Raw genomic sequence first — 57,230 nt, forward strand, 5'->3', positions numbered from 1 at the left:
CTGGCAGAACGTCGCCCAAGGCGCCCTCCTCATCACCGCCGTCGCCATCCAGCAACGCCGCAACGGCGAACGCCGCATCGGCCTCCCCGCCTGACGTCCCCGGCCGAGCCGCTGCGCCCGTGCCCGGTCGAACTCGGCGACGGCGTCGAGCGGCCGGGTCCTGGGCGAGCAGGACCCGGCCGACCACATCCTCACGTCGGCAGAGTCCCCACGGTGTCCGACTGTTCGCTTCTGATCGTATTGCTGGAATTCGTGGCGTTTCGCTCGCCGGCGCTCCTGGAGTGCGGCCGCCCTTCCCCACCCGGAGGTTCACCATGGATCCGTCCCGTAGACGCCTTGTGATCACGGCCGGCCTGGGCGCGGTAGGAACCCTCCTGCTGCCCGCGCTCCCCGCCCTCGCCACCGGTGACGAGTTCGACCGGCTTCGCGCCCGCTTCACCGCCCTGCCCTCGTTCACCGCCACCGACACCCCGTTCGCCGCGCGGCTCTCCGCCCTCGGCACGGATGCCGCGGCGATCCGGACCGCGATGGCCCCGACCGCGTCCTCGCTCTGGCCCGACCTGCCGATCGGTTCGGTCTCCGGGCGCGTCACCGGCAGCTACCGGCGCGTGCTGCAACTGGTCGACGCCTACCGCTACCCGGCGACCGGGCTCACCGGAGACGCAGGGCTCGCCGCCGACATCGTCACCGCACTCGACTGGCTCGCCGCCCGTGCCTACACCCCCACAGGCAGTGCCTACGACAACTGGTGGGACTGGCGGATCGGCTCCCCGCAGCTGTCGATGACCATCACCGCAGCCATGTTCGACAAGCTCACCCCCGCGCAGATCAGCACCTACGTCGCGGCCGTCGACCACTACCTCCCCGACTCCTACGTCGCCTCCTACAGCGGCTCCAGCACCGGCGCCAACCGCGTGGACTACTGCCTCGTCCACGCGATGCGCGGGATCGTCGGCAAGAGCGCCGCCAAGCTCGCCCTGGCCAGGGACGCCCTGTCCCCGGTGTTCCCCTTCGTGGTCTCGGGCGAGGGCCTGTACCGCGACGGCTCCTTCATCCAGCACGACAGCATCCCCTACATCGGCCACTACGGCCTGATCCTCCTCGACGGGGTCGCGACCCTGCTCACCCTGCTCAAGGGCACCACCTGGACGGTGACCGACCCGCAGGTTCGGAACGTCTTCACCGCGGTGGACGCCGCCGTGTCCCCGCATCTCCACAACGGCCTGACGATGGACACCGTCTCGGGACGGTTCATCGCCTCCGGCAGCCCCGGCGACCCGAGGAACACCGACGACCACACCCGTGGCCGCGACGCCGTCTCCACGGTGCTCGACCTCGCCGCCTGCGCGGACGCCGCCTCCGCCGCCCGCTGGCGGGCCCGCGCCAAGGGCTGGCTGCAGCGCGACGCCTACTCCCCGCCGCTGGCCGACCCGGCCCTGAGCCTGCCCCGGCTGGCGGCCTACGCGGCGGTGCTCAACGACGGCACGGTGACCGCCGCCCCCGAACCGGTCGAGCACCGCATCCTGGGGGGCATGGACCGATCCGTGCACCGCCGGCCCGGCTTCGCCTTCGCCCTGGCCATGTCCTCCCAGCGGGTCGCCTTCTACGAGGGCAACATCAATTCCGTCGGCGAGAACCAGCGCGGTTGGCACACCGGCTCCGGCATGGCCTACTGGTGGCCGGCCACCGGCGACGGCGGGCAGTACACCGACCAGTTCTGGCCCACCGTCAACCCGTACCGGCTGCCCGGCACCACCGTCTCCACCAAAGCACTCGCCGACGGGGCGGGCGGCGGGCTCCCGGCCCTACGGCCCGGCAACACCTGGGCCGGCGGCGCGACCGACGGCGAGTTCGCCGTCGTCGGCCAGGACACCCGCGGCGTGCAGTCCACCCTGACCGCCCGCAAGTCCTGGTTCTGTCTCGCCGACGGCGTGGTCTGCCTCGGCGCGGGCATCACCGCCACCGACGGCGTCCCCGTCGAGACCGTGGTCGACAACCGCAACCTCGGCGCCGCCGGCACCCAGACGCTGACCGTCGACGGCACCGCCCAACCGAGCACGCTCGGCTGGTCGCAGAGCTTCGCGGGTGCGGGCTGGGCGAACATCGCCGGCCAGGCCGGCTACGTCCTGCTGCAGAACACCACCCTCAAGGCCCTGCGCGAGCAGCGCACCGGCAAGTGGAGCGACCTCTCCAAGCGCGGCCCGACCGACCCGCAGACCCGCCGCTACCTCACGCTGTGGATCGACCACGGCACCAACCCCACCGGCGGCGGGTACGCCTACCTGCTGCTGCCGGGCGCCACCGCGACCGCCACCGCCTCCCGGGCCGCGAACCCGGGGATCACCGTCATGGCCAACACCTCCTCGGTGCAGGCCGTCACCGACACCGCGACCGGCGTGACGGCGGCGAACTTCTGGACCGCGGGGACGGCCGGACCGATCACGGTCTCGGCGCCCTGCTCGGTGCTCGTGCGCGAGAGCGGCGGCCGGTTGACGATCGCCGTCGCGGACTCCACCCGTGACGCCGCCACCGTCACCGTCACCGTCGCCCGCAAGGGCTTCACGACCGCCTCCGGCGGCCCCGGCATCTCCGTGCTCGGCCTCGACCCCATCACGGTGATCGCCGAGGTCGGCGGCAACCTCGGCGGCAGCCGCACCGTCACCTTCGGTACCGGCTCCACCGTGACACCGGTCCGCTCGGCGCTCCTCGCACCGGTCGCCGACGCCTACGTCCGCGACGGCTCCTCCGCCGGCACCAACTTCGGCAACGACACCCAGATCGTGGTCAAGAACAGCACCACCGGTTACACCCGCCGCGGCCTGCTCTCCTTCGACCTCTCCGGCGTCACCGCCACCCCCAGGCGGGCCGTGCTCTGGGTCAACGGCCGCACCGACGACAGCGCCGGCAGCCAGGCCGCCCTGACCGCCTACGCCGTCACCGCCGCCTGGACCGAGACCGGTGTCACCTGGAACAACCGGCCCGCCCTGGGCAGCGCCCTCGCCGGCGCACCCGTCGGCGGCACCGCCGAGTGGATCCCCCTCGACGTCACCTCCCACGTCGCCGCCCGCTACGGCACCTCCGGGCCGGTCACCGTCGCACTCGCCCAGGCGGATCCCGACCAGCTCGTCACCCTCACCTCCCGCTCCGGTTCCAGCGGCGACCGCCCCCTCCTCGAAGTCCTCTACTGACCGTCCGGCGCCGCATCCCACCGCCCCTCCGCCGGCGCCCACGACGGGCCGGGGACGACGGACCGGTCCGGATGAGCCGCCACCACACCGGGTGTCCCGCACCCGTGACGAACCTCGGTGCGGCCGCACAGTCCGGCGACCCCGGGGACGGTGGACGGGAGACGCCCGGGCCGGTCCGCTCGCCCTGGCCCCGCGTCACGGCACCGGGAGGCGCCCGGCGGATAATGGCCGGTACCGCAGGCCGGCTGCGCCGGCGGTACCGGATCGATGGGAGGCTGGGGACGGATGACTCTGGAGGAAGGCCGACGCGTCAGGTTGGCCGAGGACCTGGGGATCGGTGAGGCGGTCGCCGGCGAGTACGGGGCCGTCGTCGCGTTCCTCTCGCTGGGAGCCGGGGTCGAAGGCACCGTGGAGCGCGTGGACGGAGAGCTTCCGGAGAGCGACGAAGTCCGCGAGTACCAGCGCCTCCGAGCACTGTTCGAGGACTACGGGCACACCATGCCCGAGGCGAGCCGCGAGCGCCTGGAGGCGGAGATCGCCGACCTCGAACCGCACTGGGTCGCGCACCGCGAGCAGGGGCGTCGGGTGACGCTCCGGGTCCGGTTCGACAACGGCTTCGTCCTCGACGGAGCGCACCAGGACATCCTCACCCCGCTGTAGTGGAAGACGTCCGACGCCCGCGCGACAACGCACGCACGGGTGCCTGTGCCATGATCCACCGCATGGACACGTTCACCTGGACACCGGCGCACGCCACCGGCGGCCCCTTGGACGACCTCCTCCGACTCGTCCGCGAGCGCGTGCCGAATCTGGTGGTCGAGCGCAGGGCGGAGGAGCACCGGACGGACGACGACGACTGGTTCCTCATCCGCATGGTGACCAACCCCGAACCGATCACGCTGGAATGCCGCCCAGGAGGACGGCCGCCCTTCCTCGTGCACGACGAGTACTCCTCCGTCGAAGCGCCTGACGCCGTCACGGGCGCCACGGCCGTCTACGAGCTCCTCAGCGCGTAACTCCGGCCACGTACCCTTCGCCCCCGGCACCGGCCTCACCCGGAGTCGGATGGAATCACCGGCTCCCGCCGGGGCCGGTGGGCTACCCGATGATCAGGCCGCCTCGCTCACACGGGCGCCACCGTGATCGCCGTCGGCACGGTGGCGTCCAACCGCCGGACCGAGGATCGGCGCGCCCACGTGGGAACACTCGCGCAGAAGGCGTTCTTCGCCCTGGGCCTCAACGACGCCCCCCGGTTCCCAGAGATCGTCGCGCGCACCCGCCTTCAGACGCCGGGACGATCTCCATCGGCTTCGACCGTCGCGACCCGCGCCCGTACGGACCGGGGCAACTGCGCGTAGTGACCCCCATTGCATACCTACTGATCACGCTGTTTGCCTGGGAGGAGCAGCCGGAGGCGTCCCGAGCCCCCGGCCCGCTTCGTTCGAACCTCGCAGGTGAGCCATGGACAGCATGTTTGGCCGACGTACCGACGCAGCCGTGCGGCCGCAGTGGGAGATCCACCTACGGTACGACCCGTTCGACCCGATACGGACGGACCGCCGTGCGCGCGCCCTGCGCGAGGTGGCGGCGGGTACGGGAGTGCCGGGGCCCGCGCCGATCCCGCGCAGGCCGATCCCGGTCAGCAGGTGCGGGCCTCCGACGGCCGGCCGGTCCGGGGCCGACGGCTGCGCCCTTCATCCCCGGACCACGGCGCCACCCGTTACCGACGTACCCCGGGGCTCGCCACGCTGGAGTCACGGATCACCAGTTGCGGGCTGATCTGGATCCGGTGGACCGGGCGGTCCGCACCTTCCCGCATCCGCTCCGCCAGCAGCTGCACGGCGGTCCGGCCGAGGGCGGGTTTGGCCGGGCGGACCGCCGTCAGCGCGGGGTCGGCCAGGCCGGCGACCTCGTCGTCGTACGCGACGACGGCGAGGTCGCCCGGGACGTCGATGCCGCGTTCCTGGCAGCGGGCCACCAGGGAGATCGCCTCCCGGTCGGAGTGCACCAGGACTGCCCGGGTGCCGGTCGCCAGGCAGTCGTCGAGGTACGTGTCGAGGTGGTCGTTCCAGGCGGGGTCGCGGTGGTCGGGCGTGATCGCTTCCGGGATCCCGTCGAGGTCCAGACCCATCTCGACGGCCGTCTCGTGCCAGCCGCGGCGGACCGCGAGGGTGGTCGGGCTGGTCGCGGGGGCCAGGAAGCCGACCCTGCGGTGGCCTTCGGCGGCCAGGTGACGGATGGCCAGGCCCGCACCGAAGGTGTGGTCGGTCGTGACCGACTCCACGTGCTCCGCGAAGGGCCCGACGGTGGCGGTGCGCTCGACGAAGGTGACCGGGACGGGAAGGCCGGCCAGCCAGCCGATCAGCTCGGCGGCCGCCTCGCCGGTCGTGGGAGGTGCGATGAGCAGACCACGGATGCCGGCGGTCTCCAGGAGCCAGCCGGTCTGGCGGCGGATGTCGTCCACGTCCTCGTAGGACGATCCGCGCAGCACGATGCGGACGCCCGCGTCGGGGGAGGCGTCGCGGGCCCCGCGGATGATCTGCGGCCAGTAGTAGTCGAGCGACGGTACGACCATGCCGACCGGCGACCGGTCGGCCTCGCCGAGAGCCGCGGTACCGGAGTCCTCGACCGCGGCGGCCGACGGCTGCTGGGTGACGGCATGCCGCGGCAGCCGGATGCCGCCGTGGACGCGTTCGATCACGCCCTCGGCGGCGAGCTGCGCGACGTCCCGACGGACGGTCACCGTGCTGACGCCCAGGGCGCGGGCGATGTCGGCGACCCGCAGGGTGCCGTGCGCGCGCAGCTCGGAGAGCACGCTTTCGCGGCGCTGCTCGGGTAGCAGGGGTGACTCGGGCTCGGTCACGGCGCGCCTCCTCGGTCGTTCGACGTTGCGTCCCTGGGCCAGGGGGCACCTCCGATTGTCCATGGTGTGCGATGCAGTGCGGTGCGGTGACCCCCAGGCGACTGTTCGATCATAATCGCTCACCTTCACTCTACGCGAGTCGCGTTACAGACCGGAAACGAAGCCTTGCGAAGCAGCCCTCCCATGCGGTCTACTCCCTGTCACCGATCGAATGAACATAATCAGACAGAAACGCTCGTCTGGTTGATCGAGGAATCCAGAGGGGTTGAGCACATGCGCCATCGTCCGCAGGCACTGCTCGTCATGCGGCACGACACGTACCGGGTCCAGTTCGGTCCCGACCAGCTGCGCCGGTTGGCCTCGCTGGCCGAGCTCGGCGAGCCGGTCTGGTCCGACGACCTCGACGAACCGCGGACCAGGGCCCGCCTGGCGGAGGCCGAGGTGCTGGTCACCTCCTGGGGCTGCCCGCCACTGACCGCCGAGAGGCTCGACGCCGCACCACGACTGCGCGCGGTGTTCCACTGCGCCGGCAGCGTGCGACCGATCGTCTCCGACGCGCTCTGGCAGCGCGACGTCCTGGTCACCAGCGCCGCGGAGGCCAACGCCACCCCCGTGGCCGAGTACACCCTGGCCGCGATCATCTTCGCGGGCAAGAAGGCCCACGTCCTCGCGGCCCAGTCGCGACTGGAGCCCGTCGGCTGGCAGGCCGTCGGCCACCGCGAGGACCTGTCCAACTACGAACGCACCGTCGGGATCGTCGGGTTCTCCCGGATCGGCCGCCGCGTCGTCGACCGCCTGCGCACCCTCGACACCGCCGACGTACTCGTCAGCGACCCCTACGCCGAGCCGGCCGCGGTCGCCGCCGCCGGCGGCCGGCTCGTGGAGCTCGACGAGCTCCTGATCCGCTCGGAGATCCTCTCCCTCCACCTGCCCGGCATCCCGGAGACCCGGCACGCGATCGGCGCCCGCGAACTGCACCTGCTGCCCGACGGCGCGACCGTCATCAACACCGCTCGCGGCGGCGTCATCGACACCGAGGCCCTGGAACGCGAGTGCGCCACCGGCCGCCTCAACGCCATCCTCGACGTCACCGACCCCGAACCGCTGCCGGTGGGCTCGCGGCTGGCCGGCCTGCCGAACGTGATGATCACACCGCACATCGCCGGATCCCTCGGTACGGAGACCCGCCGGATGAGCGGCCGGGCGCTCGACGAGCTGGAACGCCACCTCCACGGCGAGCCGCCGCTGGACGCCGTCACCCGCGAGGCCCTGGCGGTGAGCGCGTGACCCCCGACATATCCCCCCACACCGGCTGGACCCGACCGGACGTCGCGGGGCTCGCCGACCGCCTGCTGCTGGCCGCCGCCCGGCACGCCTCGCCCACGCACGCCCTGATCACACCGCCCGGCGCCCCCGGCGGCTACGGCACCGCGGTGGACGGGCTGGAGGGATTCGCCCGAACCTTCCTCCTCGCAGGCTTCCGCGTGGCCGGCGAGCAGGGCCACGACCCGCTCGACCTCCTGGAACGCTACGCGCGCGGCATCGCCGCCGGCACCGACCCGTCGTCGCCCGAGCGCTGGGTGACCCCCCGCGAGCACGGTCAGGCGAAGGTGGAGGCGGCGTCGATCGCCCTGATCCTCGACCTGACCCGGCCGTGGCTGTGGGACCGCCTCGACGCCGGCGTGCAGGAGCGGGTCGTGGACTACCTGGCCCAGGTGGTCGGCGACACCGGCTACCCGCGGACGAACTGGGTCTGGTTCCGCATCGTCGTCGAACAGTTCCTCGCCTCCGTCGGCGGTCCGTGGTCGCCCGAGGACATCGAGTCCGACCTGGCCGTGCACGAGTCGTTCGCCCGCGAGGGCGGCTGGTACCGCGACGGCGGGAACCGCAGCTACGACCACTACGGCGGCTGGGCCCTGCACCTGTACCCGATCCTGTGGAGCCGGATGGCAGGGGCGGACCGGTTCGCGGCGCCGCGCCTGCCCCGCCACACCGAGCGCCTGGACCGCTTCCTGCTCGACGCCGTCCGCCTCGTCGGCGCCGACGGGTCACCGCTCGTCCAGGGGCGCAGCCTCACCTACCGGTTCGCCGCCGCGGCGCCGTTCTGGACCGCCGCGTACGCCGGGAGCACCGCACTGCGGCCCGGCCAGCTGCGCCGGGCCGCGGTCGGGATCGTCAAGCACTTCGCCGACCACGGCGCTCCCGGCGAGGACGGCCTGCTCACCCTGGGCTGGCACCACCCGTGGCGGCGGCTGGCCCAGCGCTACTCGGGCCCCGGCTCGCCCTACTGGGCGGCGAAGGGGCTGCTGGGCCTCGCCCTGCCGGCCGACCACCCGGTGTGGACGAGCACCGAGGAGCCACTGCCCGTGGAGCAGGCCGACCAGTCGGCCGTCATCGCCGCCCCGGGCTGGATCGTGAGTGCGACCCGCTCCGACGGCGTCGTCCGCGTCCACAACCACGGCACGGACGCCGCCGGGCCCGGCGACCGCGTGGGCGACTCCCCGCTCTACGCCCGCCTGGCGTACTCGACCGCGACCGCCCCGCTGCTGTCCGAGGACGGCTGGGACGCGCCGCTGGACCAGTGCGTCACCCTGCTCGACGCCGCCGGCCGCGCCACCCACCGCACCGGGTTCGAGCGGCTCGCGGTGGCCCAACCCGGCGGTGCGGCCGTTCTCGCCTCGCGGGCACGCTGCCACTGGGTCGACCCCGACCGGACGGTTCCCGACCACGGCTCCGGACGGCCGGGTGCGGCCCTGGACGCGGCGGTCGTCACGACCGTCTCGATCGTGCGCGGCGCCTGGGAGATCCGGTGCGTCCACGTCGATCCGGCCGACGCCCCCGGCTGGCCCGACGTCGCCGCGCTGCGGGTCGGCGGCTGGCCGATCACCGCCGACGAGCCGCCGGCCACGCGGGCGGACGGGACGGCCGCGAGCGTCGTCGGTGCGCACACCTCCTCCGTCGTGGGTCTGGCGGGCTTCACCGAGGCCGGTGTCGACCAGGCCCACGACGCCACCCCGCTGGGCGCCTGGACGGCGACGCCCTGGCTCCGCACCAGGCCCGGCCCGCACGTCTGGACCGTCGCGGCCCTCACCCTCGGCGGCGGTCAACACCCTCCGCCGCACGCCGGGATATCCGGCCCCGACACCGCACCGGTCGTCACGGTCAGCTGGCCCGACGGCTCCACCACGGTCGCGGCGCTGCCCGCGAACGCCACCTGAGAACACACCCTCACCCGAGAAGAGAACCCCCGTGAACAGAAGAAGTCTCCTCGCGTTCTGCGCGGCCGCGACCGCCGCCGCCACGCTGGCCGCGTGCGGCTCCGGCTCCGCCCCGACCGACGCCGCCGACAGCGGCCCCGTCGAACTCACCGTCAGCGTCTGGAACATGGCCACCACCCCGGAGTTCAAGGCCCTGTTCGACGCCTTCCACACGGCGAACCCGAACATCACCGTCAAGCCGGTCGACATCCTCGCCGCCGACTACCCCACCAAGATCACGACGATGCTCGCCGCCGGCGACACCACCGACGTCATCACCATGAAGAACGTCATCGACTACGCGCGCTACGCCGGCCGCGGCCAGCTCAAGGACCTCACCCCGCTCGCCACCTCCGGCACCGGCGCGAAGCTCAACGGCCTGGACGCCTTCAAGCAGGACGGCGGGAAGTACTACGCGCTGCCCTACCGCCAGGACTTCTGGCTCCTCTACTACAACAAGAAGCTCTTCGACGCCGCCGGCAAGCCCTACCCGACGAACCTCACCTGGGACGCGTACGCCGACCTGGCGAAGTCGCTGACCTCCGGCTCCGGCCAGGGCAAGGTGTACGGCACCTACCACCACACCTGGCGCTCGGTCGTGCAGGCGGTCGCGGCCGCGCAGAGCGGCGGAGACCTGATCGGCGGCGACTACGGCTTCCTCGCCGACCAGTACCGGACGGCGCTCGCGATCCAGGACGCCGGCGCGACGATCGACTTCGGCACCGCGACCACCCAGAAGAGCGGCTACCAGTCGGTGTTCGAGAACAAGCAGGCCGCGATGCTGCCGATGGGCAGCTGGTTCATCGCCAAGCTCCTGGCCGACAAGCAGGCCGGGACCACCGACGCCGACTGGGCACTCGCGCCGCTGCCGCAGCGGCCCGGCGCCTCCGGCGTCACCACCTTCGGCTCGCCGACCGCCTTCGCCGTCAACAAGAAGGCCCAGCACACCGCCGCGGCGCAGAAGTTCGTCGAGTTCGCCACCGGCCCGGAGGGCGCCAAGGCCGTCACCGCGATCGGAGTGGTGCCCGCACTGATGACCGACGAGACCCGCAAGGCGTACTTCGCCCTGCCCGGGATGCCCGTCGACGACGACGGCCGCGCGCGGCCCGTCCCGGTGGCGTGCCCACCTCGTCGGCTGGAGCTTCGTCCTGCCGAACTTCCTCGGCTTCGTCCTGATCACCCTCATCCCGGTGATCGCGGCGATGGCCCTGGCCTTCACGGACTGGGACTCCTACAACACGCCCCGGTGGATCGGGCTGGAGAACTTCCGCCACCTGCTGCGCGACGACTCGACCAAGGTCGCGCTCCGCAACACCCTCTACTACGCGGCGGGGCACGTCCCCCTGACCGTGCTCGCCTCCCTCGGCCTCGCACTGCTGCTCAACCGCAAGGTCGCGGGGGTCGCCTTCTTCCGCGCCGCCGCGTTCTTCCCCTACATCACCTCGATGGTCGCGGTCGCGATGGTGTGGAACATGCTCTTCAACCCCGCGTCCGGGCCCGTCAACCAGTTCCTGCACCTGCTCGGCGTCACGGACGCACCCGGCTGGACCAGCAGCACCACCTGGGCGATGCCCGCGGTGATCATCACCAGCGCCTGGCGGGACATGGGCTACTACATGATCCTCTTCCTCGCCGGCCTGCAGTCCATCCCCAAGGAGCTGTACGAGGCCGCCGAGATGGACGGCGCGAACGCCTGGCAGCGCTTCCGCACCGTCACCCTGCCCGGGCTGCGGCCGACCACGTTCCTGGTCCTCATCCTGCTGACCGTCCAGAGCTTCAAGATCTTCGACCTCGTCGTCGTCATGACCGGCGGCGGACCGGGCCGCGCCACCCGCGTCCTGTCCCAGCAGATCTACCAGAAGGGCATCGTCGACGGCGAGTTCGGCTACGCATCGGCGATCTCGGTCGTCCTGTTCCTGCTCGTCCTCGTCCTCACGCTCACCCAGTTCTGGTTCAACAAGCGGAGGAACGCATGACGACGACCACCCGCACGGCCCGGCCCGGGCGCGGCGCCACCGCCGTGATCGGCCGCCTCGCCGCCCACCTGCTGCTCCTCGCCGCCGCCGCGGCCGTCCTCGTCCCGTTCCTGTGGATGGTCAGCTCCTCGCTCAAGCACAACAACGAGGTCTTCACCGTCCCGATCCAGTGGATCCCGCAGACCGTCCGGTGGAGCAACTTCGCGGACATCTGGAGCCGGATCCCGCTGACGACGTACCTGGGCAACACGGTCCTCCTCAGCACGGTCATCACCCTGCTGCAGGTGTTCACGGGCAGCTTCGCCGCCTACGGCTTCGCCAAGGTCCGGTTCCCCGGCCGCGACGTCCTGTTCCTCGCCTACATCGCCACCATCGCCCTGCCGTGGCAGGCGTACATGATCCCGCAGTACATCCTGATGCAGAAGGCCGAACTCACCGACACCTACTGGTCGCTGATCCTGCTGCAGGCGTTCGGCGCGTTCGGCGTCTTCCTGATGCGCCAGTTCTACCTGACGCTCCCCGACGAACTGTGCGAGGCCGCCCGCGTCGACGGGCTGACCGAGTACGGCATCTGGTGGCGGATCATCCTGCCGCTGTCCAAGCCCGCGCTCGCCAGCCTCGCCCTGCTCACCTTCGTGAACACCTGGAACGACTTCATGGGGCCGTTCATCTACCTCACCAGCAACGACCACTGGACGATCCAGCTGGGACTGCAGTCGTTCATCGGCCAGTTCGACGCCGACTACGCCATGATGATGACCGGCTCGGTGCTGTCCGTCCTGCCGATCCTGGCCATCTTCCTGCTCGGGCAGCGCTACTTCATCCAGGGCATCGCCACCTCCGGCATGAAGGGGTGAGCGGGCATGCGGGAGAAGACCGGACTGCCGTACGACACCGTGTTCACCACGGTGTACGCCGGGCTGCGCGTCAACCTCTGCCTGCTCGTGGCCGGGCTCCCCGTCGTCGTCGCGTTCACCGTGACGGCCTCGCCGCTGGCGGCCTGGCCGTTCCTGACCGGCGTGTCGGCGCTCTGCGGGCCGGCCGTCACCGCGGCGTTCGCCGCGTTCGAGGCGTTCGACGACGATCCGCAGCGCACCGGCCGGGCCTTCTGGACCGCCTACCGCACGGGCTTCACGCGCTCCCTGGGCATCGCCGCGGCCGCGGCCGCCGGAGTGGTCGTGCTGGTCGTCGACCTGCGCCTCGCGGCCGGGACGGCGTTCGGCGCGGTCACCCCGATGCTGGTGCTGCTCATCGCCCTGGTCGTGACCGTGACGACGACCGTGCTGGCCGCGGGTCGACAGCTGCCGGCGCGAGCGCTGCTCGCGGCCGCGTACCTGTCCGTCCGCGCGTGGCACCTCGCCCTCGTCAACCTCGCAGTGCTCGGCGTGCTCCTCGCGGTGATCGCCGTCAAACCCGCGGTCGGCCTGCTGCTGCTCCCCGCACCCGCGCTCTACCTGGTGTGGGTGAACACCCGCCACACCCTCGCCCCGCTCACCGCCGGCCGGCCCCGACGGGCCGGCCCCCGGACCTGACCCGGTACAGCCACCGAACAACCCCGTACCGCCACCGAACAACACCCGTCGGCGACGGAGCACCGTCGCCGCGGGCGTTCCACCCCCCAACTAGGAGCACCATGTCGAACACGCCGCCCGGCGGCGCCGGCGCACGCAGGTCGAGCGCCGGGCTGCTCGCCGATCCGGCCGCCTCCCTGCCCCTGCCGCCGGCCGACGACCGCACGACCTGGTCGGCCGCCCACCTGGACCGGCCGACCCTGAGCCGGCTGCGGGAGCGTGCCGACGACGACCTCGCGGCGCCGTGGCCGCTGCCGCTCGCGAGCGGCTTCGCCCGCTACGCCCGCGACGGGGACCGCGCCGGCTACGAGAGCGCGGTGTTCGCCCGCCAGCACCGGCTCAGCCGAGCCGCCGTCATGGCCGCGGCGACCCTGGACGCCCGCTGGCTCGACGAGGTCGCCGACGGCGTCACCCTGCTGTGCGAGCAGAGCACCTGGTGCTGGCCCGCCCACGACGACACCTTCGGCCGCGGCGCCGTGGTGCCGGACCTCGCCCGCCCGTACCTCGACCTCGGAGCCGGCGAGGTCGCCGCCCAACTGGCCTGGATCGACCACCTTCTCGGCAGCCGGCTCGACGAGCGCTACCCGGGCCTGCGGGCCCGGATCCGCCACGAGGTCGACCACCGGGTGCTGACGCCGTTCACCACCCGCCGGGACTGGCACTGGCTCGGCCTGCACGGCGACGTCCACAACTGGAGCGCCTGGATCCACGGCAACGTACTGACCGCGGGGCTGGCCCTGATGGCCGACGGCGAGCCCCGCACCCGCCTGGTCGACCTCGCCGTCGGAGGGCTGGACCGCTACCTCGCGTCCATCCCGCCGGACGGCGCCATCGACGAGGGTTTCCTGTACTGGTGGCAGGGCGCCTGCCGGGCGCTGGAGGCCCTCGACGTACTGCACCACGCGAGCGGGGGCGCCCTCGGCGGGGACCTGACCGGCCCGGTCCGGGCGACGATCGGCTTCCCGCACCGCATGCACCTGGGCGGCGACTGGTACTTCAACGTCGCCGACAGCGCCGCCCGGGTCTCCCCCGAGCAACCCTGGGACGCCCTGCACCGCGCCGCCCGACGGGCCGGGGACAGGACGGCGGAGGCGCACGCCGCGGCCCAGCGCCGGCCGCAGGCACCCGTCGCACGGGAGGAGGGCGGGCTCGGACGCCTGCTGCGGGCCCTGACCGATCCGGCCTGGATCGGTGCGGCACCGGCCGCACCCCCGCTGCCGCGGGACGTCTGGCTGCCGTCGACGCAGGTCTTCCTTGCGCGGAGCGCGCCGGGGACGGCGGCGGGGCTCACCCTCGCGGTCAAGGGCGGGCACAACGGCGAGCACCACAACCACAACGACGTGGGCGCCGTCGTCGTGGCACTCGGCGGCGTACCGGTGGTCGTCGATCCCGGCCGCCCGACGTACACGGCGCAGACCTTCGGGCCGGACCGGTACGACATCTGGACCATGCAGAGCTCGTGGCACAGCGTGCCGGAGATCCGTGACACCGCCCAGGCGGTCGGTCCGCAGTACGCCGCTCGCGACGTCGAGGTCCGCACCGACGACGACGGGGCCGCGCTGGCGCTGGACATCGCCGGTGCCTACCCGCGCTCGGACGTCGCCGGCTGGCGGCGCGAGGCCCGTCTGGACCGCCGCGACGGCCGGGTCAGCGTCAGCGAGTCGTGGACCATGGACCCGTGCCCGGGCCCGCAGGGGACGCGGGTGCACCTGATGGTCGCGGGCACGGTGCGGACCGGCCCCGGCCACGCCGTGGTCACGGCCCTGGAGGGTGCGGGAGCCGTCCGGATCAGCTGGGAGCCCGCGGACCTGCCGTGCTCCACGACGGTGCGCCCGCTGGACGATCCCCTGCTGCGCGACGTGTGGGGCGAGCGGCTGACCCGGCTCGAGATCGATGTCAGCGCGCTGGGACCGGTCGGCGCCCTCCGCTGGAGCCTGGAGGAGGTGCCGGCCGGTCCGTGAGGGCAACGCCCTCGGCGGGACGGCGCCGTCGGCGCACCACGGGCTCCTCCGTGCTGCGCCGACCCGCGCTCGGCGCCCGCGACGAAGCGCGGCGCCGCACCGGCGGACTGCCTCCCGCGGGTCGGACTTGACCGGTAACCGCTTTCCCAGAGAGCCGGCCCGCCCGCCGGCACGGCACCATCCATCGCAGGTCCGCCGTCAACCCTGGAGTCCGAGATGCGACTGGCACTGAGCACGCTGGGCACGCCGGGCGTGCCCCTGTCCGGATCGGTCGACCTGGCCCGGAGGTTCGGCCTGGACGGGCTGGAACTGCGCCTGCACCCCGACACCGGTGTGCACGCCGGCCTGGACGCCGCCGAACGCGCCGCGGTCGTACGGACCTTGGGCGACCTCGCGCCGTTCTGCCTGTCCGGGTACGTCCGGATCTGCGAACCGGGCGACGACGGCCCGGTGATCGAGGCCCTGCGGGCCGACCTGCGCCTCGCGCGGGACCTCGGGGCGGACTTCGTCCGGGTGTTCCCCGGCGGGGACGACCTCGCCGCCGGGACGCGCAGACTGGCCGCCGTCGCGGACGAGGGAGCACGCGTCCTGGTCGAGACGCACGACTCGCTGCCCACCGGCGCCGCCGTCGCAGCCCTGCTGGATCGCGCCCCGCGAGCGGGCGCGATCTGGGACCTGCTGCACCCCTGGCGGCACGGCGAGGAGCCGGCGGAGACCCTGCGGCGGCTCGGGGACCGCATCGTCTGTGTACAGATCAAGGACGCGGTCTCGGCGTCCGACACGACGCCCGTGCCACTCGGGACGGGCGCCGTCCCGCTGTCCGCCGCCCGCAGGCTGCTCGACGGATTCGACGGCTGGGTGTCGCTGGAGTGGGAGCGGACCTGGTACCCGGGCATCCCCCCGGTCGAGGAGATCCTGCCCGGCGCACTGGCGTGGGCCGCCGGCTAGGGTCCACCCGGACGTCCGCACCGGCCACACCGGCCACCCCCCGCACAGCGCACGCCACGGCCACGGCCACCCGCCGCGCCCGATCGCCTCAGTCCGTGCCGGCACCCGTGCCCGTGCCGGTACCCGTGCCGCCCACCGGGCCGGTGCTGCCGCGCGTCACCAAAGCCACGCCGAGCGGCGCCTGCCGCGCCGGGGTGGCGCCGTCCGCGATCAGCTGGACCACCCGCTCCCCGGCCTGCTCCAGCGGCAGCCGGACCGTGGTCAGTGACGGCCGGAGATCGACCGCGAACGGCACGTCGTCGAACCCGATGACCGAGACCTCGTCCGGGACAACCCTTCCGAGGTCGTCCTGGAGCGCGGTCAGCACCCCGGCCGCCATGATGTCGTTGAGGGCGAGCACCGCCGTGACGCCGGGCTCGGCGGCGAACAGTCCGAGCGTCGCGTCCCGCCCACCCGCCCGGGTGAAGTCCGTGAACACCACTCTGCTGTCGGGGAGTTCACCGCCGAGTCGGGACCACGCCGCTCGGATCCCGGCCAGCCGCTGCTGGACGGTGACCAGACCCGCGGGGCCCGCGACCACGCCGATCCTGCGGTGGCCGAGCCGCCACAGCTCGGTCGCCGCGCGGTCGGCCCCGCCGCTGTGGTCGAGCGGGACGAAGGGCTCGATTCCCCGTTCCCCGATGCAGGCCACCCGCCCGCCGTCCGCGCGGAACGCGTCCAACTCCGCCGCGAACCGCTCCGTCAGCTCGTCGTCGACGACGCCGCTTCCCGCGATCAGCAGGGCCCGCGCCCGCTGGGCCCGCAGGTTGCGCACGTACTCGATCTCCAGCTCGGGGTCGCCGAGCGTCGCGGCGATCATGACCAGCAGCCGGTGCCGCTTGGCGCCGCGCATCGCACCGGCGGCGATGGCCGAGAAGTACGGGTCCGCGATGTCGTGCACGAGCAGCCCGACGACGGAGGTCGAGGACCGGGCGAGGGCCTGCGCCGGAGCGTTGGACACGTAGCCGAGCTCCTGCGCGGCTCCCTCCACCTTGCGGCGGAGTTCCTCACCCACCGTGCGGGGCCCGCCGTGGAGGACCCGCGAGGCCGTGGCGATGGAGACCCCCGCGCGCTCGGCGACGCGCTGGAGGGTCACGGCTCCGCTGGAGCGCTTGGCACGGGTGGTTGACCTCGGGTTCGGCATGCTCGTAACGTACCCTCTGGAAAGCGCTTACCAATATTCCCGCATCCCGCCGCGAACCCAAGGAAGCCACCATGCCCCGCAGAGTGATCGGCATCGTCATGAACGGTGTCACCGGCCGGATGGGCTACCGCCAGCACCTCGTCCGCTCGATCCTGGCCATCCGCGAACAGGGCGGCCTGCCGCTCGGCGACGGCGAGGTGCTCTGGCCCGAACCCATCCTGGTCGGCCGCAGCGAGCACAAGCTCAAGGACCTCGCCGACCGCCACGGCCTCACCCACTGGACCACCTCCCTCGACGAGGCGCTCGCCCACCCGCTGGCCGAGATCTACTTCGACGCCCAGCTGACCCAGGTCCGCGAGCAGGCCATCCGCACCGCGATCGGCGCCGGCAAGCACATCTACACCGAGAAGCCCACCGCCGAATCCCTGGACGCCGCGCTGGAGTTGGCCGCCCTCGCCCGCGAGGCCGGGGTGTGCAACGGCGCCGTGCAGGACAAGCTGTTCCTGCCGGGCCTGCTCAAGCTCAAGCGCCTGGTGGACGGCGGCTTCTTCGGCCGCATCCTCTCCGTGCGCGGCGAGTTCGGCTACTGGGTGTTCGAGGGCGACTGGCAGGACGCCCAGCGCCCCTCCTGGAACTACCGCGCCGAGGACGGCGGCGGCATGATCCTCGACATGTTCCCGCACTGGCGCTACGTGCTGGACAACATCGTCGCCCCCGTCCGCTCGGTCTACGCCCACACCGCCACCCACCTGCCCGAACGCGTCGACGAGCAGGGCACCACCTACCGGGCCACCGCCGACGACGCCGCCTACGGCATCTTCGAGCTGGAGGGCGGCATCACCGCCCAGATCAACTCCTCCTGGGCGGTGCGCGTCGACCGCGACGAACTGGTCGAGTTCCAGATCGACGGCACCGAGGGCAGCGCCGTCGCCGGACTGCGCAACTGCCGCTTCCAGCACCGCGCCGCCACCCCCAAGCCGGTCTGGAACCCCGACCTGCCCGTCACCGAGCCCTTCCGCGACCAGTGGCAGCAGGTGCCCGACAACGCCGAGTTCGACAACGGCTTCAAGATCCAGTGGGAGCTGTTCCTGCGCCACGTGGTGACCGGCGCCGACTACGGATGGGACCTGCTGGAGGGTGCCAAGGGCGTGCAGCTCGCCGAACTCGGCCTGCGCTCCGCCCGCGAGGGCCGCCGCCTCGACGTGCCCGCGCTGGAGCTCCGATGACCGAGCTGCACCTGCCCGGCTTCGGCCCCCACCGAATGGCCGAACCCGCACACCTCGACCTCCCCGCCGGCCCCTCCGCCGCCCGGACCGTCTTCGCCGCCGCCCACGTCGTCGCCGACCCGCTGGGCCACAACGCCCCCGGCGCACCCGCCACCGTCGACTGGGACACCACCCTGGCCTTCCGCCACCACCTGTGGTTCCTCGGCCTCGGTGTCGCCGACGCGATGGACACCGCCCAGCGCGGCATGGGCCTGGACTGGGCCGCCACCAAGGAGCTGATCACCCGCTCCGGCGCCGAGGCCAGGGCCGTCGGCGGCCGGCTCGCCTGCGGTGCCGGCACCGACCAGCTCTCCCCCGGCCCCCACACCCTCGACGCGATCACCGCCGCCTACGAGGAGCAGCTCGCCACCGTCGAGCAGGCCGGCGCGCAACCGATCCTGATGGCCAGCCGCGCCCTGGCCGCCTGCGCCGCGGGCCCGGAGGACTACCTCCGGATCTACGGCCGACTGATCGGCCAGGTCCGCCGGCCGGTGATCCTGCACTGGCTCGGCGAGATGTTCGACCCGGCCCTGGCCGGCTACTGGGGTTCCACCGACCTCGACCGCGCCACCGACACCGTCCTCGCACTCATCACCGAGCACGCCGAGCGGATCGACGGCATCAAGATCTCCCTACTGGACGCCGACCGCGAGATCGCCCTGCGCCGGGCCCTGCCCGCCGGCGTGCGGCTCTACACCGGCGACGACTTCAACTACCCGCAACTGATCCGCGGCGACGAACTCGGCCACAGCCACGCCCTGCTGGGCATCTTCGACCCCATCGCCCCGGTCGCCGCCGCCGCCCTGCACGCCCTGGACACCGGCGACCTCGACCGGTACGAGGCACTGCTCGCACCGACCGTGCCGCTGGCCCGGCACCTGTTCGCCGCACCGACCTTCCACTACAAGACCGGTGTGGTCTTCCTGGCCTGGCTCGCCGGGCACCAGGACCACTTCACCATGGTCGCCGGCGCCCAGAGCGGCCGATCCGTCCCCCACCTGATCGAGCTCTTCCGACTCGCCGACACCGCCGGCATCCTGGCCGACCCCGACCTCGCCGCCGACCGGATGCGACGCTTCCTCGCCGTCGCCGCCCCGACCGGCTGAGGGCCCCGGCTCCACCCCGGGTGGCCTCCCCTCGTCCGACGGGCGGCCACCCGCCCTTCCCTCCTCCTCCCTGCCCGAAAGGAGCCCGGCACCGTGACCGGACTCACCCGCCTCTCCCTCAACCAGATCACCACCAAGCGATGGAGCCTCCCCGAGGCCGTCCGGGGCTGCGTGGACGCCGGCATCCCGGCCATCGGCCTGTGGCGGGACAAGGTCGCCGAAACCGGCCTCGCCCGCTCCGCCAAGCTCTGCCGCGACGCCGGGCTCACCGTCAGCTCCCTGTGCCGCGGCGGCTTCCTCACCGCCACCGACCCGCAGGACCGCCGGGCAGCCCTCGCCGAGAACCTCCAGGCCGTCGAGGAAGCCGCCGAACTCGGCACCGACACCCTCGTCATGGTCGTCGGCGGCCTGCCCGCAGGAAGTCGCGACCTGGCCGGAGCCCGCCAGGCCGTCGCCGACATGATCGCCGAACTCGCCCCGCACGCTGGCGACTTCGGCGTACGGCTGGCCATCGAACCACTGCACCCGATGTTCTGCGCCGACCGCGCCGTCGTCTCCACCCTCGGCCAGGCCCTCGACCTCGCCGAACCCCACCCCACCGCCCACGTCGGCGTCGTCGTCGACAGCTACCACCTCTGGTGGGACCCCCAACTCGCCCAACAGATCGACCGCGCCGGACGATCCGGGCGCATCGCCTCCTACCAGGTCTGCGACTGGACCCTGCCACTGCCCGCCGACGCACTCCTGGGACGCGGCCACGTCGGCGACGGCCACATCGACTTCCGCACCCTCACCGACCAGGTCACCGACGCCGGCTACACCGGCTGGATCGAGGTCGAGATCTTCAATCAGCAGATCTGGGACACCCCCGGCGACCAGACCCTGCGCACCATCACCGAACGCCACCTCGCCCACGTGGCCGCGCCGTGAGAATCGTCCTCGCACCCGACTCCTTCAAGGGCACCGCCACCGCCACCGAAGCCGCCCGGGCCCTCGCCGACGGCTGGCACTCGGTACGCCCCGGGGACGACCTCGTACAGCTCCCGATGGCCGACGGCGGCGAGGGCACCCTCGACGCCGTCACCACCGCCCACCCCGGAGCCACCCTGCACGAGGTCCCCGACTGCACCGGACCGGACGGCCGGCCCGTGACCGGACGATACGCCCTGCTCCCCGACGGCACCGCCGTCGTCGAACTCGCCACCGCCAGCGGACTCCCCCTGCTGGAGGGCCGGCTCGCCCCGCTCACCGCCACCTCCCGCGGGACCGGCGAGACCGTCGCCGCCGCCCTCGACGCCGGCGCCACCCGACTCCTGATCGCCCTCGGCGGCTCCGCCTCCACCGACGGCGGAACCGGACTCCTCTCCGCCCTCGGCCTGCGCGTCCTCGGCCACTCCGGATCCCACATGCCCGACGGCGGCGGCGCCCTCGTCACGGCCGCGACCATCGACCGCACCCGCCTGCGCCCCGCCCCGGCCGGAGGCGTCCACCTGCTCACCGACGTCACCAACCCCCTGCTCGGCCCCACCGGCGCCGCCGCCGTCTACGGACCTCAGAAGGGCGCCGGCCCCGCCGACACCGCCCTCCTGGAACGCGGCCTGGGCCGCTTCGCCGGCCTGCTCGGCGGCGACCCGGACCAGCCGGGTGCCGGCGCGGCCGGCGGCACCGCCTACGGACTCACCGCCGCCTGGAACGCCACCATCACCCCCGGCGCCACCGCCGTCGCCGACCTCCTCCACCTCGACGACGCCCTCGCCGACGCCGACCTCGTCATCACCGGCGAAGGCCGCTACGACGCCACCAGCCTCCAGGGCAAAGCCGTCGGCGAGGTGATCGACCGCGCGCAACGCGCCTGTGTACCGGTGCGGATCGTCGCCGGCGACTCCACCGACGCACGTGCCCTCACCCTGCTCTCACTCGCCCACGACGACACCGACGCCCAACGACGCGCCACCCACTGGCTCTTCCACGCCGGCACCGTCCTCGCCCGCTCCGCCGGGCCGACGACGGGCTGAGCGGCCGCTCCGCACCGGACGAAGACCCCGGCCGGCCCGGATGGACGCCGCCGTCTGCCCGGGGGTGACCGCGGTGCGGTGCCGTGTCGGGGTCTTCGTCTAGTCTGCTGCCTCTGACGAGCCGACGGCAGACGAGAGGGGAATGCGATGACCGAGTCCTGGGCGCGGCTGCGGGCGATCATGGGAGAGCCGGTGTACACGCCGGCCCGGGTCCCGTGGGAGCTGGCGCCGGCGGAGCTGGGCATCCAACTTCCCTCGGACTACCGGGCCTTCGTCGACCTGTACGGCACGGTGAACTTCAACGGTGAGTGGGGCCTGCTCCCGTTGACGGAGGACTCCCGCAGTGATCGCATGCCGGGGGGCCTGGCGAGGTGGCGCTTCGATGCCGACAACGACTTTCGGGAGCAGGTCGAAGTCGAGGACGAGTTCTGGAGCCAGGAGTTCACCCCGGTGTTCCCGGACCCGGGCGGGCTGTTGCCCTGGGCCATGAACACCAACCATGTCTACTGCTGCTGGCTGACCACCGGCTCGGACCCGGAACAGTGGCCGGTGGCCGTCTTCGGGGAAGGCCGCGACGGGAGGCTCGACCACTTCGACGGCGGCTTCGCCGAGTTCGTGGCAACCGTAATCACCCGCACCTACGCCCACGAGAACGAGTTGCTGATCCGACCGGACCCGGAGAAGTGGGGCGAACCGGCCCGACCGTTGTGGACACCCGGTTCCGACTGGAGCGGCAGGGACTGGGGTGCGGAGTGGGGCGTCAAGCCCCACCAGCCCACCGGGTCCGCGGAGATGCCCTGGGTCAGGAAGTGATCACCACGAGGATGGTCGCCTGTTTGAGTACCTGTGCCTGAACCCCTGTTTTGGGTAGCCTGGAGCCCTGGCCTGGGTCGGTGTCCAAGGACAACGGCCCGGCCGGGGAGCGGTGGTGCAGGAGCTGCGGCGGACGGCTCAGGTCGGAGGTGCCGCTCGGCACCTTCTACTGCTCGACGGCGTGTCGTGCCAGGCAGTGGCGGGTGGACCGCCGGTTGCGCAGGCGGGTGGCGGCCGAACTGAGCGGCGTCGGCCGGGTGGAGTGCCCGGATGGCCCGCTGGGCGGCGGCCGGGGTGATCGGGCAGATCCGCGACCAGCTCCGGGCCCGGGTCCGCCGGGACATGGGACGCGCGCCCGGCGCGGTCGCCACCATCATCGACTCGCAGTCGGTGAAGGCCGCCGAGACCGTCGGCAAGGACAGCCGCGGCTACGACGCGGCGAAGAAGATCAACGGCCGCAAGCGGCACCTGGTGGTCGACACCAAGGGCCTGCCGCTGTTCGTGATGGTCACCCCCGCAGACGTCACCGACCGCAACGCGGCCAAGGAGGTCCTCTTCAGGCTGCGGCTGATGCACCCGGAGATCACCATCGTCTGGGCCGACTCCGCCTACGCCGGACAGCTGGTGACCTGGGCGAAGAAGTACCTCAACCTCACCGTCAAGACGGTGAACCGGCCCAAGGACGCGAAGGGCTTCGTGGTCCTGCCCCGGCGCTGGGTGGTCGAACGGACCGATGCCTGGGTGATGCACGCCCGTCGGCACGCGCGCGACTACGAACGGCTGGTCCAGCACTCCGAATCACTGATCACCTGGGCCGCGATCACCCTGATGACCAGGCGCATCACCCAGCGTCAGGCCCGGCGCTCCGGCCAGCCGGCCTCCCGCGAAGCCCAACGGGACTGACCGTGGAGGTCTCCATGGAGACCTCCACCCGGATCCAGCCGGAAGACGGCCGCTCTGCCGCCCCCTTGCCCGCCGGCCGTAGGGGTCTCGCCGCCGGTGGGAAGCTGCCCTGTCCCGCGGGGCCCGGACAGGAGCGGGAGGACCCGTCCGGCGGCGTCAGCCCGGGAGGGCGGGGCCGGGGCGGTTGCCCGCGGCGAATCCGGCGAGTATCAGGGCCAGCCAGCGATCCCGGACGGCGGGGGCGGCGTCGGCCGGCGCGGTGTGGACCAGCAGGAAGACGTCCTCGATGGTGATGTCGGGGTGCATGTCCCCGTCGGCCTGGGCACGGGCGAGGAGGTTGCGTCCGGCGTCGGTCACGCGCTGGAGTTGGTCGCCGGTGAAGCGGTACTCCTCGGTGAAGCGGTCGGCGGCGGCTCGAACGGCCCGATCGCAGGAAGCGTGCTCGACATAACGGGCCGTCAGGGCCCGGAACTCGGCCATCGCCTGGGCCCGGCCGCTCTCCACCCGGGCCCAGGCGTCCTCGGTGAACTGCCCGAGCTCCTCCACGGCTCCCAGGAGGACCGCGTCGATGAGCGCGGCCTTGTCGGGGAAGTGCCGGTAGAGGGTCCCGGGGGCGACGCCGGCGGCTTGGGCGATCGCGTCGGTGGGGACGTCCGCGCCGAACCGGGTGATCAGGTCCCGGGCGCTGTCGAGGATCCTCCTGCGGTTGCGCAGCGCGTCGGCGCGCAGCGGCTTGTCCTGCATTTCTCTCCTGCCTTCCGTCGCGCTGTCGCGGCCTGGGCTGCCAGTGCCGTTTGCGAAAAGATGAGCGCGCGCTCACTATAAAGGTGGGCGTGCGCTCACTTTACCGGCCCGTGCCCGCTTCCGCCTCGTCCGAGGCCGCCCGCAGACAGCAGGAGAGACCCGACCATGCAACTCGCCGTCCTCGGAGCCACCGGCCCCACCGGTCAGCAGATCCTCCGGCAGGCCCTCGCCGCCGGCCACCACGTCACCGTCCTGGTGCGCGACCCCGCCCGGCTGCCGCAGCGCGAGGACGCGCGCCTCACCGTCGTCACCGGCGAAGCGACGTCCGCGGCGGACATCGAGAAGGCCGCCCGAGGCAGCCAGGCCCTCATCTCCGCACTCGGCCCCGGCAAGGACTTCAAGTCCACCCTCGCCACCCGCACCGTCGGCCCCGTCCTGGAAGCCCTGGCCGCCACCGGCGTACGGCGCCTGGTCTGGCTCTCCGCCCTCGGCGCCGGCGCCACCGCGCAGCGGCAGTCCCGCCTCCAGGCCGGTGCGTCGAAACTGCTGATGGGCAAGCTCATGGCAGACAAGGGCTCCGCCGACGACCGGATCGCCCGCAGCGGCCTGGACTGGACCGTCGCCCTGCCCGTCATGCTCGGCAACGGCCCCCTCAGCGGAGCCGACGGCTACAAGATCATGCCCCTGGACGGTGCGACCGGCCGCATCGGGGGAAAGATCAACCGCGCCGACGTCGCCGACTTCATGCTCTCCGCCGCCACCACTGAGCAGTGGAATCGCCAGCGCGTCATCCTCACCCGCTGACGCGCCGACCGGCACACGAACGGGCGGGGCCCAAGAATCGGACCAACGCCCGTCCAACGAAACACCGCTCCATCCGAAATCTTTGGCCTGAGGGCGGAGCCAAGCTCCGCCCTCAGTCTTGTTCGATTCCCGACCTGGGCAAACGTGCGTCTGAAGTTCAGACGCAGGTACTGAACGGCTTCCCGTCGCACCGCTGCCATGAACGCCGGGCCAGACCCGTCGTAGCCTTCACCAGCATCGCCCCGCGGCCTTCACCCGCTGCCGCCGGCTCACCTAACGACCCGGCCCCGAATTCCTTCGACACGGCACCGACCGGCTGGCAGGCTGCCCTCATGACCTACGGAATCGAGTCCCACTCCACCCGGTGAGCGCCCGGGAAGAGCGCAGCGCGCTCACTGTGCCGACCGCTCTGTACGAACACGCGCGCCAGCTGCTGCGCGAGTCCCCCGACGGATTCCCGTCCCGGCGCGGCTACCCCCTGCCCCGGAAGACCGCAACGGGCGAGGATCCACTCTCCCGGGACGAGGCGACGCATGCCGTCCGGGAGGCGTTCAGCCCGTTCCCGGACGATCCCGCCACCCTGCACCGCCGCTTCGAACGACTCGGCATCCACGATCGTCACAGACACCTGGTCCACTCCACCGTCGCCCGGTTGCCACTGCCGGCCGAACGGGCGGACACGGCCCGCACGCTGGGACGGAGGCTGGTCCGAACCGGTACGACCGCGTCCACCGTCACCGCGGGCATCGCCCTGCTGAGCCACCTCGGCACACCCGAGGACGTCCCGCACCTCTCCGTTCTCGGCCTGTTCCGCGACCTCACCGGCCCCGCGGTCGACGCGCTCGACGTCCTCGATCACCGGTCCGCGGCCGTCCTGTGGCTCGCGGTCTACGCCCGCCGTGACGAACTGGAGCCGCTCGTCCGCACCCTGTGGACCGGTCACCGTCCCTCCGTGCGAGAGGAGTTGGTCTCCTTCCCGACCTCACTCCCCTTCGTCGACGGTACGGTCGCCCGCCGAATCGCGGAGGCTTCCAGGTTGCCCGACCTCCTCGACGACCACCCCTCCGACACCGACCTGCTCGCTCGCGCGGGCCGGCTGCTCGTGCGGATGGGGTGCTCGCACGACGACCCGACCGACCTCCTGGCCTGCCGCGACGTGCTCCGTGTGTACGACAGCGTGGTCAGCCGGGCCGCACTGCTGCCACCCACCCTCGACAACGCCGCCATGCTGCTGTCGCTCGCCCTGGATCTGAGCAGCGGCACCGGTGTACTGCTGGACTGGCTGCCCGGACGGCGCGCGGCCCTGCTGGAATCGCTCGGGCGCCTGCTGGCCGAACCCCGATGGGCGCAGGCAGCCGCCACCGGAGACGACGCGGACCAGCGACGGCGAGTCGACTGGATCCGCCGCACCGGACGGCGGCCGTTCGAACACCCGGCCACGCTCACCGACTTCCGCATCAAGGTGGTGGCCGGAGACCCAGCGGACCGCGGACCCGTCGAAGCACGTGTGCTCATCGAAGGCCGCCCGGTGGTTCCGACCGCGTTCGGCCGCGGACTCGCCCACAGCCCCGACCACCTGCTGTGCGACGGACGGCTGCGGGCCGAGGTGGAGCCGCGCGAGGTGCAACTCGCCGAGGCCTACTGCACCGAGGGATGCTGTGGCGCGCTCTACGTCACCATCCGGCGGGACGCGGACGCGGTGGTGTGGGAGAGCTGGCGGCAGACCATGCCAGGCTCCCGCGATCCGGCACCGGAGTTGCCCGCCTACCGGTTCGACGCCTCCGCCTACGACACGGAGATCGTCAGGGCGGAGACCGACCGTACCTGGTCCTGGCCGGCCCGCACCATCGCCCGCCTGATCAAGGCGAGGTTGATCGAGGAGCCGGACCTGTTGAGCCGATGGGATGCAGGCCTGGGCTGGATCCGCAGTGGCTTCGACGACCCCGACACCGCCGTGTTGGCCTTCTGGTACGTGCCGGGGCTGGCCTCCGGCAGTCCGGAACGAGCCGACAGTCCCCTCCATTTCCGCTGGGCCATCCCGGACGACGGCACCCCGCCCGAGGCACAGGCCGCCGCCGCCCTGCAACGGCTGGCCGAAGTGGACCCGAAGTCCTACGCACAGCTGTGCGGCGGCAGCCGCGAGCGCGCCCAGGAGCTCGGATTCCCCTGGCCCGACACCGCCTGACCGGCCGGGCCCGCGCCCCACTGACACGTCCTGAACCGGGCACCCACTCACCTAGGGCCTGTCCGGCGGATCTTGGCGGATCGGGCTCCCGGCTGCCCTACTCGCACGTATGCTCTGCATCCACGTCCGTGCCCACTCAGGTGGCAGTGAGCCGCACCCGGAGACCGGACCACCTACGCCATACGCTTCCGACGTCAGCCGACGCAACGGCCGCCCGACCGAGCAGGAAAGCCCCATGACCACCGACGAGCAGCACCTTTGGGCCCTTCTGCGGGACCTGGACCGCTCGGGTGGCGCCGAATTCCCCGCCGGCTACGATCACGCCGCCACGCGGAGACGATTCGACCAACTCGTCGCCGACATCGACACGTTGTTCTCCTGCGTCAGCAAGGTCGAGCGCGACGCCCCGGAGACCAGCTACCACGGATGGATCATCATCCCGGTCAATGCGACCGTCAGTGCCGACTTCATCACGGTCATCGTGAGCAACTTCGGCGACCTCGCCACCGTCACCCTTGGCAACCCCGTGAGCTACGACCAGGAGGAGACGGACTACCCGTTCGATTCCACCGACCACGGACGCATCACCGAAGTACTCACCGGGCTCGGCTACATCACCGTCCCCGAGCACCTGGCCTGGGCCGACTACGACGGCGTCATGAACCTCCGCTCTCACGCCAGGAGTTGGTTCGACCGCTTCTTCTTCTGGACGTGATCTCAGAGTCCGGAAGAAGCAAGCAAGATCACCGCTCACCTCGTCACCGAGACCTGCGAACCGGAGCTGATCCACCACGGTGACCACGAACAGTGACGCTGCCGGCTGTAACCAACTCGAACACGGTGGTCGAGCCGTACATCTGGACCCGGCCCTCGGCAGCCGCCCTGTCGGCCCGACATGTCAGGCTGCGCCCGACAGACCTGCCGAGCACCACGCCGGGAGGGGCACGTGGCCGCCGACTTCTCCTACGCCGAGATCGAGAACCTCGTACGTGTCGACGACCCGTCCGAAGCCGCCATACGCGCGCTGCTCAGCGGGCTCGACAACGCGGACAACACCTTCGTCGCGATCCGGACTATCGGGACGGCGGCCGGCTCCGGGTCGTCGCGTTCGGCGCGGCGGAGGGTCGAGAAGACGGACGGACCGGGCGCGCCGCGGCGGCGAGGTGCGGAAGGCTGCCTAACGTGGGCGGAGCAGTCGGACATCCCTCTCGCCACCCGTCTCAATAGGAAGGTTCCTCATGGCCGACAAGCCCTCCATCGTCCTCGTCCACGGCTTCTGGGGCGGCGCCGCCCACTGGTCCAAGGTCGTCACCGAACTCCACCGCCGCGGTTTCCATGACCTTCACGCCGTCGAGAATCCGCTGACCTCCCTCGCGGACGACGCCGAGCGCACCCGCAAGATGATCCGCCAGGTCGACGGACCGGTCGTGCTCGTCGGGCACTCCTACGGCGGCGCGGTCATCACCGAGGCCGGTGACCTGCCCAACGTGGCGGCCCTGGTCTACGTCGCGGCGTTCGCCCCGGACAGCGGGGAGAGCCCCGGACAGATCAGCGAGCAGAACCCGCCGGCGGCGTTCGCGAACCTCGCGCCCGACTCGGACGGATACCTCTGGATCAAGCAGGACCGCTTCCAGGAGAGCTTCGCGCAGGACCTCACAGCCGACGAGGCCCTGGTCATGGCCGTGACGCAGAAGGCCCCGCTCGCCTCGACCTTCGGTGACACGGTGACCGACCCGGCGTGGCGCAGGAAGCCGTCCTGGTACCAGGTGTCCACCCAGGACCGCATGATCCACCCGGACAACGAACGCCGCATGGCCGAGCGGATGAGCCCCCGTAAGACCATCGAGCTCGACGCCTCGCACGCCTCCCTGGCTTCCCAGCCCGGTGCGGTGACCGACCTGATCGAAGCCGCGGCCAACGACGTGGCCGGCCGGTAGCCGGCAGGCTCGGGGGGCCGAGAACCACACCCGGCCGAGCGCCCATCGGCCGAAAGGCGCCGCTCCCCCGTTCGCCGGGTCCGCCTCCCTCCACCGCTCACCCCGCGATGCCACCACGGCGACCCGGGAGTACCACCTCCCGGCCCCGCGGATTCCCCCTCGCCGTGGCGAGCCCCCGTCGGTGGGCCCGACGACCCGCCGGCGGGGGCGGACCGCACTCGGCCCACGAGATGGCCGGCCCGGTCCGCCCCGGTCCGGCGCTGCCTCGGGACCGCCCGGGGTGTGTCAGCCCATGCTCTTGGCGCCGTCCAGGGCCTCGCGGATGATGTCGGCGTGACCGGCGTGCTGGGCGGTCTCGGCGATGATGTGGAGCAGGACGCGGCGGGCGGACCACCGGGCGTCGGCGTCGAACCAGGGCGCCTTCGGCAGGGGGTGGGCGGCGTCCAGGTCCGGCAGGGTGGCGACCAAGTCGTCCGTGCGGCGGGCCACCTCGGCGTAGTCGGCCAGCACTCCCGGCAGGGTCTCGCCGGGCAGCAGCCTGAAACCGTCCCGGCGGTGGGCGAAGTCCTCCTCGGTCATGGCCGTGAAGTCCGGCATCGCGGACGGGCCTTCGAGGATGAACCCGACCCAGGCCTGCTCGACGCCGGTGACGTGCTTGATCAGGCCGCCCACACAGAGCTCGCTGACGGTGGAGCGCTCGGCGGCCTGCGCGTCGGTGAGCTCGTTCGCCGTGAAGCGCAGGAAGAACCGCGCCTTGCCGAGCTGCTCCAGCAGGTCAGCGCGCTCGCCGGTGAGGGTCGGGGTCAGGGTGGGGGTGGTGGACTCGGTCATGGTCTTCTCCGCCTTCGTGAGGTGCTGTCCTGTCGACAGGAGAAACGATAGGAGCGATCTAGGTCAGGTCATGGCCTAGATCAACCTCTGCGGGGACGCGACCTGGGGCCCGAGAGCCGAGCGGGACGCCCGGGACGGAACCTCCGCCCCCTTCGGCCGGCCGGTCTCGCGCGGGTTCGTGAATCCACCTGTGCGCAGCCACCCGTCGTGCAACGCTGGGGATCTACCGGTGAACTGACGGATCGCCAGTTCGGTTTCCGGCCAATGCAGTTCACCTGTTCGACTTCGAAGGGATCGTGCCCGTGCAGTTGCGCCCCCTCGTGCACGCCGCAGGCCTCGCGCTGGCCGGCCTCCTGATCGCCGGATGCGGCTCCGACGCCTCCTCCGCGGACCGGGCCACCGGCCCGGGCGACTACCAGGATCCCAACCGGATCTGCCCGGACCAGGACATCACGATGTTCGACGAACTCTTCGGCCAGCTGAACGAGCCGGCGGAGGACCACGTCGGATACCCGGGAGAGCACGAGGGCCACGACTACCGGGAGTGCAGCTCCCGGTTCGGGCGCAGCGGGAGCGGGCGCGGGAGCCTTTTCACCCAGGTCTGGGTCTACAAGACCGTCGAGGAGGCCCGCGCCGCCTATCAGCGCTCCCGGGAGATCGTGAGCGGGCCCCCGTCCGTGGGCACGGTACGGCCCACCGAGATCGAGTCGGTGAAGCGCATCGGCGACGCGGCCGTCCGCTACCGGGAGTACTCGGGCGAGTTCGAGGTGTCCACCTGCGTGATGACCCGCAGTAGCAACCTGGTCCTGTCGGCCTGCCTGCGGGACTCCACCGGCGGTCCCGGCCCGGGCGCCCGGGGCCCCCGGGAGTTGGAGATGGTCGCGGAAGCGGTGGCCAAGTACGCCACCGGCGAGCTGAAGACCCTCGCCAGGACCGGCAAGCGCTTCTGACGGCGCTCACCGCTCCCTCATCGGCCGGCGCGGGAAGGGCACCCCGGGATCGGACGGCGCACCCGGCAGGTCTCGGCGTCGGTGGCGTTCTCGATCCGGTGGCGGTACCGGTGGGCTCCGACCGCTGAGCGGTCGGAGCCGGCCGGCACTGCCGGTCGCAGGATGGGACGGCCGGCGGAGTGCGGCTACTGCTCCTCGGGGTGGGGGTAGTCCGGGGAGCGGCGTTGAAAGGCCAGCACGGCCGGGTTCTGGATGACACCCGCGCGTATCTCGATGGCGCGCCGGACGGTCTCGTCGGACTCCCAGCTGGCGGGGCCGTCAAGGACCGCGCGCAGGTGCGGGATCAGCGCCTCGCTGTTCTCCCAGGTGGCCGAGTTCCACAGGTAGGAGGGACTGTGGTCGACACCGTAGTAGTGCACGTTGTCACCGACGGTGAACATCGGCTCGGTGAAGGTGGTCGGTCGGGCCCAGCTGAATCCCATGCCCTCGTCGCAGGAGACGTCGATGACGAGGGTTCCCGGGGCCAGGGTGTCGAGGTCCTCGTCGATCAGGAAGGTCAGCGGCGCCCCGGTGTCCTGAAGGACGCAGTTGACGATGACGTCGTGCCCGGAGAGGAACTCCGCCAGGGGAATCCGGCCCTCCTCGGTGTGTGCGTGGCTGCGGCGGGGGTCGGAGGTGTCGTCCGCCTCGTCGTGGTCGTACTGGACGATCCGGGCGGAGTGGATCGGTGAGCTGACCGCGGCGACGCCGCGCGCCGTCAGCACGTCGACGTTGTGCACGCCGATGGAGTTCAGGGCCGTCACGGCCCCTCGGGCCGTCGCGCCGAAGCCGATCACGACCGCCCGCAACCGCCGGCCGTAGTCTCCGGTCGATCCGCGCAGTTGCATGGCGTGCAGCACCGAGGAGTACCCGGCCAGTTCGTTGTTCTTGTGGAAGACGTGCAGGTTGAACGAGCCGTCGCTGGTCCAGTGGTTCATCGCCTCGAAGGCGATGAACGTCAGCCTGCGGTCGATGGCCGTCTGGGTGATCGTCCTGTCCTGAACGCAGTGCGGCCAGCCCCACAGGACCTGCCCCTCGCGCAACTCGGCGACGTCCGCCTGCATCGGCTTGGCCAGCAGGACGACGTCGCACCGGGCGATGATCTCCTCTCGCGGGAGCAACCCTGCGACAAGAGGGGCGAGTTGCTCGTCGGAGACACCGAAACGCTCTCCGTACCCCTGCTCCAGGTGGATGCGTGCGCGAAGGTCGGGGTCGATCCGCTCGAAGTGCGCGGGGTGGATCGGCAGTCGGTGCTCGTTCTCCTTGCGTGACTGCGCCATGATGCCGAGCTTCAGTTGGTGCAAAGTACCCCTTTGATTACTTCAGGTGTAGCACGCCGCACCTAATCGGCGGCATCACGGCGGTGTCCGGGAGCCGCACGCCGGGCCCACCCAGTGGGGCGGCGCCGGGCGCCGGGCCGTGCCGCGCGGCCGGGGTCCCGATCGTCCGGCGGGGGCACGCGCCGGGTCGATCGACCCCGTCCGTCGATCAGTGGTACTCGACGTCCGAACAGGGGGCGACGAACTCGCCGGCCTCCGGGAACGGCTCCCAGTCGCTCTCGGTGATGCACCGCTCCCTGATCCGGTACTCACCCGGGTACGTCGCCGTGTGCCCGGTCCGCGACCGGACGCCGACGGCGACGGCGACGGCGACGACACCCAAACCTTCGGGCCGACTTGTTCATCCGGGCGTGTCGACGGGGTGGATCGGCGCCGGGTGGTGCACCGTCGGTGCCGTGACGACGACTGCGCAGCATCCGCTCTCGGCGCCGGCCCGGGGGATGGTCTGGGTGCCCGGGGGTTCCTTCCTGATGGGCTCGGAGGGCTTCTACCCGGAGGAGCGCCCGGTGCACCCGGTGGTGGTGGACGGCTTCTGGGCGGACGAACACCCCGTCACCGTGGCCGAGTTCCGCCGCTTCGTGAAGGCGACGGGCTACCTGACGGTGGCCGAGCGCCCGCTCGACCCGGCGGACTACCCCGGGGCGGGGCCGGCCGACCTGGTGCCCGGTGCGCTGGTCTTCCGGATGACCTCCGGTCCGGTCGACCTGGACGACTGGCGCCGGTGGTGGAGTTACGCCGAGGGGGCCTCCTGGCGCCGTCCGCAGGGCGCGGGCAGCACCGTGCACGGGCGCGAGCGGCACCCCGTCTCCCAGGTCGCGTACGAGGACGCCCTCGCGTACGCCGGCTGGGCGGGCAAGGAGCTGCCGACCGAGGCCGAGTGGGAGTTCGCGGCCCGCGGCGGCCTGCCCGCGGCCGTCTTCCCGTGGGGCGACGAGCTCATGCCGAAGGGCCGCCGGATGGCGAACACCTGGCACGGCCGCTTCCCCTGGGAGTACCTGGCCGCCGGGCGGACCGACCCCGGCCCCGGCACCACCCCGGTCGGCAGCTACCCGCCCAACGGCTACGGCCTGTACGACATGGCCGGCAACGTCTGGGAGTGGACCGCCGACCACTGGACCACCCGCCATCGCGACCCCGCGCCGAGCGCCTGCTGCACCCCGCGCAACCCCCGCGTGGACGCTCCGCCCGCGGACGGCTCCGGCACCCCTCCCGCGGAGCGCTTCCCGCGGCGGGTGATCAAGGGCGGCTCGCACCTGTGCGCACCCAACTACTGCCTGCGCTACCGACCCGCGGCCCGACAGGGGCAGAGCGAGGACACGGCGACCTGCCACCTGGGCTTCCGCTGCGTGGTGCGCTGACCCGCGGTCAGTGGGGCGGCGGCAGCCGCTCCGGCCCGGTCACCCGATCGGCCCATGCCCCCTGCGTGCCGCCCGCACCGCCGAAGGATGCCGGTCAAGCATGGGTGTCAGGAGCCCGTGCCGGTCCGTGGTGCGGGCGTACCGATGGAAGGCGGGACCCGTGGCTTCGACATTCCGCGGTGTGGTCAACCTCGACGTCCGTGACTCCGTCCCGGACTGGTCCGCCTACGAGCAGCCGAAGGCCCCCGAGGGGGCGCCGAACGTGGTGTACGTCGTGCTGGACGACGTCGGTTTCGGCGCGATGAGCTGCTACGGCGGGCCGATCGAGACCCCCAACATCGACCGGCTCGCCTCGGAGGGCCTGCGCTACTCCCAGTGGCACACCACCGCGCTGTGCTCCCCGACCCGCTCCGCGCTGCTGACCGGCCGCAACCACACCACCAACGGCATGGCGTGCATCAGCGAGGCCGCGATCGGCTTCCCGAACGCCAACAGCCACATCCCGCCCGAGTGCGCGACCCTCGCCGAAGTGCTGGTCGAACGCGGCTGGAGCACCGCCATCACCGGCAAGTGGCACCTGTGCCCGGAGGACGAGATGAACCTCGCCTCCACCCGCCGCGACTGGCCGCTCGGCCGCGGCTTCGAACGCTTCTACGGCTTCCTCGGTGCCGAGACCAGCCAGTACTACCCGGACCTCGTCCACGACAACCACCCCGTCGAACAGCCCGCCACCCCCGAGGAGGGCTACCACTTCGGCGTCGACATCACCGACAAGGCGATCCAGTACTTCGACGACGTCAAGGCCATCGCCCCCGAGCGACCGGTCTTCCTCTACTACGCACCGGGCTGCGCGCACGCCCCGCACCAGGCGCCGAAGGAGTGGATCGACCGCTACCGGGGCCGCTTCGACGCGGGGTACGAGGCGATGCGCGAGGAGATCCTGACCCGCCAGAAACAGCTGGGCCTGGTGCCGGAGAACACGCAACTGCCGCCGCTGAACCCGATCGGCACCCCGGACACCCGTACCGGGCCGGGCGGGGAGCCCTTCCCCGCCCTGGACTTCACCCGCCCCTGGGCGGAGCTGAGCGCGGACGAGCGGCGCCTGTTCGCCCGGATGGCCGAGGCGTACGCCGGGTTCCTGTCGCACTGCGACGACCAGGTCGGCCGCCTGATGGCCTACCTGGAGGACATCGGCCAGCTCCACAACACGATCTTCGTCGTGGTCTCCGACAACGGTGCGTCCGGCGAGGGCGGCCCGAACGGCTCGGTCAACGAGAACAAGTTCTTCAACAACGTCGCGGACGACATCGACGACAACCTGGCCATGATCGACAAGATCGGCGGGGTCGAGACGTACGGCCACTACCCCAACGGCTGGGCGATGGCCTTCAACACGCCGTTCAAGATGTGGAAGCGGTACTCCTTCAACGGCGGCACCTGCGACCCGTGCATCGTCTCCTGGCCGGCCGGCATCGCCTCCCGCGGCGAGGTCCGCACCCAGTACCACCACGCCGTCGACATCGTCCCCACCGTCCTGGACTGCATCGGGCTGGACATGCCCGAGTCCGTCCGCGGGCACGTCCAGGTCCCGCTGCAGGGCGTCAGCATGCGCTACTCCTTCGACGCACCCGCGGTGCCCTCCGCCCGCACGACGCAGTTCTACTCGATGCTCGGCACCCGCGGCATCTGGCACCAGGGTTGGAAGGCCGTCACCACCCACCCCGCGATCAGCGGCTGGGGCAACTACGGCCAGGACACCTGGGAGCTCTACCACACCGACGAGGACCGCTCCGAACTCCACGACCTCGCCCGGCGGGAACCGCAGCGCCTCACCGAACTGGTCGGCCTGTGGTTCTACGAGGCCGGCGTCAACCAGGCCCTGCCGCTGGACGACCGCTCCGCCCTGGAGATCCTCTCCACCCCGCGCCCACGGCTCACCCCGCACCGCAGCCGCTACACCTACCGGCCGGGCGGCTCCGAAGTCCCCGAGGCCGTCGCCGTCAACATCCGCAACCGCTCCTACACCGTCGGCGCCCTCGTGGACATCCCCGGGCCGGGCGCCTCCGGCGTGCTGTTCGCCCACGGCGGCCGCTTCGGCGGACACACCCTCTTCGTACGCGACGACCGCCTGCACTACGTCTACAACTTCCTCGGCACCGACCACCAGTTGATCGCCGCCACCGAGGAGCTCCCGACCGGCGAGAAGCTCATCCTCGCCGCCAGTTTCGAGAAGGACGGCGAGACCTCGCCCGGCGTCGCCACCGGCATCCTCAGTCTCTACCACGGCGACCACAAGGTCGGCGAGGGCCGCATCAAGACCCAGCCCGGCCGCTTCACCCTCGCCGGCGAAGGCCTCACGGTCGGCCGCGACTCCGGCGAGGCCGTCACCGACCGCTACCCCGGCACCGCCCCCTGGACGTTCACGGGCGCCACCCTCCACCGCGTCGCCGTCGACGTCAGCGGCGAACCGTACATCGACCTCGAAACCGAGGCCCAGGCCATGCTCGCCCGGGAGTAGCACCCGGACACACAGCCGCGTGACCTCCGGCCCGCGCCGTCCGGGAGAACGCCTCCCACCTAACGGCCGGGCCCGACACCGGCCCTGGTCCCCTACCGCCGCCGTGCGCCGGCCGGGGCCCAGGGCCGGTGTCTGTCGGAGCCTGCGCTCGCCTCGCGCCTCAGTAGCCCGGACGCCGAGGGCGGCGGGCAGCGCGCGGACACCTCCGGGTGCGGCGGTCGACGAGGACGAGTTCGTGGAACTCGGTGTGGATCGGACCGTAGTCGTGCCGCGCGTCCTCCGGGAGACCCCCGAGGAACTCCGGATGCGCGAGCAGGGCGGTCAGCAGGTCCCGGTCGTCTCCTGCCTCGGACGGCAGCTGGAAGCGCTTCGTGTGGACCCATCGGTACCGGTGTCCCCGTCCCTGCGGGAAGGCGAAGTCCCGGCGCGTCGGGCGACGTCCTGGGGCTCGGCGAGCCGGGCGCCCGGCGCCGGCGTACGTGGGTGCGGGGCCGAACGGTGCGCGGCCGCCGGCGGGGCGGGGGCGGGGGTCGGCAGCCCGGTGTGCGGGGCGGGATTGACCCGTTCGGGTGACACGGGCAGTCCGGTGGCGCGGTGAAGGCGAATACGGGGTGCGCGCGGCAGGGTTTCGAGGTCATGCCGGGCGCAATGGCGGGGGCCGCCGTCCGGTCTGGTCAAGGCGGGCGGCTCCCGCTCTGCTGCTGTCGGAGCGTGACGAAGAGGGTCAGTCCTGGGCGAGCGGCAGGGCGAGGTCGGTGACGTGCGCGGTGTCGGGGAAGGCTCCGAGGCCGGTGGCGCGCCCGGTCAGCACGTCCACCCGGTACAGGCCCCTCGCGCCCCCCGCGTCGAGCGCGGCGTAGCCGTAGTTCCGGCCCTCCTTGGCGGAGTAGTAGATGTCGAGTCCGACGTCCGGGCCGGTGTCGACGCCGAGCTTGCCGGTGGGGGCGAGCGTGCCGCTGTTGGCGGGCGACTGCAGGGAGATCCGGTCGTTGGTGGTGTCGAGGTCGAACAGGGTGGTGGCGGTGGCCGTGTCGAGGTCGTTGTTGGTGTAGGCGGCGCCGGTGACGCCGAGGGCGGTGGTGCCGGTGGTGGCGGGCGGCACCGCCGGGTTGGTCAGGGTGCCGTCGGCGACCGTGGTGCCGGCGGCCGGGGTGCCGGCCGGGTCGTCGATGTTGTGCCGCAGGTTCTGGCCGGTGTCGGAGATGACGCGCAGGCGGTTCGCGGCGGGGTTGAAGTCGACGCCGAAGTAGCTGCCCTGGAGCGCGACGGTCAGCTGGGAGACCTTGGTGGCGCAGCCGCTGGTGTCGTCGAGGGTGTAGATGCCGCCCTGGTCACCGACTCCGTACAGCGCGCCGTTCTGGACGCGGTAGTCGATGCCGACCAGGCGGCCGTCGCCGACGAGGCCCGAGATGCCGCCGATGACGTGGACGTGGTCGGGGTGGCTGACGGGGAAGTCGACCAGGCGCTGGTCGTCGGTCAGGCCGACGGCGTGGAGCCTGTCCCAGACCCTCCCGTCGGTGCCGGTGAGCGCGGTGGCGCCGGGGGCGAAGGTGAGGGCGAGGGCCGCGGTGGTGGTCGTGGCGGCCAGGACTGCCGTCATGCGCATACGCACGAGAGGCTTCCTTTCGATCGGGGAGGGACCCGGCGGGTCCGGGTCCTCAGCCTCAGGGACGCACACCGTCGGACCGATCAGGCCGTAGACATGCCAGCGGTCATCCTTACGGCAGCAGGCGTGCGGCCGGGTGGCCCGCCGTCCGGGAGTCCTCGGCGACCGTCCTAGACGCCGGCCTGCGGGGGCCGTGCGGCCTCCGTCGGTCGGGCGGGCTCGATGCTGTGGCGTTTGGCGATCAGCACGACGATCAGGGTGACCTGGAGCAGGACGGCGAGGAGCATGCCGACGGAGACCGCGGGCTTGTCGCCCACCAGATTGGAGATCAGGCTGGTGTCCCAGAGGCCGTGGACGAGCATCGGCAGCAGGATGACCCCGGCCACGCGCAGGCACAGGTAGAAGAAGTAGCCCGAGGTGGAGACGATCAGGGCCTGCAACAGGGCCTGGGCTCCCTGGCCGAAGGCGTTGCTGACGTGGACCAGTCCGAAGATCAGCGAGGAGTACAGGGCGACCCTGCCCTCGCTGAAGCCGGCCCGGCTGAAGACGTGGACGCCGATGCCGCGGAACATGAGCTCCTCGCCGACGCCGACGAAGAGTCCGAGCAGCAGCAGGCACACCACCAGCGAGGCGCTCTGGTCGGCGAGGTGACCGTAGTTCAGGCCGACCAGGGCGACGGCGAGCATCGAGATCGGCACCCAGCGCACCCAGCGCCGCACGGGCACGCGGTAGCGCAGCACCTCTCCCCACCAGCCCAGCCAGGTCACCACGCCGGCGGCGAAGACGATCGAGGCCCCGATCGGGATCAGCGCGTTGCGCACCAGCGACTCGGTGGTCGGGAACTGACTGTCGGAGTAGCCGGTGTCCACACCGATCAGCCGGCCCAGGCCCTGGATGATGCCCGCGTAGACCACGACCACGACCAGGAACCACGGCCATGTGAGCCGGCGACCCACCTGCCCGGCCCGAACCGCCACCACCACGTCATCCTGCACTGTGTCGTCCTTCGTCGGCGGCGACGGCTCCCCGGCCGTGGATCGGATCGGCGCGACTGTGCGTCGTCACAGCCCGCCCGACAACGGAAGCCTCTCATATGAATATGCGCAAAACCGACATGTCACCCTGAATTGTCGGCGGAAGGATCCGGTGGACGGTGAGCTCGACCTGACCGGGTCCCCATGGCGCCGCCCGGCTTGCCGATCTCGTCGCCGAAAACCGTTTCGGGCCGACGGCTACGGTGGTCGCATGGATCAGGGTGCGGTGGAAACGGGTGGGCCGGTTGCGTGGCCGGACCGACTGTCGCCGGGGGCCCTGCTCGCCGCGGTGCCGCGGTCCATGGTCGACGAGGCCACCGAGGTGTGCGGGGTGGACGAGCGACCTCCCGGGGGGAGGCTCCCTCCGCACGTGACCGCCTACCTGACGATGGCACTGTGCCTGTTCCCCGATGACGGAGCCGAGGAGGTCGCACGGAAGGTCATCGGGGCACTCTCCGAGTTCGGCGACCGGGACACGGCGTGGGAGCCGGCGACGTCCTCGGCGATCGCCCACGCACGCGAGCGGCTGGGCCGCGATCTGCTGCGTGAGACGTTCTACCGGGTCGCCGGCCGCCCCGTCGCCACCGCCGGGACCCGGGGCGCGTGGCTGCGGCAGTGGCGGCTGATGGCCCTCGACGCCTTCGGTCTCGACGTGCCCGACTCACCGCAGAACGGCGCCGAGTTCGGCTACCCGAACAACGGCCGCGCCCGCTCCGCGCGCCCCAGGGCCCGGGTGGTGACCGTGGTCGAGTGCGGCTCCCACGCGTTCGTGGACGCCGAGGTCGGCCCGTGGACCCGCAGTAGGACGAAGATGGCCACCTCGCTGTTGATCTCGATCTCCGACGACTGGCTCCTGCTGGCCGATCGCGGTCTGTACAGCTTCGCCACGTTCAGTGCCGCCACCCGGACGGGGGCGGCACTGTGCTGGCGCGCCCCCGCGAGACTGTCGCTGCCGATCCTGGAGGTCCTCTCCGACGGCTCGTACCTCTCCGCGCTGGTCGACCCCGCGATCCGCGGCCGCGAGCGCGAGGAACTGCTGGACGAAGCAAGGTCGGGGTCGAAGCCGGACCCGGCCGCGGCCCATGTGGTGCGGGTCGTGGAGTACGACGTCCCCGACCACGAGGGGCCGGAGCAGATCCGCCTGATCACCAACATCACCGACCCCGGTCGTCTGACCGCCGCCGAGCTCGCCGGCGCCTACCGGCGACGCCTGGAGGACGCGACCACGGGCAGGGGACCCGGGAGCCTCCCGCAGGAGGCGGGGACGGTACTGCGGTCCACCGTCCCGGACTTGGTCCACCAGGAGATCTGGGCCTACCTGCTGGTCCACCACGCGATCAACTCCCTCATCTGCCAGGCCACCACCCGCACCGACGCCGGCCCGGACCGGGTCAGCCTCCCCCGAGCCGTCGACATCGTCGGCCGCACCGCCACCGGGACGGCGGCCCCGTCCCCCTGAGCGGTGGGGCGCCCTGCCGGCCGAGGTCGTCGCCCGCAGTGCACCGAATGCCGTTCGCGAAGGCAACCGGGGCGTCGTACCCCCGGACGTTCCTGTGCACCAACCAGTTCCTGTGCACCAACCAAGAGGGAGGACGGACGGAATGGAGCCATCGGATCTCCGGCGCGCAGTCGAGGCAGGGCGGGTGACCGCTTCCGAGCTCGGCCTTCAGGTCGACGACGTGGTCGTCATCCACGACTCGGACCGGGTCGCGCTGCGCCTGCTCCCCTGCGATGTCCTGGCTCGGGTCGCACCCTCGGGGGATCGGGCCGACGCCGCGTTCGAAGTGGAGGTCGCCCGCCGGCTCGCCCGGGTCGGCGCTCCGGTGGCCGAGCTCGACCCCAGGGTCGAACCCCGGGTCCATGTACGGGACGGCTTCGCCGTCTCGTTCTGGACCTACTACGAACCCGTGGGACCGGGGATCGCGCCGGCCGACTACGCGGACGCGCTGATGCGACACCATGCCGCCCTGCGCCGGATCGATCCGACCGATCTGGCGGCACCGCACTTCACCGACCGGGTCGCCGGGGCGCTGAGGGTGGTGAACGACCGGGAGCGGTCGCCCGAGCTGGCCGAATCCGACCGGCGACTCCTCAGCACCACGCTCGGTGAGCTGGGCGCCGCGATCGGCGCCGACACAGCCGGCGACCAGTTGCTGCACGGCGAGCCGCATCAGGACAACCTCCTCCACACGGGACGAGGTCCGCTCTTCATCGACCTCGCCACGTGCTGCCGAGGACCGGTCGAGTTCGACCTGGCCCACGCACCCGAGGACGTCGCGCGGCACTACGCGGGGGCCGACCACGAGCTGGTCCACCGGTGCCGGGCCGTGGACTGGGCGATGTTCTCGGCCTGGCGCTGGCGCCGGGACGACCAGCTGCCCGACCGGGACCACTGGAGGGTGGCGGGGCTCGACCTGGTCCGAGCCGCACTCGATCGCTGCGGACGGGGATGAACCGCTAGGCCGTGTCTGACAATTCCCGCCGGGCGCGCGACGCCGGACAGGCCCTAACCCGCGTCCATCCGGCGCCACACGGGGAAGGCCAGCGGGCAGAGCGTCACCAGCAGGTACGCCCCGCCGACGAGCACGAGGGTCGTCGTCAGCCCGGCCCGGTCCACCAGGTAGCCGCAGACGAGGCCGCCGAGCGGGGTCGCCAGCAGCACTCCCGCCGCCAGGACGCCCGTCACCCGGCTGCGCAGGGCGTCGGGCACGAGCTCGTACAGCACGGTCGAGACGATCGGGTTGAGGATGCCGGCGGCGACCCCGGCGACGGCCAGCGTGACTCCCAGCGGCAGCAGGCCGGGCGCGAACGCCGCGACCAGCATCCGCGGGCCTCCGCTGACCAGGAGACAGCAGGCGTACAGCGACCAGCGGGGAAGCCGGGCCCCCAGCGCCGCGTGCAGCAGCGAGCCGCCGAGCGCCCCGGCCGCGAAGAGGCCGGCGAGCAGGCCCAGATCGATCGATCCGCCGAGGTCGCGCCTGGCGTGCACGGGCAGCAGGACGGCGCTCCAGCCCTGGTCCAGACCGTTGGTGACCATGAGCACCAAGGTGATGGCGAGCAGCAGCCGCTGACGGAGCAGGAAGACCAGGCCTTCGCGAAGTTCGTCGCGGTAGCCGCGCAGGCTCACCGGGGGCCCGGCCCGTCGGGGGGCGGCGGCCGGGACGCGCCGGACGCCGAGGGCGACCAGCAGCGCCGAGACGCCGAAGGTCGCCGTGTCCAGGAGCAGGACCGGCCCGGCTCCGAACAGTGCGATCAGTACGCCGGCGGCCGAGGCCCCGAGCAGCCGGGCCCCACGGGACGCACTCGTGTACAGGCTCATGGCCCGGGCGAGCGGGACGCCGGCGTGGGCGGCGAGATCGGGTGTGAGCACCTGGCGCGCGGTCTCCCCCGGCGCCTGGAAGAGCCCGTTGACCGCCATGAGGACGCACAGCTGCCAGAACTGCAGGACGCCTGCCCATTGGAGGAGCGGGATCAGCCCGATGGCCGTCCCGCACACCAGGTCCGACAGCACCGACGCGCGCAGGCGTCCGATCCGGTCGATCACCGGTCCGCCGGCGAGGGCCGCCACGGCCAGCGGCAGCATCCCGCAGAAGGCCACCAGACCGGCCCGGGAGGCGCTGCCGGTGGTCTGCAGGACGAACCACGGCACACCGATGCCGGCGAGGGCGTTGCCGGTGATCGAGGCGAGGTTCGCGACCAGCAGGGCGCCCAGTGGCCGCCGGTCCGCGGCGGCCCGGGTCTCGTCGGCCCGATCGGAGGCGGCGACGGTCACGGGCGTTCCTCCGAACGATCGTGATCCACCCTCGGAGTGCCGGTGGGCGTGCGGAACCAGGCTGGACGCCCGGCGGAAACGCGGGTCACAGCGGCTACCGGCCGGGGTCGGCGTAGTGGGTCAGCCGGTACGACGTCGGCTGCGAGACGGCCGGCTCGCCCCCGCCCCGGCAGCTGGGGGCGTACGTGCGTGGCGTGCCGTCCAACTCCTCCCGCGCACCCGCTACTTCTCCCACCGGAGCCCCCTCTCTCGCTCGATCCGGGCATCCTATGCGGACGGAACGGCGAGCACACAGGCGCAGGCGCGTACCCGGCTGCTGCGGCGCTCCGTGGAGATGCTCCGTGCGCTGCCCCCGGAGCCGTCGCCGGCGCCACGGCATCCGGACCTGCCCCGCGCGGGCCTGCACCGCGGGGTCGTCCGCCCACGCCCCCGCCCCTACGTCGCGAGCTGGTCCGCGGCTGCCGTCACAGGCTCAGCAGCAGGTCCCGGACCGCTGCCGGGCGGGAGAGGAACGGGTGGTGGCCGGCGTCGAGCTCGACGACGGCGCCGGCCCGGCGGGCGAACTCGCGCTGCAACCGCGCCGGGGTGCCCCGGTCCTGCGCGCAGACGAGGTAGGTCGTGGGCACCTCCTGCCAGGCGGCCGCCCCGACCGGCTGCCCGGTCACCCGTACGCTCTGCCGGGCCAGGTGGTCGGCGGCCTGCGCCTGGATCTCGGCGTCGCAGTCCTGCAGGAAGGTGTCCACCAGCAGTTCGGGGCGGACCTCGAACGTGCCCGCCCCGGGGTCGACGTCGAGGAAGGGGGCGGGGCCGCCGTCCCCGAACTCCGACAGGCTCTGCCCGACCTCGGGCAGGTAGCTGGAGACCAGCAGCAGGTGGCGCACCGATCCGATGCCCGCGGCGGCCTCCGCGGTGACGATCCCGCCGTAGCTGTGGGCGACCACGACGGTCGGCTCCGCACCGGCCTGCAGCACCTGCCGCACCGCCGCGACGTCCTCGGGCAGCCCGGGACCGTCGACACCGCCGGGCAGGCCCGCCTCCCCGCAGCTCGGGAGCGCCGGGGCCGCACTCGACACCCCACGCTCCCGCAGGAGTTCGGCGGTGCGGTGCCACCACCACGCCCCGTCCCGCACGCCGCCCCGTGCACGAACACGACTCTCATCGCCACCTCCACGCCGACTCCCGGTCCCCGACCCGCCACCCATGCTCGCCGAACTCGCGCCAGCCCGCCCGTGGCGACCGGCGTCGCGCGCCGTCGAACCGTGCGACGCCCGACGGGACCGTCCCGGTCACCGTCGCGCCGCGGCGACCTCGGCGCACGAAGGGAATGCGGGCGAATTCCGGGGTGATATGTCACGTGGCGAACACGGACACAACCGGAACCCGTGCCATGGGAATCGACACACAGTGTTCATAATCGCCCCTCACGGCTGGTCAGGCGCCATTTCCACGGGCATTCACGGAGTCGGCCGGCTCCCAGGCTCCTTGCGCCCCACTGAGCGCCGAACCTAACGTGTCCCTCCACGGCGATCAACGCCGGACACCAGCCGCTTTCACCACGTCGCGGCGGGGAAGCAGCGTGTCGGAGAATCCCCCGTTACCCGTGAATTAACAGTTCAGTAAGGATGTGCTCCACCATGTCCGGACTCGACAGAGGGCGTCTTGAGGCGCTTGCGGCAGAACTCCTGGAAAAGCAGTTCCAGCGAGTTCCCAAACTGCGGGAACTCCACAGCGGCGAATGGATCGACCGTGACTGGTACATCCGTCACATCACCGAGACCGTCCTGCGGATCCGACTGAACAACGAGGTCGACAGCTACGCCCTCTACAAGGTCGGGTCGAAGGACGACGCGCTGGCCGCCAAGCTGGCCAGATACCTCGCGGAGGAGTTCGGCCACGAGAACATGTTCGTCCGGGACCTGGAGAGGTTCGGCCTGTCCTTCGAGGCCCTGAACGCCACTCCGGTCTTCACCTCCACCGCCAAGCTGATGGGCTACCTGCGCCTGGAGGCCGACCGGTCCGGTCCCGCACCTACCACCATCTGGGACTGGTTCGTGGAGTGGTACTCCGACCGCTACAACCCGGTCATCACCGACAAGGCCGCCACCGAGTTCGGCAAGGAGTACGTGCACGGCACCCGGGCGCACCTCGCCTTCGACGAGGCGCACGACCACGACGAGCTGATGTTCCGCACGGTCGCCCGGGCCGTCGAGAAGTTCAGCACCCCCGAGCAGGCCGAGGTCTACCTCACCGTCTTCGTGGACCTGATCGGCGACTACTTCGACGAGCTGTACCGGGCGACGGTCGGATCCCGTGCCACCGCCGACCCCTCCGAGTCCGTACCCGCTGCCGCCGAGCCCGCCGCGGTCGGGGTCTGAGATGACGGCGGGCCTCCGCGGCGCACGGACCGGCCGCGTCCTGGTCGTCGAGCCGATGTCCTCCGGCGCGGCCCTGCTCGCCGCCGCGCACGACCTGGGCCTGGAGACGGTGGTGCTGTCGCACGACCGCGACGACCGCCGGCTCCCGGACGAGCTGCGCAAGGACATCGACACCCTGGTGGTGCTCGACACCAACGACGAGGCCGCGCTCGTCGAGGCCGCGGTCGAGGTCGCCCGGGAGCAGCCGCTCTCCGGTGTCCTGCCCGGCTTCGAGTTCTACGTGCCCGCGGCGGCCCGCGTCGCCGCCCGCCTCGGCCTGCCGGGGTTACCCGTGGAGTCCGTCGCGGCCGTCCGGGACAAGGCGCTGATGCGCCGCCGGGTGGAGGCGGCCGGGCTGCGCGTCCCGCGCTACGCCTCGCTGGGCTCGGCCGCCGAACTCGACGGCGCAGCAGCGGTGGTGGGATATCCGTGCGTGCTGAAGCCGACCGACTCGGCGGGCAGCATCCACGTCAGCCGGGCCGACACCCCGACCGAGCTGCACGCCGCCTACCGACGGCTGAGCGAGGACCGGCGGCTGGACCTGGGACGGCGGTTGGACGGTCGGGCGCTGCTGGAGGAGTACCTGGACGGCCCCGAGTTCTCGGTCGAGGGCTACGTGGCGGCGGGCCGGGTCACCGTCGTCGCGGTCACCCGCAAGTTCCTCGGCCCGGAGCCGTACTTCGTCGAACTCGGGCACGTGACCCAGGCCGACCTGGCGCCCGCCGAGCGGCGGGCGGTCGAGGAGTACGTGGCGGCCGTGGTCGCCGCCCTGCAGGTCACGGTGGGCCCGTTCCACTGCGAGCTACGGCTGTCCGGCGGCGAGCCGGTGCTGATCGAGCTCGGCGCCCGGCTGGGCGGGGACCGCATCCCCGACCTGGTCGAGATCGCCACCGGCGTACCGCTGGCGCACCTCGCGGTGGCGGCGCACACGGGGACGGACCTGCGGGACGTCCCGTCGGGCGCGCCGCGGGCCAAGTACGCCGGCATCCACTTCTTCACCGCACCGAGCCGGACCCCGTACGGCACCGTCCACGGGCTGGATCGGCTGCGCGCCCGGCCGGAGGTCCTGGAGGTCGAGGTGGAGACGGCCCCCGGCCGTCCGGTGCCGCCGGCGCAGGACTTCCGCGGCCGGGTCGGACACGTCCTGTACAGCACCGACTCCTATGCCGAGGCCCTGGAGCTCCGGCGGACGATCGATCTTGGAGTGACCTTTGAGTGACCAGCGCCCCGGCGACCGCACCGACACCGGACCGGGCCGCCGGCCCGGCACCGGTCCGGCACCCGCGACCGGCTCCGACCCCGTCCCGCTGCTCCTCGTCGTCAACCGGTTCGACGACGAGTTCGGGGAGTACCACCGCTTCGTCCCCGGGGGCAGCCATCGACTGGCCTACCTGACCACCGAGGACGGGCTGCCGCCGCTGGACCTGGACGGCGCGGTGGCGACCGTCGTGGTCCCGAATCTCGACTACGACACGCTGCTGCCGGCAGCGCGCCGGATCGCCGAGGAGCACGGGCCGCTGGCCGGGATCGTCGGCCCCTCCGAGTTCGACCTGCTCACCGCCGCCCGGCTGCGCGAGGCGCTCGAAGTCCCCGGCTGGAGCACGGACTTCGTGCTGCGCTTCCGGGACAAGACGGTGATGAAGCGCTGGGTCCACCGGGCGGGCGTCCGCGCGCCCCGGTACCTGTCCCTCACCGCCGGGACCACGGCCGGTGAACTGGTCGGCGCGCTCGGCCTGCCGCTGGTCCTCAAGCCGGTCGACGGCGCGGCCTCGCGCGGGGTGGTGCTGGTCCGCACCGAACCGGAGCTCCCCGACGCGCTGGCCCGGATCGAGGCCGAGGGCGGCCTCCGGGACGCGGCCGGGTACGAGGCGGAGGAGTACGTCGAGGGCGCCGTGCACCACGTGGACGGCATCCGGCGCGGCGGCCGGTTCCACTTCGTCACCGCCTCCGCGTACGTGAACACCTGCCTGGACTTCGTCGGGGGCGCCCCGCTGGGCTCGGTGCTGCTCGACCCGGGGCCGCTGCGCACCCGGCTGACCGGGTTCGCCGCCGACGCGCTGGACGCGCTGGAACTGCCGGACGGCCCGTTCCACCTGGAGGTCATCGTCACCCCCGCCGGGGAGCCGGTGTTCCTGGAGGTGGGCCTGCGGCCCGGCGGCGCCGGGGTGCCGTTCCTGCACCGCGACCTGTTCGGCGTGGACCTCTTCGCGGAGGCCTTCCGCAGCGCCGTCGGGCTGGAGCCGCTCGCCCCGGAGCAGAAGTCGCCGGGGGTCGCCGCGAGCGGCGGCTGGCTGGTCTTCCCCGAACCGACGCCGGCCCCGCAGCGGTTGAACGCGCGGACCTCCCTGGTCGACGTCCTGCCGGAGGTCTACGCCGAGGCGCTGCCGGAGCCCGGTCACGTCTTCGACGGGAACGGCGGGTACGACCACGCGGGCGGGCGGTTCCTGTTCCGCGGCGCCGACCAGGACGCCGTGCACCGCGCGGTGCGGGCGGCGATCGCCCGCTACCGGCTGGACGTCGAGGCGACCGCGACGGTCGGCGGATGACCTCCGGGGTGCTGAGGGTCCAGCTCGGCGAGCCGTCCGCGATCGATCCCGGGCGTGCCTTCGAGCACGACGGCGCGCTCGTGGCGGGCCTGCTCGCGGACCCGCTGGTGGACTGCGACCCCGTCACCGGACGGCTCGCCCCCGCGGCCGCGCGCGGCTGGGAGGTCGCGCCGGACGGGCTGAGCGTCCGCTTCGACCTGCGCCCCGGCGTCAGGTTCCACCACGGCCGCGAGGTCGTCGCGGAGGACTACCGCTACGCGTTGTCGCGTGCGGTCCGACCGGAGACGCGGTCGGACGCGGCGTCCGCACTCACCGTCCTGGACGGCTACCAGGAGGTCGCATCCGGCCGGGACCGGATGCTCCGGGGCGTGCGCGCCGTGGACCCGTACCGGCTGGAGGTCGGCCTGGCCCGGCCGTTCCACGAGATCGCCGCGGTGTTCGGCCAGCGGGTCACCGCGCCCGTCCCGGCCGAGCTCGCCGAGGCGGACCCGGCGGCCTTCGCCCGGCGGCCCGTCAGCAACGGCCCCTACCGGGTCGTCGAGGACTGGCGGCCCGGGCAGGGTCCGGTCCTGGAACGCTTCGCCGGCTACCACGCCGCCAACGCGGCCCACCCGTACGGCGGCGCGGGGCAGAGCCCGCGGATCGCCTTTCGGCTCCACAACAGCCTCGCCGATGCCTACCACGCTTTCCTGCGCGGCGAGTTGGACGTGACAGAGGTGCCGCCCGACCTCGCCGGGCGGGCGGCTGCGGAAGCCGGGGCGGCCTTCCACAGCACGCCCAATCCGATGGTCACCTTTCTGGGCTTCCCCACCGGGCTGGCCCCCTTCGACGATCCGGTGGTGCGGCGGGCCGTGGCGATGTGCGTCGACCGGGAGGCCATCGGCAGACGGCACTTCGCCGGCACGCGACCGGTAGCGAACCGCGTCGTCCCCCCGCTGCTGGACCCGGGCGGCACCGACGGCACCGGTCCGGATCCGGCCCGCCCCGCCCTGGCGCTCGCCCACGACCCGCAGGGCGCGCGACGGCTGCTCGCCCGGCACGGGATCACGCCGCCGCCGGGGGGCGTCACGGTGCTGTTCAACGCGGGGCAGGGTCACGAGGGCTGGGTGGCGGACGTGGTGCGCGGCATCGCCGCGGGCCTCGGCTGGCAGGTCTCCGCACGGAGCCTGGACTGGCCCGCGTACCTGCGCGAACTGCCGCGCGCCGAAGGCCTCTTCCGGATGAACTGGGCCGTGGACCAGCTCTCCTACGACAACGCGCTCCACCCGCTGGTGCACGGCGCGGCGATCGGCGAGGGCAACCACTCCCGCTACCGGAACCCCGACGTGGACGCGCTGATCGACGCCGCCAGGGCCACCGCCGACGAGGGCGTGCGGCGGGCGCGGTACCGGGAGGCCGAGCAGATCGTCCTGGACGACCTGCCGCTGCTGCCGCTCTGGCAGGGCGCGCTGTACCACCTGGTCTCCCCGGAGCGGGTCCGGCCGCTCGGCCCGCCGATCGACGTGCTGGGCGCGCCCGCGCTGCGCCGGTACCGCCTGATCGGCGCCGCCGCCGGGGCTGCGGGGAACGGGGCCGCCGGGGCCGGAATCGGGGTCGGACGGTGACCCCGGCTGCGGATGCGGTGTCCCCGGTGCTGCGCTGGGCCCGCGGGCAGGTCCCCGACCACCCCGTCGGGCGGGCGGTGGCGGCGGCCGCGATGACCGGCTGGATCGGCACCGGCGTGTGGATCTCCGCCTCCACCCTCTTCTTCACCAGGTTGCTGGGCCTGACGGCCGACCAGGTCGGCACCGGCCTGGCACTGGGCGGGGTCCTCGGCCTGCTCGCCATGGTGCCGGTCTCCACACTGGCCCGGCGGCTGCACGCCGGACGGGTGAACACGGTGCTCCAGGTCGTCCGGGGGCTGTCGTTCCTCACCTTCGTCGGCGTCGACTCCGTCGCGGGCTTCTACCTCGCCCTGGCCCTGGTCTCGATCACCGACGGGCCGGGCAAGATGTTCAGCCAGATCATGGTCGGCCGCTTCGTCCCCGAGGCGGACCGCTCGGGGACCATGGCGAGCATCCAGGTGGCCACCAACCTCGGCGTCACGGCCGGGGCGCTGCTGGGCGCGGCCGGCCTGCTGCGGGTGGACCGCGCGGCCTTCGACGCGGTCGTGGCCGTCGTCGCGGCGGCCTTCTTCCTCTCCGCCCTGCTGCTCGCCCGCAGTACCTGGCGGATGGCCGACCTCGGCCCCGAAGCGGGCCCGGAGCCCGGCCCCGGGCGCGCGCCCCTGCTGCGGAGGCTGCGCGACGGCCTGCTCCCGCTCAGGGACCGCCGGTTCGTCCTGCTCACGGCCGGGAACGGCCTGCTCTCCGCGCACATCCCGCTGATCACCGTGATGACGCCGCTCTGGCTGGCCCGTCGGACCACCGTCCCGCCGGCCGTGATGGGCGCCCTGCTGCTGCTCAACACCGTGACCGTCGTGGCGCTCCAGGTCCCGCTCGGACGGCGCGTCAGCGGGGTGTCGAGCGCGGTCCTGGCCGGGTGGGCGGCGGCGGTAGCCCAGGCGGTGGGGTGCGGGCTGCTCGCGCTGGCCGCCTTCGTCCCGACCGCCGGTGCGGTGGCCGCGCTGGCCGGAGCGGTGCTCTGCTTCACCCTCGGTGAGATCGTGCAGGTGACGAGCGGGTGGACGCTCTCCTTCGGCCTCGCACCCGAAGACCGTCGCCAGGCCGTCTACCTGGGGTTCTTCGGCACCGGCACGGAGGCGGTGGCGGTGCTCGGCCCGGCGGCGCTGGCCTGGCTCACCACCCGGCTCGGCGCCCCCGGATTCGCCGTCGTCGCGGCGGCGCTGCTGCTGGCCGCCGTCCTGCTCCGGCTCGCCGCCGACCCCGCCGACCACCCGAACGCCGAACGGCCCCGCGTGCAGGCGCCGGCACCCGCCGAACCACCGGCCGACTGAGTCGGACGGGGCACGGCCGCGGAAGCGGCGCGGGGTGTTCGACGGCCGGTGTTGTAGCCTCGCGTCAGGTCGGGGCGGCGGAGGGCGGTAGACCGGGTGAAGGCGTACGTGATCCACGAGAACCCCGACTGGTACCCGCCGTTGGCGGCGGCCTTCGAGGCCGAGGGCGTGCCGCACGAGCCGTGGCTGCTCGGCGAGGGCGTGCTCGACCTGGACGCCGAGCCGCCGCCCGGCGTCTTCTGGTCCAGGATGAGCGCCTCCGCGCACACCCGCGGCCACGCACTGGCCAGGGACCACACCCGGTCCGTGCTCAACTGGCTTGAGGCACACGGCCGCAGGGTCGTCAACGGACGCCGGGTGCTGGAGCTGGAGATGAGCAAGGTCGACCAGCTGACCGCGCTGCGCGCGGCCGGCATCGACGTCCCCCGCACCCTCGCCGTCGTCGGCCGCGACAGCCTCCTCCAGGCCGCCGCGACACTGCCCGCCCCCTTCATCGCCAAGCACAACCAGGGCGGCAAGGGGCTCGGGGTCGCCCTCTTCGAGAGCGTCGACGCCTTCGCCGAGCATCTCGCGGACCCGGACCACCAGCCGCCCGTGGACGGGATCACCCTGCTCCAGGAGTACCTGCGGGCCACCGAGCCGCGGATCACCCGCGTCGAGGTCGTGGACGGCGAGGTCGTGTACGCGCTCACCGCCGACACCGCCCGCGGCGGGTTCGAACTCTGCCCGGCCGAGGCCTGCGCCGTCGACGGCGGCCCGGCCGCACCGAGCCTGTTCGCCCTGCGCGAGGGCTTCGACCACCCGGTGCTGGGGCAGTACCTGGACTTCGCCCGCCGGCACGGCGTCGAGGTCGCCGGCTTCGAGTTTATCGAGACCACCGACGGGCGCCTGGTCACCTACGACGTCAACACCAACACCAACTACAACCCCGAGGTGGAGGCCGCCGCACCGCGCTCGGGACCACGGCAGGTGGCCCGCCTCCTGAAGCGGCTGATCACCGAGGAGGGCACCCCCTGATGCGCTACGGATACTGGATGCCGATCTTCGGCGGCTGGCTGCGCAACGTCCCGGACGAGCAGATGTCCATCGACTGGCCGTACCTGCGCGACCTCGCCGTCGCCAGCGAGCAGCACGGCTTCGACCTCACCCTGATCGCCGAGCTCAACCTCAACGACATCAAGGGGCACCACGCCCCCAGCATCGACGCCTGGACCCTCGCCCCGGCCGTCGCCGCGGTCACCACGCACCTGGAACTCATGCTCGCCGTGCGGCCCAACTACCACCAGCCCGCGCTCACCGCGAAGGCCCTGTCCACCCTCGACACCATCGCCCCCGGCCGGCTGAGCCTGAACGTCGTCTCGTCCTGGTGGAAGGACGAGGCCGCCCAGTACGGCGTCCCCTTCGACGTGCACGACGCCCGCTACGCCCGCACCGCCGAATGGCTGGAGGTACTGCACCGGCTGCTCACCGAGGAGTCGGTCACCCACCGCGGCGCCCTCTACGACCTCCGCGGCGCGGTCATGGAACCCAAACCGGCGCGCCGGCCCACCGTCTACATGGGCGGGGAGTCCCCCACCGCCAAGGACCTGATCTCCTCCCGCGGCGACGCCTACGTCATGCACGGCGACCCGCCGGAGACCATCGCCGCGAAGATCGCCGACATGCGCGCGCGCCGCGCGGCCCACGGCCTCGCACCGCTCACCTTCGGCGTCTCCGGCTACGTGATCTGCCGCGACACCGAACAGGAGGCCCGGGACGAGCTGCGCCGCATCCTGGACGTGCGCTCCTCCCCCGAGGCGTACGCCTCCTACCGGGACTTCGTGGAGGGATCGCACCTGGAGTCGGAGGTCTCCCTGGAGGAGTACAGCGTCTCCAACCGGGGCCTGCGCGCGGGCCTGATCGGCACCCCCGAGCAGATCACCGCGCGGATCGCCGCGTACGAGCAGGCGGGGGTCGATCTGCTGCTGCTCCAGTTCTCCCCCCAGCACCAGGAGATGGCGCGCTTCGGCCGCGACGTCATCGCCCCGGCGCGGGCCGCCTCCCCGGTGACGGCCGGTGGCGGCCGCCCGTCCCGGTGACGGGCGGACCCGGGCCACCGGCCGCCTCGTACGGCTCGCCGCACTCGTCGTACGCGAAGCGCGGCCGCCCGTCCTCGGCGTACAGGCTGTAGCCGCCGTCCCGGTCCCCGTGCGGGACCAGGACACCCTGGTCCGCCGCACCCTGCCCGGCGAGGTCGACCACGGTGTCGAAGGAGCGGAAGGAGATCGGCTCGGAGGAGCGGTAGCGCTCCGGCTCCGGGTTCCGGTCCGCGGGCGGGTTCGGGTGGTGGACGAAGCGGCCGAAGCAGCTGCGGGTGCACTCCGCGCCGCCCTCGCCGGTGCCGCCGTTGTCGGGGGTGAACAGGATGATGGTGTGGTCGAGTTCGCCCAGCGCACCTCGACGCGTCCCCTACGACCGCCCGTCACCCTCGTCGGCACCGACTCGCCGACCGGGGTGGAGCCGTGCACGGTGCGCGGCCGCCCTCCCCAGGATCGGGAACGCCTCGACGACGTTCTCCACGGTCTGGCCCGGCACCGCTCCCCCGGCCGCCGGCACCACCCCGCCCGACACCCAGATCGTCGACATGCCCACGGCCGCGCCGCCCGCGATGTCGTACTCCAGGGAGTCACCGACCATCCACCCGCCTTGGAGCCGGGCACCGGCTCGGTGCGCCACGATCCGGAAGACCTCCGGATCGGGCTTGCGGACCGCCTCGTCGTCGGCGAAGCACACCACGTCGAAGAGGTCCTGCAGCCCGTCGCGCATCTTCGGTCGCTGCTGGACCTCCGTACCGTTGGTCAGCAGCGCCGTCCGCCAACCGTGTTCGCGCAGCGACCGCAGGTTCTCCAGCACGCCGTCGAACACCCGGACCAGCTGCGGCATCCTCTCCGAGAAGAGCTGCCGGAGCTCGTCCGGCGACTCCCGGAATCCGAAACGGTCGACGATGGCGCGGAACGACTCGTCGGGCGGCACCGGCCGCTCCTGCTCCTGGCGCAGGAACGCCAGTCCGTCCGCTCCCAGCCTCCGCTGCTCCGCCAGTTCGACGAACCAGCGGTCGATCGCGCCGGTGCTGTCCACCAGCGTGTCGTCGAGATCGAAGATGGCGAACTTGCTCACGGGTGACCACGCATTCTCGCGGCGACGAACAGGGCTACAGGAAGGACGGGCAGAAGGGAGAGATCGCGGGCCGGGGAACGCCGGCGGTCACTCCCGGGCGCCCAGTGGCGCCGGGAGGGCGTCGAGCTCACCGAGCTCCTCCGGGGACAGCACGAGTTCGGCGGCCTCGACGTTCTGTTCCAGGTAGCGCGCCGTCTTGGTGCCCGGAATGGGGATCACGTACTCGCCCTGGGCCAGCAGCCACGCCAGGGCCACCTGGGCCGGCGTCGCGTCGTGGCGTTCGCCGACCGAGCGGACGACGTCCACCAACCGTGCGTTCGCGGCCAGGGACTGCGCGGCGAAACGTGGCATCTCGGAGCGGAAGTCGTCCTCGCCCAGATCGGACGGCGAGGAGTAGCGCCCGCTCAGCAGGCCGCTGCCGAGCGGGGAGTGGCACAGGAAGGCGATCCCGTGCTCGCCGCAGAACGGCACCACGTCACCCTGGAACTCCCGGGTGAACAGGGAGAACTCCGACTGCACGGCGGCCACCGGGTGGACTAGTCGGGCCCGGCGCAACTCGTCGAGCGACGCCTCGGACAGGCCGATGCCGCGTGCCTTTCCCTCGGCCACCAGCTCCGACAGCGCGCCCCAGCTCTCCTCGACCGGCACCAGCGGGTCGACGCGGTGGAGGAAGTAGAGGTCCACGTGGTCGGTCCGCAGCCGCCGCAGGCTGGCCTCCAGCGCGGAGCGGAGGTATTCGGGCCGCCCGTTCAGGGTGAACTCCCGCCCGTCGTAACGGACTCCGCCCTTGGTCGACAGCACGGCCCGCGCACGCCGCCCGGCCAGGGCGCGACCGACCAGTTCCTCGTTGCTGAACGGCCCGTACACGTCGGCCGTGTCGATGAGGTTCGCGCCGAGATCGAGCGCCCGGCGCACCACTTCCAGCGACGAACCGTCGTCCCGGTGCTGCGGGTCGTAGGCGAAGGACATGCCCATCGTGCCCAGGCCGATGCGGCCGACGACCGGCCCCCCGTCACCCAGCACCGTGGTACGCACGAATCAGTCCCCCTTCGGGATGTCGATCGGTCAGAACTGCTCGGTCAGGGCACGCCCGCCCGGAGGGGCACGCCACTCGGTCAGGGCCGCTCGCTCAGGGCCACTCGGTCAGAGCCGCTCGGTCAGGGCCCGGGACCGCAGTTCGACCAGCCGTTCGGGCTTCTCGAGGTCGGTCAGGACCTGGTCGGGGTCCTGACCCACGGCGATCACGTGGCCGTAGCGGGTCAGGAACTCGGCGGGGGGCAGGGCGAGTCGGTCGCCGGGAGCGGCGGTGACGCCCGTCTCGTGGACGGTCGGGCCGAAGCGCTCCTCGTGCACGACCACCTCGACGGTCTCGCAGGGCCCCTCGGGCAATAGGAACCGGATGCCGGCGGCCCTGCGGAACTTCGGAGCGGTGGCGGGCGCACGCCCGGCGGCGACGTCCGCGGCGGCGACGGTCGGGTCGACGCCGGTGGCCAGCAGGCCGAGGTAGGGGATGAGGTCCCCTCCCAGTCGGGCGTTGACCTCCACCAGGCGCGGCCCCCGGGGCGTCAGCTTGAACTCGGAGTGGGTCGCACCGTGGACGAAGCCCAACGCGCGGTGGATCTGTCGCAGCTGGCCCAGGAGTTCCTCGTCGGCGAGCAGCGGGTCGTCGGCGTCCACGTCGTGGCCGGTCTCCTCGAAGTACGGTTCGAGGCCGAGCCGTTTGCGAGCGAGGACGGTCGGTATGACCTCCCCGTCGTGGATGACCGCGTCGATGCTGATCTCCGGGCCGGTCAGGAACTCCTCCACCAGCACGTTCGCCGGGTGGCGCGGCAGGTTCGCGAAGTCCGCGCCGTCCGCGGCGGCGAAGGCCCCGGTGACGTCCTCGGGGCGGTCGGCGCGCACCACGCCGAAACTGCCGGCCAGCGCGCGTGCCTTGACGATGACCGGGTAGCCGATCCGCTCGGCCGCGGCGAGTGCCTCCTCGGCGGTGGTGACGGTGATCGAGGCGGGCTGGGGCACACCGGCGGCGGTGAGTACGGCGCGGGTGGCCGCCTTGTCGCGGCAGGCCTCGATGGTCTCGGGCGGGCTGCCGGGCAGTCCGAGGTCCCGGGCCAGGCGTGCGCAGCTGACCACCTGCGTCTCGTCGTAGGTGAAGACGCCGGCGACCGGCAGGGAGTCCACGACGGCCAGCGCCGCCCGGTGCACCGCCTCCGCGTCCCGGGTGTCGACCCGGGTGGCGCCCGCACAGTAAGGGAGTTGCCAGGTCGCCTCGGACGGGTCGAGGAGCCACAGGCGGTAGTGCCGCGAGACGGCGGCCAGGATGTACTCGCGATAGGGCCGGTACCCGCTACCGACGAGCAGGAGGACCGGGGCGTCCTGGGACGCGGTGCCGGCGGTGCGGACTGCCTGGTCGGTCATGAGGGTTCCTTTGCCGTTCACAGGAGGCCGCGCCCGTGCGGCCGGGAGGAATTCGCCCACATGATGGGAAGGCGGGCGGGAGCGGCATGACATTGCGGCACTTCCGAGTCCGGACGACTTCCTAGTCCGGGCGAGTTCCCGGAATTCCCCCGACGGGTTCCCGGAAGGACCGACCCGAGGCAGGTCCCCGTTATCGGGGCCGATCAGGAGGAGTCGGTGTCATCGCATTGCTTCGGCGGCCGCCCGTCGCGAAACGATGCCAACCGATCTTCATTCTCACCGGCCCACCGGGAGATGTCAACGGACTCCGGAGCAAGGGGCCCGCAATTCCCTTGATGTGTACCAACATGTCCGTGCTGACCTTCAACTATCCTGCTGGACAGCCTGTTTGGCCATCATCGTCAAGCAGTAGTGAGGGGCGGCGCGGGGCGATAATGTGCCGCGTATGGAACTTCACGCGGAGAACAAGAGCCGACCCCAGGCACTTCCCACTATCCGGGACATCGAGCGGTCACGGCATACCGGCACCGCGGTGCGGAAGGGGGCGGAATCGTGATCACGGTCTGGCTGCCCGAGGCGGAATCCGAAGAACTCATGGGCGGACTCCCGGCGGGATTCCGCGCCGATGTGTGGACCGGCGGCCCGGACCTCCCGAAGTCGACGGACACCGTCGAGGTCATCGTCCCGCCTTTCGAGGTCGCTGACGCGGAACTGGCCCGGCTCGCCGAACTGCCCCGGCTGAAGCTGGTGCAGTTGGAGTCCGTGGGGGTGGGGTGGATCAGTCCGTTCGTACCGGAGGGGGTCACCCTGTGCAACGCGCGGGGGGCGTACGACGGGGCGGTCGCCGAGTGGGTGGTCGGGGTCGTGCTGGCCCACCTGCTGCGGCTTCCGCGCTTCGAGCAGGCCCGGCGCGACGGACGGTGGGACTACGGCCGGACGGACACCCTGGAGGGCAAGTCCGTGCTGATCGTGGGCCATGGTTCGATCGGTTCGGCGCTGTCCCGGATGCTGGCCGGGTTCGACGTCGAGGTGGTGGGGGTGGCCCGGCAGGCCCGGCCCGGCGTGCACGGTGTCGAGGAGCTGCCCGACCTGCTCCCCGCGGCGGACATCGTGGTGCTGCTGCTGCCGCTGACCCCGGCCACCGCCGGCCTGGTGGACGCCGGGTTCCTGGGCCGGATGCGGGACGGCGCGCTGCTCGTGAACGCCGGCCGCGGCGCGGTCGTGGACACCGCGGCGCTGATCGACGAACTGCGCGACGGCCGCCTGTTCGCGGCACTCGACGTGACCGAGCCGGAGCCGCTGCCCGCCGGCCATCCGCTGTGGTCCGCGCCCGGGCTGCTGCTGACACCGCATGTCGCCGGGTCGAACGGCACGCCCGCCGTCCGGGCGATGGCTCTCGCCAAGGCCCAGTTGGAGCGCTACGCCCGCGGCGGGGAGCTGGTCAACGTGATCGGCGCGGAGGGCTACTGACGGGTCGTGGGGGGGGGGGGCCCCCCCCCGCGCCCCCCCCCCCCCCCCCCCCGGGGGGGGCGCCCCCCCGCGGGCCCCCCCCCGGGGGGGCGCCCCGGCCGGGGGGGGGGGGGGGCCCACCCCC

The 57,230-nt window shown here is 72.5% G+C and carries 46 protein-coding genes and 2 pseudogenes; 34 read left to right on the forward strand and 14 right to left on the reverse strand.

The genetic code is table 11. From position 1 onward, the window contains the following. Positions 1-314 precede the first annotated feature (314 nt). From ACFTWP_RS07755 to ACFTWP_RS07765, 3 genes are all read left to right on the forward strand, one after another. Complete coding sequence (locus ACFTWP_RS07755) at positions 315-3,188, forward strand: polysaccharide lyase family 8 super-sandwich domain-containing protein (RefSeq protein WP_380263345.1); 2,874 nt, start codon at positions 315-317, stop codon at positions 3,186-3,188. 285 nt (positions 3,189-3,473) lie between these two features. After that, entirely contained in the window at positions 3,474-3,848 is a 375-nt protein-coding gene (locus ACFTWP_RS07760) for a hypothetical protein (RefSeq protein ID WP_380263346.1), read from the forward strand. Positions 3,849-3,910: 62 nt separating this feature from the next. Further along, complete coding sequence (locus tag ACFTWP_RS07765; RefSeq protein WP_380263347.1) at positions 3,911-4,204, forward strand: hypothetical protein; 294 nt, start codon at positions 3,911-3,913, stop codon at positions 4,202-4,204. A gap of 704 nt (positions 4,205-4,908) precedes the next feature. Here the strand turns inward: ACFTWP_RS07765 and ACFTWP_RS07770 are convergent. Next, positions 4,909-6,051 (reverse strand): substrate-binding domain-containing protein, encoded by a 1,143-nt coding sequence (locus ACFTWP_RS07770; protein ID WP_380263348.1) that lies wholly within the window; start codon positions 6,049-6,051, stop codon positions 4,909-4,911. A 273-nt stretch (positions 6,052-6,324) separates the two neighbouring features. On the opposite strand from ACFTWP_RS07770, the gene ACFTWP_RS07775 reads away from it, so the two are divergent. The 8 genes and pseudogenes from ACFTWP_RS07775 to ACFTWP_RS07810 all read left to right on the forward strand — a co-directional run bounded on the left by ACFTWP_RS07775 (position 6,325) and on the right by ACFTWP_RS07810 (position 15,764). Next, complete coding sequence (locus ACFTWP_RS07775; RefSeq protein ID WP_380263349.1) at positions 6,325-7,338, forward strand: hydroxyacid dehydrogenase; 1,014 nt, start codon at positions 6,325-6,327, stop codon at positions 7,336-7,338. Then, positions 7,335-9,269, forward strand: coding sequence for a DUF2264 domain-containing protein (locus ACFTWP_RS07780; protein ID WP_380263350.1), 1,935 nt, complete (start codon positions 7,335-7,337; stop codon positions 9,267-9,269). Before ACFTWP_RS07775 ends, ACFTWP_RS07780 begins: the two co-directional genes overlap by 4 nt. Positions 9,270-9,435: 166 nt before the next feature. After that, positions 9,436-10,248 (forward strand): annotated as a pseudogene (locus ACFTWP_RS07785) (ABC transporter substrate-binding protein); the annotation flags it as partial. Positions 10,249-10,498: 250 nt separating this feature from the next. After that, on the forward strand, positions 10,499-11,284 hold the full coding sequence (locus ACFTWP_RS07790; protein WP_380263555.1) for a carbohydrate ABC transporter permease: 786 nt from the start codon (positions 10,499-10,501) through the stop codon (positions 11,282-11,284). Further along, a complete protein-coding gene (locus ACFTWP_RS07795; RefSeq protein WP_380263556.1) occupies positions 11,281-12,141 on the forward strand; it encodes a carbohydrate ABC transporter permease in 861 nt (286 codons plus the stop codon). The genes ACFTWP_RS07790 and ACFTWP_RS07795 overlap by 4 nt, the downstream gene beginning before the upstream one ends. Before the next feature lie 6 nt (positions 12,142-12,147). After that, the gene (locus ACFTWP_RS07800; RefSeq protein WP_380263351.1) at positions 12,148-12,816 is read left to right on the forward strand and encodes a hypothetical protein; all 669 of its coding nucleotides are present in this window, start codon (positions 12,148-12,150) and stop codon (positions 12,814-12,816) included. A 101-nt stretch (positions 12,817-12,917) separates the two neighbouring features. After that, positions 12,918-14,816 carry a heparinase II/III family protein gene (locus tag ACFTWP_RS07805; RefSeq protein ID WP_380263352.1) on the forward strand — a complete coding sequence of 633 codons (1,899 nt, stop codon included), beginning with the start codon at positions 12,918-12,920 and terminating at the stop codon, positions 14,814-14,816. A 216-nt stretch (positions 14,817-15,032) separates the two neighbouring features. Then, entirely contained in the window at positions 15,033-15,764 is a 732-nt protein-coding gene (locus ACFTWP_RS07810) for a sugar phosphate isomerase/epimerase family protein (protein ID WP_380263353.1), read from the forward strand. A gap of 88 nt (positions 15,765-15,852) precedes the next feature. On the opposite strand, the gene ACFTWP_RS07815 is transcribed toward ACFTWP_RS07810, so the two are convergent. Then, the gene (locus ACFTWP_RS07815) at positions 15,853-16,947 is read right to left on the reverse strand and encodes a LacI family DNA-binding transcriptional regulator (protein ID WP_380263354.1); all 1,095 of its coding nucleotides are present in this window, start codon (positions 16,945-16,947) and stop codon (positions 15,853-15,855) included. A 71-nt stretch (positions 16,948-17,018) separates the two neighbouring features. On the opposite strand from ACFTWP_RS07815, the gene ACFTWP_RS07820 reads away from it, so the two are divergent. The 6 genes and pseudogenes from ACFTWP_RS07820 to ACFTWP_RS07845 form a co-directional block, all read left to right on the forward strand. Further along, entirely contained in the window at positions 17,019-18,173 is a 1,155-nt protein-coding gene (locus tag ACFTWP_RS07820; RefSeq protein WP_380263355.1) for a Gfo/Idh/MocA family protein, read from the forward strand. Next, entirely contained in the window at positions 18,170-19,318 is a 1,149-nt protein-coding gene (locus ACFTWP_RS07825) for a dihydrodipicolinate synthase family protein (protein WP_380263356.1), read from the forward strand. The genes ACFTWP_RS07820 and ACFTWP_RS07825 overlap by 4 nt, the downstream gene beginning before the upstream one ends. 93 nt (positions 19,319-19,411) lie before the next feature. Then, complete coding sequence (locus ACFTWP_RS07830) at positions 19,412-20,248, forward strand: sugar phosphate isomerase/epimerase family protein (RefSeq protein ID WP_380263357.1); 837 nt, start codon at positions 19,412-19,414, stop codon at positions 20,246-20,248. Further along, positions 20,245-21,333, forward strand: a complete 1,089-nt coding sequence (locus ACFTWP_RS07835) for a glycerate kinase (protein ID WP_380263358.1) — start codon at positions 20,245-20,247, stop codon at positions 21,331-21,333. The genes ACFTWP_RS07830 and ACFTWP_RS07835 overlap by 4 nt, the downstream gene beginning before the upstream one ends. A gap of 147 nt (positions 21,334-21,480) precedes the next feature. Further along, positions 21,481-22,146 (forward strand): SMI1/KNR4 family protein, encoded by a 666-nt coding sequence (locus ACFTWP_RS07840; protein WP_380263359.1) that lies wholly within the window; start codon positions 21,481-21,483, stop codon positions 22,144-22,146. Between the two features lie 270 nt (positions 22,147-22,416). Further along, positions 22,417-22,995: pseudogene (locus ACFTWP_RS07845) on the forward strand (IS5 family transposase); the annotation flags it as partial. A 210-nt stretch (positions 22,996-23,205) separates the two neighbouring features. On the opposite strand, the gene ACFTWP_RS07850 reads toward ACFTWP_RS07845, so the two are convergent. Next, positions 23,206-23,793, reverse strand: a complete 588-nt coding sequence (locus ACFTWP_RS07850; protein WP_380263360.1) for a TetR/AcrR family transcriptional regulator — start codon at positions 23,791-23,793, stop codon at positions 23,206-23,208. Between the two features lie 165 nt (positions 23,794-23,958). Here ACFTWP_RS07850 and ACFTWP_RS07855 point away from each other — a divergent pair, with 165 nt between their 5' ends. From ACFTWP_RS07855 to ACFTWP_RS07870, 4 genes are all read left to right on the forward strand, one after another. Continuing rightward, positions 23,959-24,597: an NAD(P)-dependent oxidoreductase gene (locus ACFTWP_RS07855; protein WP_380263361.1), complete on the forward strand. Its 639-nt coding sequence runs from the start codon at positions 23,959-23,961 to the stop codon at positions 24,595-24,597. Between the two features lie 364 nt (positions 24,598-24,961). Continuing rightward, entirely contained in the window at positions 24,962-26,782 is a 1,821-nt protein-coding gene (locus ACFTWP_RS07860; RefSeq protein WP_380263362.1) for a hypothetical protein, read from the forward strand. Positions 26,783-27,017: 235 nt separating this feature from the next. Further along, positions 27,018-27,497, forward strand: coding sequence for a hypothetical protein (locus tag ACFTWP_RS07865; protein ID WP_380263363.1), 480 nt, complete (start codon positions 27,018-27,020; stop codon positions 27,495-27,497). Positions 27,498-28,020: 523 nt separating this feature from the next. Continuing rightward, complete coding sequence (locus tag ACFTWP_RS07870; protein WP_380263364.1) at positions 28,021-28,719, forward strand: alpha/beta hydrolase; 699 nt, start codon at positions 28,021-28,023, stop codon at positions 28,717-28,719. Positions 28,720-29,004: 285 nt separating this feature from the next. Here the strand turns inward: ACFTWP_RS07870 and ACFTWP_RS07875 are convergent, their stop codons facing one another. Next, complete coding sequence (locus ACFTWP_RS07875; protein WP_380263365.1) at positions 29,005-29,550, reverse strand: DinB family protein; 546 nt, start codon at positions 29,548-29,550, stop codon at positions 29,005-29,007. 302 nt (positions 29,551-29,852) lie between these two features. Here ACFTWP_RS07875 and ACFTWP_RS07880 point away from each other — a divergent pair, with 302 nt between their 5' ends. Further along, positions 29,853-30,500 (forward strand): hypothetical protein, encoded by a 648-nt coding sequence (locus tag ACFTWP_RS07880; protein WP_380263366.1) that lies wholly within the window; start codon positions 29,853-29,855, stop codon positions 30,498-30,500. A 185-nt stretch (positions 30,501-30,685) separates the two neighbouring features. Here ACFTWP_RS07880 and ACFTWP_RS07885 read toward each other — a convergent pair whose 3' ends face one another. Both ACFTWP_RS07885 and ACFTWP_RS07890 read right to left on the reverse strand, forming a co-directional pair. Continuing rightward, the gene (locus ACFTWP_RS07885) at positions 30,686-31,843 is read right to left on the reverse strand and encodes a N(5)-(carboxyethyl)ornithine synthase (protein ID WP_380263367.1); all 1,158 of its coding nucleotides are present in this window, start codon (positions 31,841-31,843) and stop codon (positions 30,686-30,688) included. A 184-nt stretch (positions 31,844-32,027) separates the two neighbouring features. Further along, positions 32,028-32,201 (reverse strand): hypothetical protein, encoded by a 174-nt coding sequence (locus ACFTWP_RS07890; RefSeq protein ID WP_380263368.1) that lies wholly within the window; start codon positions 32,199-32,201, stop codon positions 32,028-32,030. A 73-nt stretch (positions 32,202-32,274) separates the two neighbouring features. On the opposite strand from ACFTWP_RS07890, the gene ACFTWP_RS07895 reads away from it, so the two are divergent. Together ACFTWP_RS07895 and ACFTWP_RS07900 are read left to right on the forward strand one after the other, a co-directional pair. Next, on the forward strand, positions 32,275-33,237 hold the full coding sequence (locus ACFTWP_RS07895) for a formylglycine-generating enzyme family protein (RefSeq protein WP_380263369.1): 963 nt from the start codon (positions 32,275-32,277) through the stop codon (positions 33,235-33,237). A gap of 160 nt (positions 33,238-33,397) precedes the next feature. Further along, complete coding sequence (locus tag ACFTWP_RS07900) at positions 33,398-35,755, forward strand: arylsulfatase (protein WP_380263370.1); 2,358 nt, start codon at positions 33,398-33,400, stop codon at positions 35,753-35,755. 724 nt (positions 35,756-36,479) lie between these two features. Here the strand turns inward: ACFTWP_RS07900 and ACFTWP_RS07905 are convergent. Further along, positions 36,480-37,361 carry a DUF4394 domain-containing protein gene (locus ACFTWP_RS07905; RefSeq protein WP_380263557.1) on the reverse strand — a complete coding sequence of 294 codons (882 nt, stop codon included), beginning with the start codon at positions 37,359-37,361 and terminating at the stop codon, positions 36,480-36,482. A gap of 170 nt (positions 37,362-37,531) precedes the next feature. Then, on the reverse strand, positions 37,532-38,356 hold the full coding sequence (locus ACFTWP_RS07910; protein ID WP_380263371.1) for a CPBP family intramembrane glutamic endopeptidase: 825 nt from the start codon (positions 38,354-38,356) through the stop codon (positions 37,532-37,534). Positions 38,357-38,606: 250 nt separating this feature from the next. Between ACFTWP_RS07910 and ACFTWP_RS07915 the strand changes: the two genes are divergently transcribed. Continuing rightward, positions 38,607-39,854, forward strand: a complete 1,248-nt coding sequence (locus ACFTWP_RS07915; protein ID WP_380263372.1) for an IS4 family transposase — start codon at positions 38,607-38,609, stop codon at positions 39,852-39,854. Positions 39,855-39,996: 142 nt separating this feature from the next. Further along, positions 39,997-40,848, forward strand: a complete 852-nt coding sequence (locus tag ACFTWP_RS07920) for an aminoglycoside phosphotransferase family protein (RefSeq protein WP_380263373.1) — start codon at positions 39,997-39,999, stop codon at positions 40,846-40,848. Between the two features lie 53 nt (positions 40,849-40,901). Here ACFTWP_RS07920 and ACFTWP_RS07925 read toward each other — a convergent pair whose 3' ends face one another. The 3 genes from ACFTWP_RS07925 to ACFTWP_RS07935 form a co-directional block, all read right to left on the reverse strand. After that, on the reverse strand, positions 40,902-42,167 hold the full coding sequence (locus ACFTWP_RS07925) for an MFS transporter (RefSeq protein ID WP_380263374.1): 1,266 nt from the start codon (positions 42,165-42,167) through the stop codon (positions 40,902-40,904). Between the two features lie 94 nt (positions 42,168-42,261). Continuing rightward, complete coding sequence (locus ACFTWP_RS07930) at positions 42,262-42,402, reverse strand: hypothetical protein (RefSeq protein WP_380263375.1); 141 nt, start codon at positions 42,400-42,402, stop codon at positions 42,262-42,264. A 229-nt stretch (positions 42,403-42,631) separates the two neighbouring features. Continuing rightward, positions 42,632-43,240 (reverse strand): alpha/beta fold hydrolase, encoded by a 609-nt coding sequence (locus tag ACFTWP_RS07935; RefSeq protein ID WP_380263376.1) that lies wholly within the window; start codon positions 43,238-43,240, stop codon positions 42,632-42,634. Between the two features lie 561 nt (positions 43,241-43,801). Here ACFTWP_RS07935 and ACFTWP_RS07940 point away from each other — a divergent pair. From ACFTWP_RS07940 to ACFTWP_RS07970, 7 genes are all read left to right on the forward strand, one after another. Continuing rightward, positions 43,802-44,542 carry a hypothetical protein gene (locus ACFTWP_RS07940; protein ID WP_380263377.1) on the forward strand — a complete coding sequence of 247 codons (741 nt, stop codon included), beginning with the start codon at positions 43,802-43,804 and terminating at the stop codon, positions 44,540-44,542. 1 nt (position 44,543) lies between these two features. Then, positions 44,544-45,800: an ATP-grasp domain-containing protein gene (locus ACFTWP_RS07945; RefSeq protein WP_380263378.1), complete on the forward strand. Its 1,257-nt coding sequence runs from the start codon at positions 44,544-44,546 to the stop codon at positions 45,798-45,800. Next, positions 45,793-47,127 carry an acetyl-CoA carboxylase biotin carboxylase subunit family protein gene (locus ACFTWP_RS07950; RefSeq protein ID WP_380263379.1) on the forward strand — a complete coding sequence of 445 codons (1,335 nt, stop codon included), beginning with the start codon at positions 45,793-45,795 and terminating at the stop codon, positions 47,125-47,127. The genes ACFTWP_RS07945 and ACFTWP_RS07950 overlap by 8 nt, the downstream gene beginning before the upstream one ends. Continuing rightward, positions 47,124-48,731, forward strand: a complete 1,608-nt coding sequence (locus ACFTWP_RS07955) for an ABC transporter substrate-binding protein (RefSeq protein WP_380263380.1) — start codon at positions 47,124-47,126, stop codon at positions 48,729-48,731. Before ACFTWP_RS07950 ends, ACFTWP_RS07955 begins: the two co-directional genes overlap by 4 nt. Further along, positions 48,728-50,062 (forward strand): MFS transporter, encoded by a 1,335-nt coding sequence (locus ACFTWP_RS07960; RefSeq protein WP_380263381.1) that lies wholly within the window; start codon positions 48,728-48,730, stop codon positions 50,060-50,062. Before ACFTWP_RS07955 ends, ACFTWP_RS07960 begins: the two co-directional genes overlap by 4 nt. Before the next feature lie 96 nt (positions 50,063-50,158). Beyond that, entirely contained in the window at positions 50,159-51,079 is a 921-nt protein-coding gene (locus ACFTWP_RS07965; RefSeq protein ID WP_380263382.1) for a RimK family alpha-L-glutamate ligase, read from the forward strand. Further along, complete coding sequence (locus ACFTWP_RS07970) at positions 51,079-52,140, forward strand: LLM class flavin-dependent oxidoreductase (RefSeq protein WP_380263383.1); 1,062 nt, start codon at positions 51,079-51,081, stop codon at positions 52,138-52,140. The genes ACFTWP_RS07965 and ACFTWP_RS07970 overlap by 1 nt, the downstream gene beginning before the upstream one ends. A 370-nt stretch (positions 52,141-52,510) precedes the next feature. Here ACFTWP_RS07970 and ACFTWP_RS07975 read toward each other — a convergent pair whose 3' ends face one another. From ACFTWP_RS07975 to ACFTWP_RS07985, 3 genes are all read right to left on the reverse strand, one after another. Continuing rightward, positions 52,511-53,218: an HAD family hydrolase gene (locus ACFTWP_RS07975; protein WP_380263384.1), complete on the reverse strand. Its 708-nt coding sequence runs from the start codon at positions 53,216-53,218 to the stop codon at positions 52,511-52,513. 87 nt (positions 53,219-53,305) lie between these two features. Beyond that, positions 53,306-54,253, reverse strand: a complete 948-nt coding sequence (locus ACFTWP_RS07980; RefSeq protein WP_380263385.1) for an aldo/keto reductase — start codon at positions 54,251-54,253, stop codon at positions 53,306-53,308. 108 nt (positions 54,254-54,361) lie between these two features. Further along, a complete protein-coding gene (locus ACFTWP_RS07985) occupies positions 54,362-55,636 on the reverse strand; it encodes an ATP-grasp domain-containing protein (RefSeq protein WP_380263386.1) in 1,275 nt (424 codons plus the stop codon). Between the two features lie 552 nt (positions 55,637-56,188). Here ACFTWP_RS07985 and ACFTWP_RS07990 point away from each other — a divergent pair. Further along, positions 56,189-57,106, forward strand: coding sequence for a 2-hydroxyacid dehydrogenase (locus tag ACFTWP_RS07990; protein ID WP_380263387.1), 918 nt, complete (start codon positions 56,189-56,191; stop codon positions 57,104-57,106). The last annotated feature ends 124 nt before the right edge of the window (positions 57,107-57,230 follow it).

This window comes from Kitasatospora sp. NPDC057015 (genome assembly GCF_042673745.1).
Classification (GTDB): Bacteria; Actinomycetota; Actinomycetes; order Streptomycetales; family Streptomycetaceae; genus Kitasatospora.

Excerpts from the sequence above, each read along its gene's own strand:
- ACFTWP_RS07755 (WP_380263345.1), top strand. The coding sequence starts at position 315 with ATGGATCCGTCCCGTAGACGCCTTGTGATCACGGCCGGCCTGGGCGCG.
- ACFTWP_RS07760 (WP_380263346.1), top strand. The coding sequence starts at position 3,474 with ATGACTCTGGAGGAAGGCCGACGCGTCAGGTTGGCCGAGGACCTGGGG.
- ACFTWP_RS07765 (WP_380263347.1), top strand. The coding sequence starts at position 3,911 with ATGGACACGTTCACCTGGACACCGGCGCACGCCACCGGCGGCCCCTTG.
- ACFTWP_RS07775 (WP_380263349.1), top strand. The coding sequence starts at position 6,325 with ATGCGCCATCGTCCGCAGGCACTGCTCGTCATGCGGCACGACACGTAC.
- ACFTWP_RS07795 (WP_380263556.1), top strand. The coding sequence starts at position 11,281 with ATGACGACGACCACCCGCACGGCCCGGCCCGGGCGCGGCGCCACCGCC.
- ACFTWP_RS07800 (WP_380263351.1), top strand. The coding sequence starts at position 12,148 with ATGCGGGAGAAGACCGGACTGCCGTACGACACCGTGTTCACCACGGTG.
- ACFTWP_RS07805 (WP_380263352.1), top strand. The coding sequence starts at position 12,918 with ATGTCGAACACGCCGCCCGGCGGCGCCGGCGCACGCAGGTCGAGCGCC.
- ACFTWP_RS07810 (WP_380263353.1), top strand. The coding sequence starts at position 15,033 with ATGCGACTGGCACTGAGCACGCTGGGCACGCCGGGCGTGCCCCTGTCC.
- ACFTWP_RS07815 (WP_380263354.1), bottom strand. The coding sequence starts at position 16,947 with ATGCCGAACCCGAGGTCAACCACCCGTGCCAAGCGCTCCAGCGGAGCC.
- ACFTWP_RS07820 (WP_380263355.1), top strand. The coding sequence starts at position 17,019 with ATGCCCCGCAGAGTGATCGGCATCGTCATGAACGGTGTCACCGGCCGG.
- ACFTWP_RS07825 (WP_380263356.1), top strand. The coding sequence starts at position 18,170 with ATGACCGAGCTGCACCTGCCCGGCTTCGGCCCCCACCGAATGGCCGAA.
- ACFTWP_RS07840 (WP_380263359.1), top strand. The coding sequence starts at position 21,481 with ATGACCGAGTCCTGGGCGCGGCTGCGGGCGATCATGGGAGAGCCGGTG.
- ACFTWP_RS07850 (WP_380263360.1), bottom strand. The coding sequence starts at position 23,793 with ATGCAGGACAAGCCGCTGCGCGCCGACGCGCTGCGCAACCGCAGGAGG.
- ACFTWP_RS07855 (WP_380263361.1), top strand. The coding sequence starts at position 23,959 with ATGCAACTCGCCGTCCTCGGAGCCACCGGCCCCACCGGTCAGCAGATC.
- ACFTWP_RS07865 (WP_380263363.1), top strand. The coding sequence starts at position 27,018 with ATGACCACCGACGAGCAGCACCTTTGGGCCCTTCTGCGGGACCTGGAC.
- ACFTWP_RS07870 (WP_380263364.1), top strand. The coding sequence starts at position 28,021 with ATGGCCGACAAGCCCTCCATCGTCCTCGTCCACGGCTTCTGGGGCGGC.
- ACFTWP_RS07875 (WP_380263365.1), bottom strand. The coding sequence starts at position 29,550 with ATGACCGAGTCCACCACCCCCACCCTGACCCCGACCCTCACCGGCGAG.
- ACFTWP_RS07905 (WP_380263557.1), bottom strand. The coding sequence starts at position 37,361 with ATGCGCATGACGGCAGTCCTGGCCGCCACGACCACCACCGCGGCCCTC.
- ACFTWP_RS07915 (WP_380263372.1), top strand. The coding sequence starts at position 38,607 with ATGGATCAGGGTGCGGTGGAAACGGGTGGGCCGGTTGCGTGGCCGGAC.
- ACFTWP_RS07920 (WP_380263373.1), top strand. The coding sequence starts at position 39,997 with ATGGAGCCATCGGATCTCCGGCGCGCAGTCGAGGCAGGGCGGGTGACC.
- ACFTWP_RS07940 (WP_380263377.1), top strand. The coding sequence starts at position 43,802 with ATGTCCGGACTCGACAGAGGGCGTCTTGAGGCGCTTGCGGCAGAACTC.
- ACFTWP_RS07945 (WP_380263378.1), top strand. The coding sequence starts at position 44,544 with ATGACGGCGGGCCTCCGCGGCGCACGGACCGGCCGCGTCCTGGTCGTC.
- ACFTWP_RS07955 (WP_380263380.1), top strand. The coding sequence starts at position 47,124 with ATGACCTCCGGGGTGCTGAGGGTCCAGCTCGGCGAGCCGTCCGCGATC.
- ACFTWP_RS07970 (WP_380263383.1), top strand. The coding sequence starts at position 51,079 with ATGCGCTACGGATACTGGATGCCGATCTTCGGCGGCTGGCTGCGCAAC.
- ACFTWP_RS07985 (WP_380263386.1), bottom strand. The coding sequence starts at position 55,636 with ATGACCGACCAGGCAGTCCGCACCGCCGGCACCGCGTCCCAGGACGCC.